We start from the raw sequence: 57,671 nt of genomic DNA, 5'->3' as shown, positions 1-57,671 counted from the left end.
TGTTTAAGTTCCCAAGAATAATATTTTGAAGTTTTTGAATGAAATTTAAAATTAGAAAATAACTTCCCACCTGATTCTTTTGCAACTTCTTTAAAGATATATTGAACAAATTTTTCAAAAACATCACAAAAATCAACACGCCAAGCTGTAGAACTAATTAGTTTAAAATCTAATATTTTATTTGCCTGTTCTTTACAAGATTTCACATCTATACTGTCAGATGATCTTACTAAGATATTATTAGTCTTTTTAGGTTTATGGAAATATAACTTTTCTTCAATAGAATTAATTCTTGTCTTCATTATACTTTTAATTCTGTTTGGGGTATTTGAAGAAAGTAACTCACTCCTACATATATCAAATACATAACGTACTTCAGAATATTCACTATGTAATTCACTTAAAATATTTTTTCGAACAGGAAAATTCAATCGACTTTCCACTTTATATTCACTTCTAAAATATTTATTCCAATTTATTTGTCCTGATGGTTGATTAGATTTTTTTTCGATGTTATCAAATTTACTCCAAGGTTTTGATAATAATATTTCAAGTGAAGCAATAAATTTTACAGCTTCCAAATATAATGGCGGTCTAAAAATTTTACCCGAAGCCAAAGTCAAACTATCAATTATTTCAGGGCTTATTTCCGAACCAAGTAAATCTAAAATTTCAATATAATCTTCAAAACGATCATTACCTGAAAATCTAGGCATAACTACAAAATCGCCAATTTGTTTACCTGTTTCAGGTTCTCTTAATGGTATAGTCCCAATGTAACCATTTGAGCGAAAAATTAATGATGTATTTTGATCGGTGCCAATTATAATAGGCTGAATACCTATAAATTTGAATAGTGGTGTATTATATTCTACAAACTTTTGAAGGCTTTGACCAATAAATCTTTTATCTAATTTAAGACCTTTTTTTTGCATATAAACCCAATTTAACTGTGCCGATTGTTCAGTTAAGCAAGGCATTTCAAAAAAAACAGCTATTGATTTACTCATTCAAAAAGTGATTTATTTATACGTTTATTAAAATAATTATTAAATTCTTCTTTGGCACTTCTAACTAATCCTTCTTGTAAATATTCTTTTATTAATGGAAATATTTCATATTGAATTCTGCTTTTCATTTCTTCTTCACTCTTTGCAATAAAATAACCTTGACCAGGTTGTAATGAAAGTTCAGAACTTGAAGCATACCAGTCAAAAATTTGATTTATTTTAAGAAAATCTTCAATGAAAAAATATTCATTTGAATCATTTATTTTATTCACTTTTAAATTTCCTAAATCCTCTTCTTTACCCTCGATCGGTGTTGGTTTTAAATCAAACCATGCAAACCTTCTTCTTAACGCAAAATCAACTACTGATAAACTTCTATCAGCTGTATTCATTGAAGCTATTACATAAAAATTACTTGGGAGATTATTTAGTTTAAAATCAGGCGAAATCTCAATTTCTACATTCATTTTGTCCATTTTATGTTCAAATAAATAAAAAATTGGTCCTAAAACATTAGAAAGATTAGCTCTATTTATTTCATCAATTATCAGAAGTACATCTTTATCTGTATGTTCAGTAGCATATTTCACAGCTTCAGTGAAAATTCCTAAATTTTGTTTATAACTAAGTTGTTCGTTATTTAAATTTGGTTGTATACCAAAAATGAAGTCTGAAAAACTTGTTTCAGCATGAAATTGAGTAAAAAAAGTTTTTGCATTGATTTTTTCAGCTATTTCTTTAGTCGTTCTAGTTTTTCCAGTTCCCGGAGCCCCTTGAAGAACAACATACTTTCGATCATTCAATAAACGCTCTATTTCTTCAACTTCATTCGTATTTTTATTTGTGATAAATGAATTTAAAGCTTTTGATATTGCCTTACGGTGATCATTGTTCGATGGCCAGTTTCTAAGTTTTGCATATCCTGCAACAAAAGCAGATATTATTTTTCGTCCTTCTTCACTATCAGGTTTTTCAACAATCTGACAGACTGGCAAAACTTTTGAGTAAGTGTTTATAGTTCTTTTAATATGTGCAAGCTCTTCACTATTTGTAATAGTATTCGGGAGAGTTGTTTCTATATCAGTAAAATCTGTTTTACAAAAACCTCTTTCATCAATAAGTTTCGAAAAAAGCCTTCTTAAGCCAGGATATGTAGCGAGCTCATAATCATTTTTGAAACCACCAGAACCAACACCTAGACAAACTAGCCAAGATTTATCTTCAGCACATGGAAAAATAGTTAAAGAAAAATCATGAAAGGCTCCTGTTAATTCTTCATTTGGATGAATAAATCCAAAAAAAGCTTTATTATCATTTAAAGTATCTGGTTTTGTATTATTTCTTTCTACATAAGATTTGTTATACTCTTTGTCATTTTTTGCTCCAAATTCTTCGGCTTTCTGTTTAATAAATTGCCTAATTTTTTCTATCTTTTCTGTGCTCATATTTTAAATTTGAGTAATTACAATAATTATTCATTAAAGAGATCTGCTATCTTTACCTTTAAAGCTTTTGCCAACCTTTCTACAACCTCAATAGAAACGTTTCTTTCACCTTTCTCAATTGTTGGTAAGTACGTTCTATCAATCTCTGCTAAATTCGCGAGCTTTTCTTGAGATAAACCATTAAGTTTTCTCAGTTCTTTAATTTTAAGCCCAAATCTTTGTTTAATGTCCATACTAACAAAAGTTGGAAAATGTAGACTTTAAAACAACGGAGTATAGTCGGGTTTTAACAGATATATATAAAATCTTAATTAAAATTTCAGGCAAGAAATTATTATTTTTTATTTTTTTTCAAGGAAAAATAAATTTGTAAAAGATTTCATAATATTTCCTTAACTCACTTGTCTTTTAGCTCGAAAATAAATAAGTTTGAGAATGAATCATTAAAATATTATGCATTATGAAAGTACAAATCAACACCGACAAAAACATTGAAGGAAGTGCAAGATTAGAAAGCTATTTTGCTGCAGAAACAGAAAAAAGCTTAGATCGTTTTCAGGATAAAATTACTCGCGTAGAAATTCATTTTGGAGACGAAAATGGAGAAAAATTCAGCTTGCATGACAAAAAATGCGTAATCGAGGTTCGCCCTGTAAAATTACAGCCAATCACTGTGACAGAACATGCCGAAAGTCTTGAAAAAGCATTTAGCGGTGCTTTGGCAAAGGCAAAAAAGTCGTTGACTACAACTTTCGAAAAAATAAAAGAACATTAATTTTTTTAAACCATATAAGTGATATAAGTTCATTTTAGCTTGCTGAAAAGAATTAATATCACAAAAAAGAGAAGCCGAAAAGTAATTTACTTTTCGGCTTCTCTTTTTATTAACAACAAGTGAATCTTAAATTTTCTTATATCACTTATATGGTTTATTTTTCTGTTACTTTACGATTTTGGCAGTGGCGCTCCTACTGCAATATCGCATCTGTGTCCCGGTTTTCCATGCGGAGGGTTCATTCCGTCTGCCACTGTAGCTTCTGTGCCTTCCGTACTCAACAAAGCAGGAACCGGATTTGCCGCTGGCGGAGGTGTAACCGTAAAACTCTGAGTTGCTGTTCCGCTTTGTGCTGCGTTTGCAGTTGCAGTTGTTTTTGGCGCAGGTGAATTTAACGGTGCCCCTACAGGAATATCACATCTGTGTCCCGGCTGTCCGTGTGGCGGATTCATTCCTTTTGCAACTTTAACAGGAGTAGCCGTTGTAGTAACCACTTTTTGTTGTGTTGGGTTTACCTGAACGGTTTGTCCCTGAGTTGCCTGTACTTGTTGTGTTGGTGCAGAGTTTAAAGGCGCTCCAACTGCAATATCGCAACGATGCCCCGGTTGCCCGTGCGCCGGATTGATTCCTTTTGTTTCTCCTAAAACAGTATTTGGATTGCTCATTGAAGTTTGCGTTGCTGGCGCAGCAGCGACCTTAGTAGTATCTTTTGCAAGTCCTAATCTTACCAGTTCAGAAGTCGATGTACTTGCTTGCGGCTCTAATTCCTTTTTGCACGAAACAAATAGTAGAGACGTTATGGCAAATGAAGTTATAAGTAGTTTTGGATTCATCGGGGGTGGTATTTTTATTGAAAATCAAATATAGTGGTTTTTGAGAAATTAAATTACATGAGGAATGTTAATGATAATTAAACACAGGATTTTAAATTGTTTTGATTTCGAAATCCAAACAGATTAAAAAAGCTTCCATTCTTTTATATCATTTATTAGGATTTAAAAAAATTTATACCTTTAAACTCAAATAGTATATCTCATGAAAAAAACACTTTTACTTCTTTTATTCGTCGTTTCTTTAGCGAATGCTCAGGCAGACAAAAACAAAATCAATCAAACTTTAGATGCGTGGCATAAAGCAGCCGGCGAAGTAAAATATGATGCGTATTTCAATACACTGGCAGACGATGCTATCTACATAGGAACAGATGCAACAGAAAACTGGACCAAAAAAGAATTTGCAATCTGGGCAAAACCTTATTTTGACAAAGGAACAACCTGGAATTTCAAAGCGCTGGAACGTCATATCTTTTTTGATAAAAGCGGAAAAATAGCCTGGTTTGATGAATTGCTAGATACTCAGATGAAAATTTGCCGCGGTTCGGGCGTTTTAGTTAAAGTGGGGAACGAATGGAAAATTCAGCATTATGTTTTATCGATGACCATTCCGAATGATGAGGTGGATGCGATAACTAAAATAAAAGCCCCAATTGAAGACGCTTTGATCGCGAAGCTTCAAAAGAAATAAAACATTTCAGCTATTTCTTTTTATAAACATAACTTTTCTAGCACCTTACCTGCCGAATTAAGAAATTAATTTTAATAAATTCGGCAAAAACGGTGCTTTTTTGTAACTTTAAAATAAGATACTGTCAAAAAAATGATCTGTATTTTACAAAATCAATCAAAATAAAACCCACACCTCTATTTTAACAGCCTTCAAAACGATAATCTTTATTTTTTTTTAACTTTGACCCCAAAAAAAATAGGGTTAAACAAAGTATTTTAAAATGAAAATAGAAAAACGCTGGATTATTTCCTTTATTATGATCAGTGTCGTTTGCACAATTGGTGCATTTTGGCCAACAGTAACAGAAAATAGTTATGTTTTATCAGAATTCGGAACAACCGATCATATTGTTCCTGCCGATGTTGCCTGGATGCTTACTTCAAGCTGTTTAGTTTTAATCATGACGCCGGGATTATCTTTCTTTTACGGCGGAATGGTAGGAAAGAAAAACGTCATTTCGACTATGTTGCAGAGTTTTATCTGTTTAGGAGTGGTAACACTTTTATGGGTTGTAGTGGCTTTTAGCTTAGCGTTTGGCGAGCCGGTTGGTTTTGGTTCCGGAGATCATTTTTACAGCTTTTTCGGAAATCCGACCACTTTTGCTTTTATGGATTATGTAGGCGTTCTGCCTCATAAACAATTGGCAAATACGATTCCGTTTATGCTTTTTGCTTTGTTTCAAATGAAATTTGCGATTATCTGTCCTGCAATTATTACAGGTTCATTTGCAGAACGCGTTCGTTTTATCTCTTACTTAGTTTTCATTAGTTTATTTACCATTTTCATATATGCTCCTTTATGTCACGCCGTTTGGTATCCAACGGGTGTTTTAGGAAGTTATTTTGGTGTTAAAGATTTTGCCGGAGGAACTGTGGTTCACATGAGTTCTGGTTTTGCAGCTTTGGCGGGTGTTATTGTTTTAGGAAAAAGAAAAAACAGTCAGCATATTCCAACTAATATTCCGTTTGTATTATTAGGAACCGGAATGCTTTGGTTTGGCTGGTTCGGATTCAATGCCGGATCTGCTCTTGCTGCCAACGGAACAGCTGCCATGGCGTTTGCTACGACTACAACTTCATCTGCAGCAGCGATGTTAACCTGGATTTTCTTTGACAGAATGAACGGAAGAAAAGTTTCTGCTTTAGGCGCTTGTATTGGGGCTGTTGTGGGACTTGTTGCCATTACACCAGCTGCAGGATTTGTTTCTGTTCCAGAAAGTATGTTCTTCGGATTCATAACTGCTTTGGTTTCTAACACCGCTGTAAATTGTAAATATTCGAAAAGATTCGACGATACACTTGACGTTTTTGCCTGTCACGGTGTTGGCGGAATCATGGGAATGATTCTGACTGCGATTTTTGCTCATGGTGAAAATGCAAGCTTGCTACACGGAGGATGGAGCGTTTTCGGACATCATATGATGGCGTTAGTTCTAGTTTCTATCTTTACTTTCTTTGGTGCTTATTTCTTATTTAAAGTAACCAATTTCATTATTCCTTTGAGAGTTTCTGAAGAATCAGAACAAATGGGACTGGATTTATCACAACACGATGAATCTCTTGATCCAAAAGCACAACCCATTACTGAACCTCATTACGGTTAAAAAATATTTCTTTTTTCAGCCACGAATTCACGGATTATTAAAAAAATAAAATTCGTGAATTCGTGGCTGAAAACTTTTAAAGCTAGTTACGCTATTTTCATTCGTTTATATTGCTTAATTTTGCCAAAAATTTTTAGTAAAAGTGGGAAGTAAAAATAAACTTAAAAGATTCAGAGAAAACGAAACATTTCAAAACGTTTTTCAACCAACAAGAGAAGAAGTTGTAGGCAATTTAATGCCTCTAAGAGGAAAATGGAACTCTGATTTCTTTAAAAATGATAATCCTTTAGTTTTAGAATTAGGATGTGGAAAAGGAGAATATTCTGTTGGATTAGCTGAAAAATACCCGGACAAAAATTTTATCGGAATTGATATTAAAGGTGCCCGTTTCTGGCGTGGTGCTAAAACTGCTGTTGAAAACGGTCTTCATAATGTGGCTTTCGTTCGTACACAAATCGAGTTGATCAATCATATTTTTGCTGAAGGCGAAGTAGACGAAATCTGGATTACTTTCCCGGATCCGCAGATCAAATACAAAAGAACAAAACACAGAATGACCAATTCTGAGTTCCTGAAATTATACAAAAAGATCCTTAAAAAAGACGGTGTCGTAAACTTAAAAACCGACAGCGAATTTATGCACGGCTATACACTTGGTTTACTTCATGGAGAAGGACACGAGGTTTTGTATGCGAATCATAATGTTTACAAAAACGAGGGAAGCCCGGAAGTTGTAACTTCGATTCAGACGTTTTATGAAAAACAATATTTAGAAATTAACAAGGCAATTACGTATATTCGTTTCAAAATTAAAGATTAGTCTGATATTTAAAACTGAATTTACAACTTACAAATCAACTTAATGGCCTTATTTACTCCTTTTATTTCTGGATTTATTGCCGCCGCAATTGGGATTATTCCTCCTGGATTAATCAATATGACAGCAGCCAAAATAAACCTGAAAGAAGGAAAAAAGAATGCCTTATGGTTTGTTATTGGCGCGGTTCTCGTTATTTTTTTTCAGGTTTATGTTTCGGTTCTTTTTGCCAGAGTTATAGACAACAGGCCAGATGTGGTAACTTTGCTGAGAGAGGCTGGTTTTGGAATCTTTTCTATCCTGACGATTTACTTTTTATTTATTGCCAAAGACCCCAAGACTAAGAAAAAAGCGAAAATTAAAAAGAGTAGTAAAAAAAGTCGTTTTTTTCTTGGAATGCTGCTTTCGGGATTGAATTTCTTTCCGATTCCATATTATGTTGTGGTAAGTGTTACTTTGGCTTCATACCATCTTTTTGTATTCGAAAACAATATTATCTTAACGTTTGTATTAGGGTCTGTTTTAGGATCGTTTGCTGCTTTGTATAGCTATATTGCTTTCTTTGGAAGAATAGAAAAGAAAACCGATTACTTAATGCGAAATATGAATAAAATCATCGGAAGCATTACTGGTTTGATTGCACTTGCAACACTTTTTAATATTTTAAATTACTATTTCGGTTAGAAAATTAAACCATTAAGAAATTAAGAGAAATGAAGTTTTTTATCTTAATTTAACTTCATAGGTTAATGGTAAAATATTTAAAAAATGGCTGAAGAAAATTTTTTCGAAAGAGTTTATGTAATTGCAAGACAAATTCCTTACGGGAAAGTAACTTCTTATGGTGCAATTGCAAAAGCTTTAGGTGCTGCAAGATCAGCAAGAATGGTCGGTTGGGCCATGAATGCCTGTCATAATATGGATGATGTTCCGGCGCATAGAGTAGTAAACCAAAAAGGACTTTTGACTGGAAAACACCATTTTGACGGAACTAATTTAATGCAGCAACTTTTAGAAAACGAAGGAATCAAAGTTGTAGACAATCAAATTGTCGATTTAGAAAAACACTTTTGGAAGCCTGAAGTTGAATCTTAAGAATTCCGCAGCTCTTCCTGCAAGGTTTTAAAAACCTTGCAAGAGGGGGTAAAATCAAATCTCTCTTGATCTAACCTAACTTTGAGTAGACGCACTGCAACGCGTCTCTATATTAAATACCTTTGCTACTTTGTGACTTTGTGGCAAAACCACTTAAATGAGGCAAATTACAAAATCGGTTTTTTCAGCATCGGTCTGATAACTCAAGTAACCTCCGTGAGCCTCGATGATGTTTTTAGAAAGTGTAAGCCCAATTCCGGCACCATCTTTTCTCGTGGTAAAAAACGGAAGGAAGACTTTATCACGAATTTCAGGATCGACTCCTCTTCCATTATCGGAAATCACAATAAAAAAGCGATTGTTTTCACTATAACTGGAAAGAATCAATTGTTTTTCTGTTTTCTCTTTTAAAGCATGAATACTATTGGTAATCAAATTTATAATCACCTGCTCCATTTGATTTTTATCAATTAAAATCGAACGCGAACTATTGATTTCATTAATCAATTCGATTCCTTCTGCTTTTAAAATCGGGTTCATAATACGCAAACAATCTTCAAACAAAGCATTAATCTGAGTCATTTGTTTGTTTGGCGTTGGAAGCATGGCCAACTTTCTGTAATTTTCAACAAAAACCTGTAAATGATCGCTTCTGTTTATAATGGTCGAAATACTACTTTTAATGTCTTCAAAATCGTCTTCTTCTAACTTTTCCTGATCCACAATATGAAGAAGATTCTGCGAAAGCGCACGAATTGGCGTTAGCGAATTCATTAATTCATGCGAAATGATTTTCATTAAATTGATCCACGCCTCTTTTTCTTTTTTCTCAATTACACGCTGAATACTGTCTAACAGAATGATAAAATATTCTTTATTATAAGTCTGTGTTCGTGAAGTCTGAAGCATAAAAGTCTGCAGATCCTGATCTTCTATTTTAATCGAAATCGCGGTCTTAAGTTCAGCAAAATCTACATTTTCTATTTCGTTACACAGTGCTGGAAGATAATTTTTAAGGTATTTCCAATGACCTACTTTTGGCACTTTGAACAGATTAGAAAAACAATCATTCATAATAAAGATTGACCACGAATCATTTTCTTTTTCCAAAATCAAAGCTGCGGTATCAATACTGTTTAATATCGAACGATAAATTAATTCTTTGGAAGTTTGTTCCTGTCTCTGGATTTTCAATGTATCATACAAATGATACAAACTGTTGAAATTACCCTTTTTATGTTCTTCCGGAAAATGAGCTGAAAAATCATCATGCAATATTGAATTGATTGTTTTATCATAAAACAACAATTGGTTTTTGACGAAAAAATACATTTCAAACAAAAAGACTAAAACAAAGAAACCAACTAAAAGCGCATTGAATCGAAAGCCTTTGTATAACAATAAAACACTGCATAGAAAAAGAGTCATGACAAACAAAACTCTCACAAATAGTGCGTTATAAAACTTCCAGTTTTTCATTTATTTTACTTGAATTGCCTCCAGCTTTAGCTGGAGGAATAAAATTATTAATTCAATCAGGGCTTTAACCAAAAAGCTGTGTTTGGCTAAAGCCTCCAATATCTTCTTATTATTTACATCCAGCCAAAGCTGGACGCTATTCATTTCTCCTTAATTCTTCAAATCGTATTTTTCAATTCTGCGATATAATGCAGCTCGGGATAAACCCAATTCTTCTGCCGTTTTGCTAATATTTCCGTTGTGTTTGAATAACGCTTTTTCAATTGCGCTTTTTTCCATTTCAGACAACGGATTTTCATCGTTTTCCTGAATTTCTTCAAAATCCAGAATATCCAGATCCAGCACCGAAATAGTATTGTTTTCAGCCAAAATTAAAGCGCGTTCGATTTTGTTTTCCATTTCACGAACATTTCCTTTCCATGGATAACGTTCTAAATAAGACGCCGCATTGTCCTCAAAATGCCAATTCTCCTGATTGTATTTTGCGGCAATCTGTTCCAGAATAAAATTTGCCATCGGAACAATATCATCTTTTCTTTCTCTTAAAGAAGGCAGATTAATTTCCATTGTATTTATTCTGTATAACAAATCTTCACGAAACGTTTTATTCTTTACTTCAGCTTTTATATCGCTGTTTGTTGCTGCAATAACACGTACATTAAGTGGTCTTGGTTTGCTTTCTCCCAAACGCGTTACGGTTTTGGTTTGTAAAACATGAAGCAATTTAGCCTGAAGATGCAACGGAATATTTCCGATTTCATCTAAAAAAATAGTTCCGTTTGAGGTATTTTCAAAACGTCCTGCCGTATCTGTTTTTGCATCTGTAAAAGCACCTTTGGCATAACCAAAAAGTTCGCTTTCAAACAAATTATCACTTAATGAACCCAAATCGACATGTACAAAAGGCTGATTTTTTCTGTCCGAATGCTGGTGAATAAACTCAGCAAAAACATATTTTCCTGTTCCATTTTCACCCAAAATCAAAACGTTTGCATCGGTTCTGGCTACTTTTTCGGCAATAGAATAAGCTTGTTTAATTTTGGCAGAAGTTCCGACAAAATATTTCTTTTCAGATTTGTCTCCATTTTCGACAGTTGTTTTTTTACTGTTTTTTCTGCTTTCGACAACTGCTTTATCAATCGTTTCCAGTAATTTTTCGTTATTCCATGGCTTTAAAACATAATCAAAAGCGCCAATTTTAATGCTTTCCACTGCGGTTTCTATTTTACCAAAAGCCGTCATTAAAATTACAATTGTATTTGGCGAAAGCGTTTTAATTTCTTTCAGCCAATGAATTCCTTCGCGCCCGTCTTCAAAACCAATTCGGTAATTCATATCCAGCAAAACCACATTTATTTCATTTTCGGCTAAAATCGAAATGATTTTTTTAGGGTTATTTTCTGTAAAAATCGTTTCAAAATGCTTTTTGAGAATCATTTTTGCAGAAAAAAGAATTTCTTCCTGATCGTCAACTATTAATATATGGGCTTGTTTTTTTCGCATAAGATATTTTTTCTGTCCGCTTCCGAACGGTCAACTGTTCATTATCGAACACTACTTTTTTGAAGGGATTTTAAAACACTCTTTAAAATCAATACTTTACAAATAATAAATTTTATGGCACAGTATTTACCTATTGATTATCAGCAAAATATTAAAAAAAATGGACAAGATAATTCCTCGTAAAAATAAAAAATTTAGATATCTCACAATAGCAATCGCTGTTTTTTTAGTTGTAGTGGTTATCGTCGTTTTTGCATTTAATACCAAAAGAACTTTGAATGTTAAAACTGATGAACTGGTAATACAAAAAGCAGAAAAAGCATTTTTTGAAGATTTCGTTGTTTTTCAGGCAAAAGTCGAGCCTTTGAACGTAATGTTGGTAAACGTTACAGAAGGTGGTTCTGTTAAAGAAATTTTTGTAGAAAACGGCGCAATGGTTACCAAAGGCCAATCTCTTGCCCGTTTATACAATCCGAATACAGAGTTAAATTATTTAACTCAGGAAACCGCTATCATTGAGCAAATCAACAATTTAAATACAGGGAAACTAAATATTAGAAACCAGGAATTAAACTTAACCAAAGATTTCGTTTTGATCGAACATGATTATAACGATGCCAAACGACTATACGATGTAAACGCTAAACTGTTTGCCAAAGACGTAATCTCAAAAAACGACTGGAATACTTTTAAGGAAAGTCTTCGTTTTCAGGAAGAACGCAAAAAAACCATTCAGCAGAGCATTCAAAAAGAAAAACAAAGTAATCAGGTTCAGATTTCTCAAATCAACCGTTCTATTCAGACGATGGAAAAAAGTCTTGAAATCCTTAGAAACAACAAAAAGAATTTCTTGATTACAGCGCCGGAAACCGGAAGATTAACTTCTTTTGAAGCTGTTTTGGGTCAAAACTTTCAGGCAGGTCAAAGCATCGGGAAAATCGATTCTAAAAAAGGCTACAAACTTTCTGCCGACGTAGATGAATTTTATCTGGAAAAAATCAGAGAAGGTTTGAAAGGTCAGGTTGAATTTAAAGGACAAAATCTTGAGGTTTTGGTTACCAAAGTAATTCCGGAAGTAAAAAACGGACATTTTACAGTCGAACTGGTATTTACCTCAAAAGAAAATATTGCTTTACAGGACGGACTTAGTTTTGGCGTAAAATTGATTTTATCTGAAAAGAACAAAACACTGGTTATTCCAAAAGGAAGTTTTAATCAGGAAGCGGCAGGAAAATGGATTTTTATCGTAAAAGGAAACAAAGCCGAAAGAAGAAACATAAAACTAGGACGCGAAAATCCTTCGTATTATGAAGTTCTGGAAGGCTTAAAAGAAGGCGAATCTGTTATTACGTCTTCTTACTCGGATTATAAAGACATTGAAGAGCTTTCGCTAAATAAGGAATAGTTTATTTTGTTTCAAGTTTCAGGTTTCAAGTTACCGCGCTAAAACCTGAAACCTGAAACTTGAAACCTGAAACAAAAAATAAAAACAATCATCATTTCAATCATCAATCAAAAAACGTTTTTAATAACATTTCAAAACCTTAAAAATTATGATCACAATTCAGAATTTAACCAAAGTTTTTAGAACAGAAGAAATAGAAACTGCTGCTTTGAGCGGTATCAATTTAGAAATAAAAAAAGGAGATTTTTTAACCATTATGGGACCTTCGGGTTGTGGAAAATCAACTTTATTAAATATCATCGGGCTTTTGGACAGCGCAAATGACGGAAGTTACAAATTGCTAGATCAGGAAATGATTGGTCTTAAAGAAAAAGGAAGAGCCAAAGTGAGAAAGGAAAATATTGGTTTTATTTTCCAAAACTTCAACCTGATCGATGAGCTTTCCGTTTACGACAATATCGAATTACCACTTCTTTACAACAATGTAAAAGCTTCTGAAAGAAAACAAAAAATCGAAGCGATTGCAGAAAAGCTGAATATATCACATCGTTTAAGACATTTTCCACAACAACTTTCGGGTGGACAACAACAGAGAGTTGCCGTTGCGAGAGCTTTGGTTAATGACCCAAAAATTATTCTGGCCGATGAGCCGACTGGAAACTTAGACAGTAAAAATGGTAATGAAGTAATGGAACTTTTAACCGATTTACACGCTAAAGGCGCTACAATATTGATGGTTACCCACTCTGATTATGATGCTTCTTTTTCTCAAAAAACCATTCATATGAAAGACGGAGTTATATTTTCTGAAAAGTTAAATCAACGTAATGTTGATGTTTTTATGGACGCTAAATAATAAAATGATGATCAAAATTATCGTTACAGCACTCGTGGTTCTGGTAGAACTTGTCTGCAAAATATTTACTATGATTTAAAACCAAAACGGTTTCTAAAAAACTACCATATCAACTATAAAAATATATAACAAAATGATTTTTAACTGGTTTAAAATATTTATTTATCATTTAAAGCAAAACAAATTGTTTTCGTTTTTAAATGTTTTAGGATTAAGTATCGGTATTTCCGGTGTCATTTTCGCCATCTTATACTGGAATAACGAGCATGCTTACAATCAATGGAATCCGGAAAAAGAAAATGTATATCAGGTCCTGAATCAAATAGGAAGAACCGGAGACACCTGGACAACGAGTTCGATTCCTTTTGGACAAACCTGTGCGGCAACGGTACCCGAAATTGAACAAATTTGCTTCGTAAATGACTGGTATGATGAATCGGTTATTAAATATCAGAACAAAAAATTAATCGATAAAAAAATAACTGTAACGGATAATAACTTTTTTGATTTTTATCCTTTTCCTATCATTAAAGGAGCAAAAAAAGACATTCTTAAAGAAAAAAACAGCGCTGCTATTTCTGAAGATCAGGCTAAATTACTTTTCGGAGACGAAGATCCAATCGGAAAATCTATTACTTACAAAGATCAGTCTTATACTGTAAAAGCGGTTTATCGTATAATTAGACCTTCGTCTGTCGAACCAAATTACGTTTTTGGCGGAATTATTCGCGAAAATGATCTTAATCAATGGGGGAATTTCAATTACGGATTGATGATTAAAACGAAAAAAGGTTCTGATATTGCCACCGTTTTAAAGAAAATGCATAATGTCAATTTTGTAAACAGAACGGTGAAAGATGCCAAAGCAAGCGGACAAACTGTCGAGCAATATGTAAAAGAAAATGGAGAGATTAAAATTATCCTGGATCAGCTAAAAACACGGTACTTACACGGTACAAAATCTGCTGGATCAGCGTCTCCGGAAGGAACAGGAAATTTGAAACTTCTTTACATTATGGCAGGTCTATCGCTTTTAATTTTAATCCTGTCTTTGGTTAACTATATTAATCTGGCAACTGCATCAGCCATTAAACGTGCCAAAGAAGTTGGTGTTCGTAAGATTGTGGGCGCTTCCAAAAAACAAATTATTACTCAATTTATATTTGAAACAGCAATAATTGTAACTCTTGCCATTTTGTTTGCTTTGGCAATTGTAGAGCTTTCGTTACCATTTTACAACGCTTTCCTAAAAAAGAACTTAACAATCAATGGCGCTGAATTTTACCTGCAACTCATTTTGATTTTTGGATTAGTAATCATTCTTGCAGGTATTTTTCCAGCTATTTATATTTCAAATTTTGAAACCTTAAAAGTCCTTAAAGGTAATTTTTCAAGAAGTAAAAGCGGCATCTGGGTTCGTAACTCCATGCTTATTTTTCAATTCGGAATTGCAGCCTTTTTTATCATTGGAGCTTTAATTGTAAATTCTCAGGTTGATTATATGATGAACAAAGATCTTGGGTTTAATGGTAATCAGGTTATCCGTATTCCATTTAATTATCAGGATTACAAAACAAAAGGGCAAAAATACCAAACTACAAAACAGGAAATCCTTAAAATATCAGGAGTTCAGCAAGTTTCTACTTTTGCAGGTACTTTTGGAAATGGTACTAATTCGAGTTCCGGTTTTACGCATAATGGCGTTTTCGTACAACCCAGAAATGTAGATATGGATTTTGGATTTTTGGATATGATGAAAATCAAAATCGTGGAAGGACGTGATTTGTCTCCAAAATTTGCTTCAGACACAATTGACAATTGGCTTATCAATGAAACACTGGCTAAAACTTTGGGACTTAAAAATCCAATAAACACCATTATATCCTCAGGCTGGGGTAACGATAAAGGAAATATGAAATTTAAAATTGTCGGGATTGTAAAAGATTTTAATATTACCGGATTACAAAATAAAGTACCTCCAATGGTCTTCCTGAACATGAGAGCTTTGAAATGGAATAACTTTCAAAACGTCTATGTAAAGGTCTCTCCAAATAATTTAACAGAAACGTTAGAAAAATTGAAATTATATTGGGAGAAAAACGTAAACCCGGACTATCCTTTTGATTACGAATTTGTTAACAAAGGTTTTGCAAAGACTTATGAAGAGCAAGTAAAGCAAAAAAACCTGTTTTTTATCTTAAATTTGGTCGTAATTGTAATTGCAATCTTTGGATTGTTCGCTTTGGCATCATTTTCGATGGAGAGAAGGCTGAAAGAAATCGCCATTAGAAAAACATTAGGAGCAGAAACTGATGTTTTATTAAAAGAATTATCAAAACAATATATTGTTTTTTGTTTAATAGGCTTTGGAATTGGAATTGTTCCTGCTTACATCTTATTACAAAAATGGCTTGAAGATTTTGCTTTTAGAATTGGAATATCATCCGTTCCTTTTGGAATTGCATTGATTTCACTTTTGTTCCTGACATTATTAATTGTCTTAACAAAAGCGTTTCAGGTAACCAAAATAGACGTTTTAAAATATTTAAAATACGAATAAGCTTGTAGACCATTTTTTTTAGAACCCGACAGATTGTATTTTTAAATCTGCCGGGTTTTTTATTTATTTCATACTTACAGCATCAGAATAAAGGAGTTTATCAAGACTTTCATCACGACTGTACACATCCGGGAAAAAATTAATTTCACCATTATCCTGAACCCAGGCTGTAAAATATCCTATATAAACCGGAATTTTGCGTTTGAGCATACAAGTAGTTTCTTTTTCACCACTCATTGCTTTATCGATTTTATCTACTGGCCAGTCCGGATCATCTTTTAAAATAGCCAGTGCAAGATTTTTTGCTTCTTTCACATTAATGCAACCGTGACTGAAAGTGCGGTTTTCAAATTCAAACAAACTTTTTGCCGGTGTATCGTGCATGTAAATGTCATTCGGATTTGGAAACATAAATTTCACTAATCCTAAAGAGTTTTTAGGCCCTGGCTTTTGTCTTACTCTTCCTCCGTTCCATTCCATATTATGATCTGCCAGATAGTTTTTATCCCTTGCCATCTGAAGTTTTAATTCGTTTTGTATAATACTGTTCGGAACATACCAATACGGACTAAAAACGATTCGATCCATATTGCCACTAAAAATCACAGTTTCACTCAGTCTGTTACCCACAAAAATATCTGAAACAAGCGCATATTTTCCGTCTTTGACATAAAACATTCTGAAAGACGGAATATTCACCATTACATATTCACTTGCTTTAGACAAATTGGTCGGAATCCATCGGCATCTCTCCATGTTCAGCATGATCGTTTTAATTCTTTTGCCGATTGGCTCATTCATTTGGTTGATATGGTCTCGTGTTATGGCATAGTTTATTTTAAGATTGTATCTTTTTTTATAATTCAAAACTCCCGCCATCAATTCCTCATCATAAACATTACTTTGAGAATCACGTTTAAGATCTCCCTCCACAAACAAACGATTTCTAATTTGTTTTATCGCAACAGCGGTATCATCCGGTCTTAAGTCTTTATAGTTAAGGCTGTCAATTGTAATTTTCTGCCAAAGATTGTCGGTTTCAATTTTACGGAATTTCTTTAAGGCATCTTTCAGTTTATAATATTGACTAAACATAAGATTATCATCTTCATTTAATCGATTGGTATCGACAAGTAAAGAATCTAAAATTTTAGAATACGAAATACTTTTCGCCGGTAAATACCATCCTATTTTCTTTAAAGTGGCGGGATCTACGCCAGAATAAACATTACTGGCATAAAAAATATACATATTGGTTAGAAGTAATTCTGTATCCAATTGCGGAGGCTCGATATTATCACTTTCATTAAATGCCTGATCGATTACTTCCTTATAAGGCATTTCGGTATTGATTCCCTGATCTTTTAAAACATTTACTTTCTGGTACAACAATGCGGCAAACTCTGTGATTTTATTATCATCATACCAAATCGATTTGTATTGCTTGTTTTTGTAAAGATCCTCAACATCTTTCTGATATTTTTTCAGTTTAGGATATTTTTTAAAGAAAGCATTTATAGATGCTGCATCTATTGTAATTGCAGAAACATATTTATTGTATGTCAAAGCTTCTTTGCTTTCTGTTTTACGAGTGAAAGAATAAAATGAAAATGCAAAAAAGCTGACCGCAATAATAATTGTAGAAAAAGTAAAATTTCGCATATTTTTAAAGTTTAAATGATAGAAAATAACTTTTGAAAAAAAATACGGAAAACCCAATAAGCTGTCCTGAAAAAATAAGTTTTCACATACTTTTTTATAACTGAAAATCATCGATTTGGGCACTCAAATATAACGAAGTTTTATGAGAATCTACTTCTAAAAAGAAGAAAAATTAGACAAAAAAGCAATCGAATTAAGGCCAAAATGCTATTTTTTAGAATTAATATTTACTAAAAAACACCCTGAAAAATATTTCTGCATAATTTTGAATAATCTCTATATCAATAATTACAATTCAAAATCGCATAATTCCGAACTTAATCTGTTATCTTTGCACCCTGAATTCAGTTTAAATAAGTATTATCTTTAAAAACAGGATTCTGCGAATAGAAAAATAGCCCAATTACAATGAAACTAGATAGAAAAGAAATTCTTAAGGCATTAGAAACTATTACTATTGCCGGAGAAGGAAAAAATATGGTTGAAAGCGGCGCTGTAACCAACGTAATTACTTTTGGTGATGAAGCTGTTGTTGACCTTGTATTGCATACTCCTGCTATGCATATCAAAAAAAGAGCGGAAGATGATATTAGAAAAACAATTCACGAATTAATATCTCCTGATGCAAAAGTTAAAGTAAACATCAAAGTAGAAAGTCCGGAAAAACCTGAAATTAAAGGTCGTGCTATTCCGGGAATCAAAAATATTATTGCAGTTGCTTCCGGAAAAGGAGGAGTAGGAAAATCTACTGTAACAGCAAATTTAGCAGTAACGCTTGCTAAAATGGGTTTTAAAGTTGGTGTTTTGGACGCTGATATTTACGGTCCTTCGATGCCGATTATGTTCGACGTTGAAAATGAAAAACCAGTTTCTATCACAGTTGACGGAAAATCAAAAATGAAACCTATCGAAAGCTACGAAATCAAAATGCTTTCTATTGGCTTCTTTACAGCTCCAAGCCAAGCCGTAATCTGGAGAGGACCAATGGCTGCAAAAGCATTGAACCAAATGATTTTTGATGCAGACTGGGGAGAATTAGATTTCATGTTACTTGACTTACCTCCGGGAACCGGCGATATTCACTTATCTATCATGCAGTCACTTCCTATTACAGGAGCTGTAGTAGTAAGTACTCCGCAAGCTGTAGCTTTAGCCGATGCTAAAAAAGGTGTCGCAATGTTTATGCAGGATAACATCAATGTTCCGGTTTTAGGAATTATTGAAAACATGGCATACTTTACACCAGAAGAATTACCTGAAAATAAATATTATATCTTTGGACAGGAAGGTGCTAAAAACCTTGCTCAGGATTTAGAAGTTCCGTTTTTAGGAGAAGTTCCAATTGTACAATCTATTCGTGAAGCAGGAGATTATGGTCGTCCGGCAGCATTACAAACAGCTTCTCCAATAGAAAAAGTATTTGAAGAAATTACCCGTAATGTGGTACAGGAAACCGTAAACAGAAACGAAAGTTTACCTGCAACAGAAGCTATTAAAATTACAACAATGGCTGGTTGCTCGGCAGTAAAAAAATAATTAGATAATTGAGATAATGTGACAATTAGATAATCTTAAAGAATTTTCTAATTGACACATTTTCTAATTGACACATTCATATTATGACAACAGAAGAATTAACAAATAATGTTTTATTGGCTTTAGACGAGATTAGGCCATTTTTAAAATCCGACGGCGGAGACATTTCATTAATTTCTATCGAAGATGATAAACATGTAAAAGTTCGTCTTGAAGGAGCATGTATTAGCTGTAGTGTAAATCAAATGACACTAAAAGCAGGAGTTGAAACCACAATAAAAAAATATGCACCACAAATTGAAACTGTGGTAAACATTATGTAACAAACTGAATTGTTTTTTGAAAGCATATTTTTGGCATTTAACAAGAATAATAAGCCTTATTATATTTTGTTTAAAGAAATAACAAAAAAAGCTTAAAAAACCGTTTGTTTTTGCGATATTAACAAAAAACAACTTAAAGTTTTAAGAGTTTTGGTTACATTATTATTACATTTTTAACTTAAATTTGTAAACTAACCCTAAATCTTAAACTTATGAGAAACTTTTACGCTCTTTTTTTATTGTTTTCTATAAGCGCTGTAAATGCACAACAGGGCCAAACGCTACTTGCTTACAAAGCTTGGGTAAATGAATCTGAAGAATGGTCGGATTTTCAATATTCGGGACAAATTATTTTTTCTACGAATGGAAAAACTGAAGAAGGCGCTTTAAGAATTGGCAACTATGATTTTTTATATGACCTTTGCGATGGAAAAGCAAAGTTTTCAAATAAAACAACTTACAGTTCTGCAGATTTTTCTCATCCGAGAAAACTCAGCGCACAGACAGACAAACAAGGTGTTTTAAATTCTACTTATGAGGGAACATTAATTTTCCAATCAGATAAGGATTATTATTCTGTCATCTCGGTTGTTACCATATTAGAAAAGGGAGGCAATATAATTGGTGTCAAAATGCGCCTAAAAGACAGTAATCGAAAAGAATATGCTTTTAGTTTAAAAGACAAAAGTTAAAATTAATAAAGGACTTGAACACGTTTTCAAGTTTCAAAATAAAATTCCAATACTAAAATGGATGTATTAATAAAGATTAAAGATCGAGAAGGAGTTATACACGAATTACAGGCTCCTACTGATATGGCAATGAATATAATGGAGTTATGCAAAGCATACGAACTTCCTGTTGAAGGAACTTGCGGAGGAATGGCTATGTGCGCTTCCTGCCAATGTTATGTTCTGAATGATGTTGCATTACCGGAAATGGGAGACGATGAAGAAGCGATGCTTTCTGAGGCGTTTTACGTGAAGTCTAATAGCCGTTTAGGATGCCAGATTCCAATTACTACAGAATTAGAAGGCCTGGAACTAGAATTGGCTCCAGAATACTAAAAATATAAAAAGCGAGAATTGTTGATTCTCGCTTTTTCATTAATATACTAAACCCGACAGTTTTAAAATCTGTCGGGTTTCTTATGAAAAATCACTTTATTGCTCTATTAATTCATTAATATTTTCTGCCACTTTCTCTAATGCTCCGGTTTCGTGATACCAAAAATAAATTGTTTCACTTAGCTTCTTCTTGTCATTATCTAATGGAATAAGAATTAATTGATCTCCACAGCCATTGCTCGCAATAGCAATTGCAGTTAAAGGAAAGTTATTCCATTTTCTCGCCTGTTTCGTTTCTAAAACAATATGGTTACAGGTTCTGCTTATTCTTTTTTTATCGCTCTGATCAAAAAATGGATACAAATTCCAATCATCATATTCTGTTGAAGCTTCTCCTCCATTCTCTTCCATCATTTTTTGTTTGAATAAAGGCGGAAATTGAATTTCTAATTGCTGTTCTGTTTCAATTATGTATTTGGCATCTATCGGAAACGGCATAAATTTTTAATTTACTTTAATTTAGCAAAAATAACTTTAAATTGATTAACTACCATTTTTAAACCCGACAGGTTTTAAAAATCTATCGAGTTTCTTTCGTAAATTATACAGCTTTAATTAATCAAAAAAACCGTAATTACATTCCTGCAATCACGGTTTTTTCTTTATAACAATTTTATTTAATCTCAGATTATACCAAACCAGCCTGAATTAAGTATTCAGCAATTTGGATGGTGTTTGTCGCAGCACCTTTTCTTAAGTTATCAGCAACAATCCAAAGGTTTAGAGTATTTGGCTGGCTTTCGTCACGACGGATTCTTCCAACAAAAACATCATTTTTACCTTCAGCATATAATGGCATTGGGTAAGTAAATGTATCTAAATTATCCTGTACCGTTACTCCATCGGTATTGTGTAAGATTTCACGAACTTCATTCACTTCAAAATCATTTGTAAACTCAACGTTTACCGCTTCACTATGTCCACCTACAACAGGAACACGAACGGCAGTAGCAGTAACTCTGATTGTGTTATCACCAAGAATTTTTTGAGTTTCGCGAACTAATTTCATTTCTTCTTTAGTGTATCCGTTATCTTCAAAACTGTCGCAGTGAGGAATTGCATTTCTATGAATTGGATATTTATAAGCCATCTCACCCTGAATTCCCGCATACTCATTTTCTAATTGTTTTACCGCTTTTACACCAGTTCCGGTAATTGACTGGTAAGTAGAAACAATAATTCTTTTGATATTGTATTTTTTATGCAAAGGAGCCAAGGCCAATACCATTTGAATAGTAGAACAGTTTGGATTTGCAATGATTTTATCTTCTTTAGTTAAAACAGAAGCATTGATTTCCGGAACTACTAATTTTTTAGTTGGATCCATTCTCCATGCAGATGAATTATCAATTACAGTAGTTCCTGCAGCAGCAAATTTTGGAGCCCATTCTAAAGAAGTATCTCCTCCGGCAGAGAAAACGGCAATATCTGCTTTCATATCTACTGCTGTCTGTAAACCAACTACTTTATATTTTGTTCCTTTATATTCAATTTCTTTTCCTACTGATCTTTCAGAAGCAACAGGAATTAATTCTGTAACAGGAAAATTTCTTTCCGCTAAAACTTTAAGCATTACTTCGCCAACCATTCCGGTAGCACCAACGACTGCAATTCTCATTTTTATATTTTTAAATAATTCAATAATCTAATTTAGTAAGGCAAAAGTAAGTATAATAAAAGTCTCTGCAAGGCGATTCACAAAAAATAACAAAATGTTATAAAACAAACATTTTGTAAAAAAAACCGCCTCTTTAGAAGGCGGTTAAGTTAGACTTAGTGTAGCGGTATTATATTTTTATTTATTTTTCAATAAATCTCTAATTTGTATCAATAATTCTTCCTGAGTTGGTCCTGCTGGAGGCGGTGGCGCAACATCTTTCTTTTTAGCGTGGTTCATCGCTTTAATGATCAGAAATAAAACAAAAGCAACGATAATAAAGTTAATTACTGCCGATAGAAACAATCCGTACTTTACACCTCCAAAAGCGGTTAATTGTTCAATTGTCGACAAGTTCGCAGCATCTAAAGCCGGTTTCAACAACAATGGCGTAATTACATCTTCAATAAATGAGCTGACGATTTTACCAAAAGCTGCTCCAATAATTACACCGACAGCCAAATCGACTACGTTGCCTTTCATTGCAAATTCCTTAAATTCTGAAAAAAATCCCATATCGTATCTATTTATATTTATAATAAGTGAATCCCGAAAATACGCAATTTTCTTGAAATTTCTTAAAATTATCTAAAAAATACCCGTTTCACTCTTTGTGAAATACTGGTCATAATCTCGTACGGAATTGTTTTTAAAGCTTCTGCCATCTCAATAACGGTTGGACTTTCGCCAAAAATAATTACCGGATCGCCTTCTTTGCAGTCAATTTCTGAAACATTTACCATTAACATATCCATACAGACACTGCCTACAATTGGTGCTTTTTGATTCTTTATCGTTACAAATCCAACTTCATTTCCCCATAATCTGGAAATTCCGTCTGCATAACCAATCGGGATTGTGGCAATTTTTGTTTCTTTTTGAGCCATAAAACGGCGTCCGTAACCTACGCTGTCTCCCGCAGGAATAACACGAACCTGCGAAATTATGGATTTTAAAGTCCCTACGTTTTCCAAATATTTTTGTTCTCCCGGATCGTTGGAAACACCGTACAAACCAATTCCTAAACGCACCATATTGTATTGTGAATTCGGAAAATTACTAATTCCGGAAGTATTTAAAATATGTCGAATCGGATTTATATTTAATTCGTTCATTAATCGGGAAGACAATTCCTCAAATAATGCAATTTGTTTATTTACAAAATCATAATGTTTTGGATCATCACTGGTAGCTAAATGCGAAAGAATACTTTGAACCCGAACGGCTGAATTTCCTTTTAAGGTTTCAATCAATTCTTCAATTGTATTTTCTTCAAAACCTAAACGATGCATTCCGGTATCGATTTTAATGTGAATCGGAAAATCTTTGAGTTTCTTCTCCCGGGCGATTTTTAAAAACGCATTTAAGCCCTTTATGCTGTAAATTTCAGGTTCTAACTGATATTGAATAATTGAAGGGAAACTGGTCGATTCCGGATTCAGAACCATAATCGGCAATTTTATACCTCCATTTTTCAATGATATTCCTTCATCGGCGAAAGCCACACCTAAATAATCTACTTTATGATGTTCTAATAATTTAGCAATTTCCAGTCCGCCATTTCCATAACCAAAAGCTTTTACCATTACCATCATTTTGACATTTGGAGCCAGTTTTGATTTAAAATAATTAAAGTTGTGACTGATTGCATCCAGATTTATTTCCAAAACTGTTTCGTGTGTTTTCTCTTCCAGAAGCGACACAATTTCTTCAAATTCAAAAGATCTTGCTCCTTTTATCAAAATCGTTTCGTTTTGAAAATTCAGATTTTCAATCGATTCAATAAAATCAGCTGTATTTTGAAACATGATGCTGTTAGGGAATTTAGCTGCAAACGAAGAAATCGTGCTTCCAATGCCAATTACACGATTGATTTTATTATCTGAAATTAACTGCGCTACTTTAGAATATAATTCTTCATTTGAAAAGCCGCTTTGGAAAATATCTGATAAAATAACTGTTTTAGAAGCGTTTTTTTTCTGGCTTTCCAGGAAGTCCAACGCAATTTTTAGGGACTGAAAATCGGAGCTGTAACTATCATCAATGATACTGCAATTATTAATTCCGTTCTTCACTTCCAAACGCATTCTAACGGGATAAAGCATCTCAATTCGGCTTTGAATTGTTGCCTGATCGTAATTAAAATGCAATAAAACCAACAAGCACGAAATAGCATTTTCCAGAGAAGCCGAATCGCTAAACGGAATTTCTAAATCAAAAATTTCATTTTGATATTGATATTGAATAAACGTGTGATCATTTTTACTTTCTTTTTTCAGAATAAAAACGTCTGCCGTTTTATCGGTAAAACTCCATGAAAAAAGCTTTCGCGGATGCATCATATATTCTGCAACAAATTGCGTCAAGCAAGAATCGACAACTTCGTTTTTTTGATAAATAATGATCGGACAATCTTTAAACAAAAGCAATTTTTCATCGATCTTCTGCACTAAATTCAAAAATCCTTCATCGTGCGCAGAACCAATATTGGTTAAAACACCAATATTGGGTTTAATGATTTTTTCCAGTTTTGCCATTTCATTAACTGTAGAAATTCCTGCTTCAAAAATTCCCAAATTGTGTTTTTCATTAATGGCAATTACTGAAAGCGGTACACCAACCTGCGAATTGTAGCTTTTTGGACTTCTTATAATATTATAATCCGGGCTCAATAAAAAATTAAGCCATTCTTTTACAATGGTTTTTCCGTTACTTCCTGTTAATCCGATTACGGGAAAATGAAAAAGATTTCTGTAATAGGCGGCAAATTCCTGTAAGGCTACAAGGGTGTTTTCTACAACAAGAAAATTAGCTTTATCAGACAGGCCTTCCGGAATGTACTGCACAACAAAATTCTGGACTCCTTTTTCTATTAAATCGGGAATAAATAAATGAGCATCGTTATTAACTCCGGCCAGAGCAAAAAACAAGGTTTGAGATCCGTTTTGAAGTGAACGGCTGTCTATTGAAATATGGTCAATAAAAACATCAGTTTTTAACCCCTCGCATTTGGCGTTAAGAACTGAAATCAGGCTTTTTAAATTTAGGCTCATTTAGAAATATCTTTTTTTCAAAATTAAGATATTAAAGACAGAAAAGAGTTGTGATTTTCTTAAAAAAAAGTGCCGCTGTAATTAAAAATGTTGCCACGAATTACACAAATTTTCACGAATTATTTTTTGAAGTTTAGCCACTCCCGATAGCTATCGGGATAAAGGATTAAATTGATTTTTAAATTTTAACAAACTGCTTTTTAGTTAAAATAAATTACAAATGAATTAGTGAAAATTTGTGTAATTCGTGGCAGAAAACATTTATTGAGTATATTTGTTTTTACACACAAATTTGCACGTTTTGAAAAAAATACTCCCTCTTTTCTCCTATATATTACATCCGATTTTTATATCGCTATATGCCACTTTGTTCTATTTGTTCTTTAAAGGAGACCTTTTTAGTACACAAGAAAAATACTTTGTTTTATTGCAGATTTTAGTCATTAATGTAATTGTACCAATCTTGTTTTATTTGTTACTGAAATCAACCGGACATGTAAAATCAATTATGCTCAGTCAGACTTCAGAACGCACCATTCCGTTAATTTTACAATGTTTTTTGTATATTTTACTTGTAAAACGAAGTATCGTTATTACCCGTTATCCGGAGCTTCATTTCTTTTTTCTGGGAGCTTTGTTCAGTGCGATTCTGGCTTTGGTATTTGCTCTTTTTAAAATAAAAGCAAGTTTGCATATGGTTGCCATCTGCGGTTTTGCCATTTTTGTAATTGGTTTAAACATTCACCTTCAAATGCATAATCCGTATTGGCCTGCTTTACTGATTTTATTATCAGGAATTGTGGCTTCATCCCGATTAGAAATGAATGCGCATACTTCGAGGGAAATATTAATTGGACTGTTTGTTGGAATAATGCCGCAGCTTTTATTTTTATACTTGTGGTTATAAAATATAAAATATCAATCCTGCATTTAAGGTTTTCATATTGATTTTTTCTCCCGACAATGTAGTTGCAGAATCAAATAACGGACTTAATCCATAATACAAATAAACATTCCAGGTATTATATCCTGCCGCTAAATAAGGACCGTACTGAAATTTATTGATGGATGCATTATTATTTATTCTATATGTTTTTTCCCCATCATCCAAAATTGAAGAATTGGAGAATACATAACTCAATTTAACACCGCCGTAAATACGCCAAAATTTAGTACTCTCATAAGTTGAGTTTCGCCATCTGAATTCTATAGGAAGATCTACAGAATATTGCCTGTAACGATTGGAAACAAATTGTCCGTAATCGTTTACACCGTAAATAATATTACCATCACCATCTCTTGAAATATTCAAATTTTGAAAATAGTTTTGGTAACTTAATCCTAAACCAGCTGCTATTGCAACAGTTCTTGATTTATTAATTGGCATATCACGCAAAAAACCACCTGAAAGTCCCAAAGAAAATTTATTCTGTTTAAAAGCAATTGGAATATCGGTAAACATATTATAAGTAACCGAAAAATAAAACTGATCTTCCCGATACAAAGAATCTATTTTTACTACAGGCTTTACCTCTGGTTTAACTTCTTCTTGTGCAAAAGAGCTAAAAAAAGTGAGTAAAAAAAAGCAGCTAAAAATAATTCGCATATCGTAAGTTTGTTTTTATAAGGATTTCTAAAATAAACGTTTTTGTACACTCATTTATTTCATATACAAATATAACATAATGCTTTTTCTGGCGACGATAAGATGTATAAATATTCTTATTTTGATTACAAATAAAATTAATCGTTGCATATTTTTCAATAAATCGTCTGACAGAGGTAAAAAATAAACGAATTTTCTTTTTATGTTTTATACCTTTGCAGGAAATGAAGAAAAAACAGCTCATATTAAGTTTATCTTTTGCTGTGACAATATTGTTCTCTATATTGTTTCAGTCTGTACACAGTTATGAGCATATCGTAAAACAGCTTTCAGAAAAACAGTGTCATCATAATTATAATGATCCTAATGGCGAAATAACGCACCAACATCATGATTACGATGTTTGTTTTGTTTGTCATTTTGCTTTTGAATCGTTTATTATCCCGCAGGATTTCTCTTTTCAATTTCATTCTTATGACAGAGAAACTCCCTATTTCTTTCCTGTTTCAGAGAAGATTTTTTCGGTTTCAATTACTTCATATTTCTTACGCGGGCCTCCTGCTGTTATAGTTTCTTAAGTTTTCGTTTTTCAAGAAAAAACACATTCTTTTTTAAATTTAAATTCATACAACAATGAGTTTTCTAATCCTGTTTCTATAATCGGGATCAGAATGCTTTGCTGTTTGTTTTGGTTTTTATTTAAAAAGAAAAAAATCATTTAACTATAGCATCATTTTCAAATGAAAAAATTTATAATTGCCCTTATTTTAGGGTTTTCGGGCGTTCTTACTGCCCAAAATTCGGTTTCCGGAATTGTGACCGACACACAAAATAATCCATTGCCCGGTGTTTCTGTTTATGCCCCCGAAGTTCACAAAGGAACTACTACAGATGCAAACGGAAAGTACGAATTAAACAATCTTCCAAACGGAAGTCTCAGACTAGCTTTTACTTATGTTGGATATGCCAATCAAAATAAAACTATTGTAAAATTACTGAAGCAAAATACTTTAGACGTTACGCTTGAAGAATCTATTTTAGAAATGGACGAGGTTGTCGTTTCTACTCCTTTTAATAAATTACAATCACAAAACGTAATGAAAATTGAGCACGAGAGTATCAAAACATTACAACAAAAAGGAACCTCAACTTTAATCGAAGGTTTAGCAACAATTCCTGGGGTTTCTCAGATTTCGACCGGAACTTCTATTGGAAAACCTGTAATTCGTGGTTTAAGCGGAAATCGTGTTTTAGTTTATTCACAAGGTGTTCGTATCGAAAATCAGCAATTTGGGGACGAACATGGTTTAGGTTTAAATGATGCCGGAATCGAAAGTGTTGAAGTCATTAAAGGACCTGCTTCTTTATTATATGGTTCTGATGCTTTGGGTGGAGTTTTATATTTTAATCCTGAAAAATTTGCTGATGCCGGTGATTTTAAAGCTAATTTCAGTCAAAAATATTTTACCAATACACAAGGAAGCAATTCTTCTATCGGATTAAAAACTTCTACAGACAACTGGAAATTCTTAGCTCGCGGAAGTTACAATACGCATTCTGATTACAAAATTGCTGACGGCGATCGTGTAACGAATTCACGTTATAATGAAACTGATTTTAAAACCGGAATTGGATACAGCAACTCCACTTTTTCTAGTGTTTTAAGATACAACTACAACAAACTGGATATCGGAATTCCCGAAGATGGAATTGCAGAACAATCTTCAAGCAAAGACACTCAGTTTCCGAGACAGGGAATTTTCAATCATTTATTAAGTTTGAACAATGTTATCTTTTTTGAAAACTCTAAACTGGATGTTGATTTAGGTTACATCGCTAATGACAGAAGTGAATTTGAAGACAGTAACGAAGCTTCGCTTCACATGAAACTGAACACTTTCAATTACAATGCAAAATATCATTTCCCTAAATTCGGAAAAATCGAAACTATTGTAGGAGTTCAGGGAATGCACCAAACGAATAAAAATTCTGGTGAAGAATATTTAATTCCGGATGCAACCACAAATGATTTTGGAGTTTTTGGAACAGCAAATTACGAATGGAACAACAACGTTCTACAAGCCGGATTGCGTTTTGACAACAGAAACGTTTCTTCAATTGCGCACGGAACAGAAGGTGAAGAAGGATATTTTTTACCTCTTGATAAATCTTTTGACAGTTTTAATGCTTCTTTGGGATATAAAACAAAACTGGCTGAACCACTAACGCTACGTTTGAATGTTGCAACAGGATTTAGAGCGCCAAACTTAGCTGAGTTAACTTCAAATGGTGTTCATGAAGGAACAAATCGTTACGAAATTGGAAATGCAAATCTAAAAACAGAACAAAACGTTCAGACCGATTTAAATTTAGAATATAAAAACACCCATTTTGAGTTCTTCGTTAACGGATTTTACAATCACGTAAACAATTATATCTACACTTCACCAACCGGAGAAGTTCTGGACGACAATGATGTGTTTGCTTATGTTCAGGATAATGCACAATTGTATGGTGGTGAAGTTGGTTTACACTTTCATCCACATCCTTTAGACTGGTTGCATTTTGAAACTAGTTTTGAAACGGTTACAGGTAAAAAAGAAAACAAAGATTATCTTCCTTTGATTCCTGCTAACAACTGGAATAATACACTTAGAACTGAATTCAATATCAAAAACTGGTTAAGCGAAGGTTTTGCCTCCCTGAATGTTTCTTCAACTTTCAGCCAGGATAATGTAAGCGGATTTGAAACGGCTTCTAAAGGTTATACTTTGGTAAATTTAGGTTTTGGAGGAACTGTTAAATTAGGAAAAACAGCTTTTGACATTAACTTAAACGGAAACAATTTATTTGATAAAAAATACATTGCGCACCTTTCTAGATTGAAAACAGACGGTATTCCAAACATTGGAAGAAACATCGTTTTGGGAGTCAATTTTAATTTATAATCTTTATTTAACCGCAAAGCACGCTAAGTTTTATTTTAATTAGTAACGCTTAAAAGAATCTCGCAAAGACTCGAAGTCGCAAAGAAATTTTAAAACTTTGCGTCTCTGCGTCTTTGCGAGATTAATTTTTCCTGCTTTGCGTAATACTTAGCGTACTTTCCGGTTAATAACACAACAATCTCACAAAAAGTACTATTTTTGTTACAACAGATAAAAACTAACTATGAAAAAAACTTTTTTATTAATGGCAATCACAACTGCAGGAATTTCATTTGCACAAAACAAAATCAAATATCCCGAAACTAAAAAAGGGGAAACTGTAGATGTATATTTTGACACTAAAGTAAGCGATCCTTACCGTTGGCTTGAAGATGACAAATCTGCCGAAACCGGAGCCTGGGTAAAAGCTGAAAACGAAGTAACTTACGCTTATTTAGATAAAATTCCATTTCGTTCAGCACTTAAAGAACGAATGGAACAACTCTGGAACTACGAAAAAATTGGCGCTCCGTTTACAGAAGGAAAATTTACTTATTATTCTAAAAACAACGGACTTCAGAATCAATCGGTAGTATACAGAAAAGGAAAAGACGGTAAAGATGAAGTTTTCCTTGATCCAAATACTTTCTCTAAAGATGGAACTACTTCTCTTGGTGGTTTAAATTTTTCGAAAGATGGAAACAAAGCCGCTTATTCTATTTCTGAAGGTGGAAGTGACTGGAGAAAAGTAATCCTTATTGATGCTTTGTCTAAAAAAGTTTTAGAAGATACTTTAGTCGATGTAAAATTCAGTGGCGTGTCGTGGTACAAAAATGAAGGTTTTTACTACTCTAGCTATGACAAACCTAAAGGAAGTGAATTATCTGCCAAAACAGATCAGCACAAATTGTATTTCCATAAATTGGGAACTTCTCAAAAAGACGATAAAGTGATTTTTGGTGCCGATCAGAAAAGAAGATATGTTGGCGGTTATGTTACAGAAGATGATCGTTATTTAATTATTACTGCGGCTAATTCAACTTATGGGAATGAATTATATATTAAAGATCTGACGAAACCGAATAGTCCAATCGTTACAATTGTAGATAATTTCAACAGTTCCAATTCTATTATTGAAAACGAAGGCAGCAAGTTATTTATAGAAACTGACCTAAACGCTCCTAATGTTCGTGTGGTTACTGTAGATGCTAATAATCCTAAAGTAGAAAACTGGAAAGATTTTATCAAAGAAACAGAGAATGTTTTATCGCCTTCAACTGGTGCAGGATATTTCTTTGCTAATTACACAAAAGATGCTGTTTCGTTTGTGCAACAATATGATTACAACGGAAAATTAATTCGTGAAATCAAACTTCCTGCTGTGGGAACTGCCGGAGGTTTTGGCGGAAAAAAAGAAGAAAAGATCTTGTATTACAGTTTTACAAATTACACAACTCCGGGAAGCATTTATTCTTTTGAACCAAAATCAGGTAAATCTGAAATTTATCAGAAACCAAAAGTGGATTTCAAAAGTGAAGATTATGAATCAAAACAGGTTTTCTACACTTCAAAAGACGGTACAAAAGTTCCTATGATTATTACTTATAAAAAAGGAACAAAACTGGATGGCAAAAATCCAACAATCTTATACGGTTACGGTGGGTTCAATATTAGTTTAACACCAAGTTTCAGCATTGCAAATGCAGTTTGGATGGAAAACGGAGGGGTTTATGCTGTTGCCAACTTGAGAGGTGGTGGCGAATACGGAAAGAAATGGCACAATGCAGGAACTAAACTTCAAAAACAAAATGTATTTGATGATTTTATCGCTGCTGCCGAATATCTAATTGCTCAGAAATATACTTCCTCAGATTATTTAGCTATTCGCGGAGGATCTAACGGAGGATTATTAGTAGGAGCAACAATGACACAACGTCCTGATTTGATGAAAGTAGCATTGCCAGCAGTTGGGGTTATGGATATGCTTCGTTACAATGCTTTTACAGCAGGTGCAGGATGGGCTTTTGATTACGGAACGGCTCAGGATAACAAAGAAATGTTCGAATATTTAAAAGGATATTCTCCTGTTCATAACGTTAAAAAAGGAACAAATTACCCTGCAACAATGGTAACAACAGGAGATCATGATGATCGTGTAGTTCCGGCACACAGTTTTAAATTTGCTTCTGAATTACAGGAAAAACAAACAGGAGATAATCCGGTTTTAATTAGAATTGATGTTAAAGCAGGACACGGTGCAGGAAAATCTGTTGCGGCTACAATTCAGGAAAATGTAGACATTCAGGCTTTCACGCTTTACAATATGGGTTTTAAAGCTTTGCCTTCAAAATAAGACTTTAAACTGATTTTTTTTAGCCACGTAATTCACAAATTATTTTTGTGAATTTGTGGCTTTTTATTTTGCCACTAATTACTCTAATTTCCACTAATTTAAATTGAGGAAAATCCCATTTATATATTTTTTGCCACAGATTAAAAGGACTAAAATGATTTTAATATCTATGCGTTTACTTTAGTAATACTGTGAAAATTCTTTTAATATGTGGCAAAAAAAAGAATTCGTGGAAATTAGTGCAATTCGTGGCAAACCTTTTTTTAAATTTGAGAAACTAAAAACTTAATCAATGGAAATTATAAAATGGGGAATTATTGGCTGTGGAAACGTAACTGAAGTTAAAAGCGGACCAGCTTTTCAGAAAGCACCAAATTCTGCTTTAGTTGCTGTTATGCGCCGAGATGCTGCCTTAGCAGAAGATTATGCCAAACGTCATAACGTTCCGAAATGGTATTCCAATGCAATTGATTTAATAAACGATCCGGAAGTTGATGCAGTTTATATCGCTACTCCTCCATCCTCTCATAAAGAATATACTATTTTATGTGCCAAAGCAGGAAAACCTGTTTATGTAGAAAAACCAATGGCCTTAACTTTTGAAGAGTGTAACGAAATGATCAGCGTCTGCAAAGAAAACAATGTTCCTTTGTTTGTTGCTTATTACAGAAGAGCTTTACCTCGTTTTTTAAAAATAAAAGAATTGATTGACAAAGGCAAACTTGGAACAATAAGACATGTAAATTGTGTTTTGTATCATCCTTTTGAAGCTCGTTACGATGACGAAATCAATCTTCCGTGGACAGTGCTGCCTCATATCTCAGGAGGCGGAATTTTTGTTGATCTGGCTTGTCATACTTTAGATTTCCTTGATTTTGTTTTAGGTCCAATAAAATCAGTTCGCGGACATGCAACTTCACAACTAAAGGCATATCCTGCAGAAGATGCAGTCTCGATGTCTTTTTTATTTGAAAACGGAATTCACGGTTCCGGAATATGGAATTTTGCGAGTTTTGAACGTTATGATAACACCGAGATTGTGGGTGATAAAGGAAAAATCTCTTTTTCGACTTTCGGAAATGACCCAATACATATTCAATATGCAAATGGAGAAAAAGAAAGTATTACAATCGAAAATCCGTTACACATTCAACAGCCGTTTATAGAAACTGTTATTTCTGAATTATTAAGAAAAGAAAATTCGTCTCCATCAAAAGGAGTTTCTGGTTCAAGAACTACTTGGGTCATTGATCAGGTTTTAAAGGAGTTTAGAGAGGTTTCTAAATAATATTTACGCAGTTTTGTCATTTCGACCGCAGGAAGAAATCACACTAGCAACTCCGTACAGAACGTCTCCAATCTTTGTCGAATCCCGCGTGTGATTTCTCCCTGCGGTCGAAATGACAAAATACAAGAAGAGGATATTCGAAAGAATATCCTCTTCTTGTAAACTATAATATGGAATAAAATTACAGACTGTATTTTAAACCAAATGTTAAACCAATACCTGAAATTCCAACAAACGAACTAATATCATCTGTAGCTCTTGTATCATCAAAGCCTGCAGCATTAGTTACTTTGCTATTAGAACTTGTAGTCAATTGACTTACATAATTAGTGTGGATTGCAGAATAAGAAGCATCTTGTCTAAAAGTAGTAGGTGTATGTAATTTGTCAACTCCATTTTCAGTAAATACAGTTGTTTCTTTAGTTTTACCATGAACAGTAAAATTTCTGTATTCAATCTCAGCAAATAAAGCTATTTTTTTACCTATTTTATAAGACGTTCCTACTGCCGCCATAAAACCAATTGTTGGATTAGGTTTTACAACATCTTCTGAATATGTTTTTGCTACTGTTGATGGCCCATTTGGTGTTGCAGCATAATACTCGCGATTTGTCTCAATAGTTAAATCACCATGAATAGGAACAATAACTCCTACTTTTGTATACGGCTCAAACCCTTTAGCCTCTCCTAAAAATAATACTAATGAAGGAGATAAATCCCAAGCTCTTATTTTCCCTACAGCATCACCAGTTACGAAAATATTTGCTGGAGTAGTAGCAACTAAACGATTTGTAGTTTCAACCATTAATTTATCAGCACTAGAATAATAGTTAATTCCCATCTCAACTCCTAATCGAGTTGTAAAACGGTAACCTGCAGTTAATCCTGAACGGAAACCTTCTCCAAATGAACCGTGATTTGTTTTTCTAGAAATTAATGTAGTTCCATTAGAACCGTAAACATCTGTATTAGGTAATGCACCATTTACAATTGGAAACTCTGTAGCGGCTGTTTGAATAAAATAAGATCCACCTAATTTAAAATACCAGCTTTCTGGTTTGTCTGCTTTTTCTGTTTGCGCCATCATGGTCATTGAGCAAACTAATAATCCCAATAAAAATAGGTTCTTTTTCATAATTCTGATTTAATTAATTTATACAAACTTAGAACATTAAACACATTCTTACAATTTGTAAAGTTAGACTTGGAACGAAATCGTTGTAATTTCGGGCAATATTACTAAAAAACTATTATGCATGCATATTTTTAACATAAAAAATTAACATGTGTTTAAATTTTAACTGTTAATTTTTTAGTTCAATTTAAAATTAATCTGCATTTTCTCCAGTTCCTGCAATAATTCAGCTGAAATTTTGACCTTTATACGACGACTCGGCATCGTTAATTTGGTTACTACTTTTATTTCCTCAACTTCATTTACTTCTTGAATCTTAGTATCTTCCATCGTACTATCTTCATTTTCAGCTTCAAAAACGGCATCTTCTGCTTCAAAATCGGTTGGCGTTTCTACCTCAACGAGTTTCTTTATTTTTTCCAACTCCATGATTTCAAAAGTCACAGAATTATCTCCTTTATTTTCAGCAAATAAATGACTCAATTTATGAATAAACTCCGGATGAAGATCCTTGATGTTCAGCAACAAGATTAATTTTTTAGCGAAAGCTTCTAAAATATCCTGCAACTGACGAATCTCTACAAACTGCATTCTCGGATCCGACTTTTTACCTGTATCATGGTTTACCCATCCATCTTTTATCAAAATTTTCAAAAAGGCAAAATTGTTCTGAATTAAGAAATGGCGGAATTTCAGATATTCTTCACCAAAAATCTTAAACTCATAACTTTCATCATAACCTTCTAAATTGAATGCCGCCCAGCCTTTTCCGTTTTTAGCAACACGATGCTGAACATTATTGATAATTCCGGCAAAGTGCAAATTCTTTCCAACATATTCATTCATGCTCTTTAAAGATTCTAAACGAGCATTGCAGAAATATTTCATTTCGAACCTAAAATCGTCAAGTGGATGTCCGGAAATATAGATTCCGACAACTTCCTTTTCTTTGGCCAGTTTTTCCATTGTACTCCAGTCTTCGCATGGAGGAACAACAGGTTCTGCAATCTGTACTTCACTCGCTTCTCCAAACAAACTTACTTGTGATGAATTTTCATTTTCCTGAAACTTCGATCCATAACGCATTGCTTTTTCGTAGAAAGTGATTCCGTCGCCATCATCGTGGAAATACTGTGCTCTGGTCGTTCCTTCAAAAGAATCAAAACCTCCGGCAAGCGCTAAGTTTTCGATTGCTTTTTTGTTGGCAGCACGCAAATCAATTCGCTTTGCCAAATCAAAAATTGATTTATATCTTCCGTCTTTTCTGTTTTCTACAATTGTTTCTACGGCTCCGGATCCAACACCTTTAATTGCTCCCATTCCGAAACGAACGGCATAATCATCGTTTACGGTAAATTTATAGTACGATTCGTTTACATCTGGCCCCAAAACTTGTAATCCCATACGTTTACATTCTTCCATGAAGAACGAAACCTGTTTGATATCGTTCATGTTGTTCGAAAGTACCGCAGCCATATATTCAGCAGGATAATGCGCTTTCAAATAAGCCGTTTGGTACGCAATCCAGGCATAACAAGTCGAGTGTGATTTGTTGAAGGCGTAACTCGCAAAGGCTTCCCAGTCTTTCCAGATTTTCTCCAGAACTTTTGCGTCGTGACCTTTTGCCGCTGCTTGTTCTACGAACTTCGGCTTCATTTTATCTAGTACGTCTTTTTGTTTCTTACCCATTGCTTTACGCAAAACGTCGGCCTCACCCTTTGTAAATCCAGCCAAAGACTGAGACAAAAGCATTACCTGCTCTTGGTAAACCGTAATTCCGTAGGTTTCAGATAAATATTCGGCACAGGCATCTAAATCGTATTTGATTTCCTCATCGCCGTTTTTTCTTCGAACGAAAGAAGGAATATACTCCAAAGGTCCCGGACGATAAAGGGCATTCATGGCAATTAAATCTCCAAAAACCGTTGGTTTAAGATCTTTCATGTATTTCTGCATTCCAGGTGACTCGTATTGGAAGATTCCAACCGTTTCACCTCTTTGGAAAAGTGCATACGTTTCTTCATCATCAATCGGAAATGTATCTGGATCCAGATCAATATTCGTTCTGTATTTTACCAGTTTTACAGTATCTTTTATCAGCGTAAGGGTCTTCAGACCCAAGAAGTCCATTTTCAACAATCCGGCACTTTCTGCAACCGAGTTATCGAACTGTGTTACATATAAATCCGAATCTTTTGCTGTGGTTACAGGAACATAATTTGTAATATCAGATGGCGTAATAATTACCCCACAGGCGTGAATTCCCGTATTACGCATCGATCCTTCCAAGATTTTTGCCTGCTGAATCGTTTCTCCTGCCAAATCATCTTCATTGGCAATGGCGATCAATTCTTTTACATTGTCAAATTCGTCCGAACGAAGTGCTTTTTTAACCTCATCTTCACTCTCTGAAATAAAACGAGCCAAATTCCATTTGGACGGCATCATCCCTGGAATCAGCTTGGCAATTCTATCGGCTTCAAATAATGGTAAATCCAGTACACGCGCCGTATCACGAATCGCCGATTTGGTTGCCATTTTACCATAAGTGATAATCTGTGCCACCTGTTTTTGACCGTATTTATTGATTACGTATTCCATTACACGTCCACGCCCCTCGTCATCAAAGTCAATATCAATATCGGGCATGGATACACGGTCAGGATTTAGGAAACGCTCAAAAAGTAAGTCGTATTTAATAGGGTCAATATTGGTAATTCCAAGGCAGTATGCAACGGCAGAACCCGCTGCAGATCCACGGCCAGGACCAACCGATACGTCCATTTTTCTTGCTTCAGCAATGAAATCCTGTACGATTAGGAAATACCCTGGATATCCTGAGTTTGAAATCGTCATTAACTCAAAGTCCAAACGTTCCTGAATCGATTCGGTAATTTCGCCGTATCTTCTTTTTGCCCCTTCCATTGTAAGGTGACGCAAGTATTTATTTTCTCCACGTACACCACCGTCTTCTTCATCTTCGGGAACCATAAATTCGTCGGGGATTTCGAATTTCGGAAGTAATACATCACGATAAAGCGAATATCCTTCAACCTTATCAATAATTTCCTGAATATTGATAATCGCTTCCGGCAAATCAGCAAAAAGTTTTTTCATCTCGTCTTGCGACTTGAAATAATATTCCTGATTTGGAAGTCCGTAACGGTAACCACGTCCACGTCCAATAGGTGTTGCCTGCTTTTCACCATCTTTTACGCAAAGTAAAATATCGTGCGCATTGGCATCTTCTTTATTTAAATAATAAGTATTGTTGGTAGCAATTAACTTTACATCGTGTTTTCTAGAAAACTCAATCAGGGTTTTATTTACACGATTCTCATCTTCCTGATTGTGGCGCATCACTTCCAGATAGAAATCTTCGCCAAACTGTTCTTTCCACCAAATCAACGCTTCTTCGGCTTGATTTTCACCGATGTTCAGGATTTTACTCGGAATTTCTCCATATAAATTCCCGGACAAAACCATAATATCGCCTTTGTATTGCTCGACAATCTTGCGGTCAATCCTCGGAACATAGTAGAATCCGTCTGTATACGCAATCGAAGCCATTTTAGCGAGGTTGTGATAACCGGCTTTATTTTTAGCCATCAAAACAACCTGATAACCGTTGTCTTTTTTGGATTTATCTAAGTGATTTTCGCAGATATTAAATTCACATCCTACAATTGGTTTTACTTCAGTTTCTGTTGGCTCTTCTCCAGCTTCAACCAAAGCTTTATTTTTTCCAGACGCCGCTTTGTTGTGGTTCATAACGGCGCTCACAAAATGGAAAGCTCCCATCATGTTTCCAGTATCCGTCATCGCAACAGCCGGCATTCCATTTTTAGCTGATGCTGCAACAATATTCCCAATTCCGATAGTCGATTGAAGAACCGAAAACTGCGTATGATTGTGCAAATGCGCAAATTTCGCCGCTTTAAAATCGGCTTTATCTTCTTCTGAAACGACATTTTGTGTATCTTCTCCAGCTAAAGCTTTAAGCTGTTCTCTGATTTTATCAGAAGCCGCTTTTAAGTTGATGTGTTTTAAACCAATTAACTTAAATGGTTCAAAATTTCTCTCCTGAAATTCTTTAAAATACTCTTTTGGAACATCAAGCTCTTCTTTGGTAAAAACTTCTCTTCTAACCAATTCAAGAAAACAACGCGTAGTTGCCTCAACGTCGGCAGTTGCGTTGTGCGCTTCCGCGAAAGGCTGATCGAAAAGATAGCTGTGTAATTCGGTCAGAGTCGGCAATTTGAATTTTCCTCCACGACCTCCGGGAAGCTGTAATAGCGAAGCGGTAACTTCGGTACAGGTATCCAAAACAGGCATTGAAGCCATTTGAGACTCCACTCCCATTCTATGGAATTCTGCTCCCATAATATTAACGTCAAAACCTAAATTCTGTCCAACGATGAATTTGGTTTTGCTTAAAGCAATATTGAATTTCTCTAAAACTTCGGCCAAAGTGATTCCATCGGCTTCAGCCAATTCAGTTGAGATTCCGTGAATACGTTCAGCATCATACGGAATGTTAAATCCTTCTGGTTTTACCAAATAATCCTGATGTTCGATAAGCTGTCCCATTTCGTCATGCAACTGCCAGGCAATTTGTATACAGCGAGGCCAGTTATCAGAATCGGTTATTGGGGCATCCCAGCGTTTTGGTAATCCGGTTGTTTCGGTATCGAATATTAAATACATAGAGTTGTAAAAAGTCAAATTTTAAAATTGCTTCGCCAGTTCGCTTCGCTTGTGTCCAAATTCTAAATCTTTTGCGTTACAAAACACTGATAACATGAAACATAACAAAATGCGAAATAAAAAATGGAGGAAGTCCAAATTTACGCTTTTTTTGGAGATTGAAAACGGATAATTTCTTAAAAAGGCATTCTTATTTATTCATCAGATTTTCTCTTAAAATTCATAAAATTTCACAAAAATACACCTCTTGGATGTCGTAGTATTTTGACCTTTTATTGAATCTAAATAACACTCGAAAAACTCCTTTGAAAGCTTTAAAAAACAAAAAAAGCAGCTGTATTACAAAGAAATCAAAAACTAACAATTATTACTATTTTCATACATTTTGTTAGATTTTTTCAAATAAAACCTTGTATTTTATAGTGATTTAGAGGTAAATTTGCAAACTATTAAAACAAAAAACAAACAAGAAAAATTAAAGCCGAAAAAGAAAAAGCAAATCAGTTTCTTTATCATTTTTCTGTCAAATTTTAGTCTGCAAAAGCGGTTTCGCAATTTGTAAATTAGTTTGGGTATCGTATATAATGAAATATCGAAATTGACGCTTTTTTATCTTTTTTTACTTTTGTTTTGCTATTATAATGAACAGGGAATTGCTGTGGTTATAGAAATTACAATTAAAAAAAATAAAAAATGAGTAAGACATTATTTGACAAAGTATGGGATTCACATGTTGTGCGTAAAATTGAAGATGGGCCAGATGTGTTTTTTATTGACCGCCATTTCATTCATGAAGTTACGAGTCCTGTTGCTTTTTTAGGATTAAAATCAAGAGGCGTTAACGTTTTATACCCACAGCGTACTTTTGCAACTGCCGACCACAATACACCAACCATAAACCAACATTTACCAGTTCAGGATCCGCTTTCTGCAAATCAGCTTCAAGCTCTTGAAGATAATGCTAACGAATACGGAATTTCGCACTGGGGATTAGGTCACCAAAAAAATGGAATTGTACACGTAGTTGGTCCTGAAAACGGAATTACTTTGCCAGGTGCTACTATTGTATGTGGAGATTCGCATACGTCTACTCACGGTGCTTTTGGAGCAATTGCTTTTGGTATTGGAACATCTGAGGTTGAAATGGTGCTTTCTACACAATGTATCATGCAACCTAAACCAAAGAAAATGCGTATTAACGTAAACGGACAGCTTAGTAAAGGTGTTGGTCCAAAAGACGTTGCACTTTATATTATTGCGCAATTAACTACTTCTGGAGGTACTGGTTATTTTGTTGAATATGCCGGTGATGTTTTTGAAAACATGACTATGGAAGGCCGTATGACAGTTTGTAATTTAAGTATCGAAATGGGTGCTCGTGGAGGTATGATTGCTCCTGACCAAACTACTTTCGATTTCCTTGAAGGAAGATTATACGCTCCAAAAGGAGAAGCCTGGACAAAAGCTGTTGAATACTGGAAAACTTTAAAAACTGATGCTGATGCTGTGTTTGATGCTGAATTAAACATCAAAGCGGAAGATATTGAACCAATGATTACTTATGGTACTAACCCAGGAATGGGAATTGGTATCACAAAACATATCCCAAGTGCAAATCAAGTTGAAGGTGGTGAGGAAACTTACAAGAAATCTTTGGCTTATATGGGCTTCAACGAAGATGATGTAATGATTGGAAAACAAATCGATTACGTTTTCTTAGGAAGTTGTACAAACGGACGTATTGAAGATTTTAGAGCTTTTGCTGAAATTGTAAAAGGAAGAAAAAAAGCAGATAATGTTACGGCTTGGTTAGTTCCGGGTTCTCACGTTGTTGAAGCGCAGATTAAAGAAGAAGGAATTTTAGATATTTTGACTGAAGCAGGTTTCGTATTACGTCAGCCGGGTTGTTCTGCTTGTTTAGCAATGAACGACGACAAAGTCCCTGCTGGAAAATATGCAGTAAGTACTTCAAACAGAAACTTTGAAGGTCGTCAAGGTCCTGGTTCAAGAACGCTTTTAGCTTCTCCAATTATGGCGGCAGCGGCAGCAGTTACTGGAAAATTAACTGACCCTAGAGAATTATTTTAATTCTCGCTGTAAGCTTTAAGCAATTGGCTTTAAGCTAAAAACTCAATACATAATACACACTGTAGGAAAAGCCTAAAGCTTACAGCCTACAGCCTAAAGCAAAAAACAATGGCATACGATAAATTTAATATACTTACAAGCAGCGGAGTTCCGTTGCCAATTGAGAACGTAGATACAGATCAAATCATTCCGGCTCGTTTCTTAAAAGCTACAAAACGTGAAGGTTTTGGAGACAATCTTTTTAGAGACTGGAGATACAATGGAGACGATACTCCAAAAGCAGATTTCGTTTTAAACAATTCAACTTACAGCGGAAAAATTCTTGTTGGAGGAAAAAACTTCGGTTCAGGATCTTCAAGAGAACACGCTGCTTGGGCAGTTTACGATTACGGATTTCGTGCTGTAGTTTCTAGTTTCTTTGCTGATATCTTCAAAGGAAACTGTTTGAATATTGGTGTTTTGCCAGTACAAATCAGCCCTGAGTTTTTGGAAAACATTTTCAAAGCTATCGAAGCTGATCCTAAAACAGAATTAGAAATCAATCTTCCAGACCAAACCATTACTTTATTGTCAACTGGCGAGCAAGAATCTTTTGCTATCAACGGATACAAAAAGAATAACATGATTAATGGTTTTGACGACATTGATTATTTACAAGATATGAAGGAAGACATTAAGGCTTTCGCTGATAAACTTCCTTACTAATAGAAATATCATTCAGTCTATTAGACCCGACAGGCTTCAAAACCTCTCGGGTCTTTCTAGAATAAATAGGACGCGGATGAAACTGATTTGCTATAGCAAGAACACGGATTAACGCGGATTTTTATTTTATCTAAATAATAAAAAATCCGTTTTTATCAGCGTCTTCGCGATAGCGAATCCGTAAAATCAGTGTTCAAATTAAGTATTAGGATATCAAAAATATCCACCCCTTAAGAAATATAGAATATCAATATGGAAAAAAGAAAAATTGAAATAATGGATACGACACTCCGTGATGGCGAACAAACATCAGGAGTCTCATTTTCTGCTGCAGAAAAACTAACCATTGCACAATTGTTGTTAGAGGAATTAAATATTGATAGAATTGAAATTGCTTCGGCGCGTGTGAGCGAAGGAGAATTTCAGGCTGTAAAAGGCATAACTTCATGGGCTGAAGAAAAAGGGTATATTGACAGAATTGAAGTTCTTACGTTTGTTGACGGAGGCGTTTCAATTGACTGGATGAAAAAAGCGGGTGCAAAAGTGCAGAATTTATTGACCAAAGGTTCAATGAATCACTTAACGCATCAATTAAAAAAAACTCCGGAACAACATTTTTCTGAAATTGCCGAAATTATTGCTTTAGCTAAAGAAAATAATATTGAAACCAACGTTTATCTGGAAGACTGGAGCAACGGAATGCGAAATTCTCAAGATTATGTTTTTCAATTTCTGGATTTCTTAGCAACGCAGCCTATTAAAAGAGTTTTACTTCCTGACACTTTAGGGGTTTTAATTCCGTCTCTAACTTTTGAATTTATTTCAAAAATCAGAGCAAAATATCCAAACATTCATTTTGATTTCCATGCACACAACGACTACGATTTAAGCGTTGCGAATGTTATGGAAGCCATAAAAGCGGGAATAAACGGACTTCACGTAACAGTAAACGGAATGGGCGAACGCGCCGGAAATGCGCCGCTTGAAAGTACCGTTGCTGTCATAAATGATTATCTGCCAGAAGTAAAAATCAATATCAAAGAAACATCTTTGTACTCTGTAAGCAAACTGGTAGAAACCTTTACTGGTTACAGAATTCCAGCTAATAAACCAATTGTTGGAGATAATGTTTTCACACAGACAGCAGGAATTCACGCTGACGGAGACAATAAAAACAATCTTTATTTTAATGATCTTCTTCCGGAACGTTTTGGAAGAAAAAGAAAATACGCCCTCGGAAAAACTTCAGGAAAAGCCAATATCGAAAAAAATCTTCAGGAATTAGGTTTAAAATTAAACAACGAAGATTTGAAATTGGTTACCCAAAGAATTATCGAATTGGGCGACAAAAAAGAAACCGTAACCAAGGAAGATCTGCCATACATTATTTCTGATGTTTTGGACAGTCATACTTACGAAGAAAAAATTACCATAAATTCTTATATGCTGGTTCATTCTAAAGGAATGCGCCCATCTACGACTTTATCTTTAAATTTAAACGGAGAAATAATCGAAGAAAACGCACAGGGAGACGGTCAGTTTGATGCTTTTATGAATGCTTTATCGAAGATTTACAAAAGCAAAAAATTGACGCTTCCAAAATTGATTGATTATGCGGTAAGAATCCCTCCAGGAAGTAGTTCTGACGCCTTGTGCGAGACCATTATCACCTGGATCAATAACGGAAAAGAATTCAAAACCCGCGGATTAGACTCAGATCAAACCGTTGCAGCGATTATTGCAACACAAAAAATGTTGAATATAGTTACTTAATATAAGGGACAAAGGTTCAAAGTTGCAAAGGCACAGAGGTTTTTACCTGCTTTCAAAACTTTGAACCTTTGTTCCTCTGAACCTTTGAACCTTAATAACACATATAGAATGAAATTAAACATAGCCCTTTTAGCCGGAGACGGAATCGGACCAGAAGTAATTGAGCAAGCAGTAAAAGTATCAGATGCTATTGCACAAAAATTTGGACATGAAATTACCTGGAAACCAGCTTTAACCGGAGCCGCTGCAATTGATGCTGTAGGTGAGCCTTATCCGGATGCAACACATGAAGTTTGTAAAAATGCTGATGCCGTTCTTTTTGGAGCAATTGGTCATCCTAAATACGACAACGACCCTTCTGCACCTGTAAGACCAGAACAAGGTTTGTTAAAAATGCGTAAAGCATTAGGTTTGTTTGCAAATGTAAGACCAACTTTTACATTCCCATCTTTATTAGACAAATCTCCTTTAAAAAGAGAAAGAATTGAAGGAACTGATTTGGTTTTCTTAAGAGAATTGACTGGCGGAATTTACTTTGGCGAAAAAGGAAGAAAAGACAACGGCGATACTGCTTTTGATAACTGCGTTTATACCAGAGCGGAAGTACAGCGTTTAGCTAAAAAAGGTTTCGAATTAGCCATGACACGTTCTAAAAAATTATGCTGCGTTGATAAAGCAAACGTTTTGGAAACTTCACGTTTGTGGAGAGAAACGGTTCAGGCAATGGAAAAAGATTATCCGGAGGTTGAAGTTAGCTACGAATTTGTTGATGCTGTAGCAATGCGTTTGGTACAATGGCCAAACTCTTATGACGTATTAATTACAGAAAACTTATTTGGAGATATCCTGACAGACGAAGCTTCTGTAATTTCAGGCTCAATGGGATTAATGCCTTCTGCCTCTATGGGAGCTGAAGTATCTTTATTTGAACCTATTCACGGTTCTTATCCGCAAGCTACAGGATTAAACATTGCTAACCCAATGGCAACTGTTTTATCTGCTGCTATGATGTTCGAAAATTTCGGATTGATGGAAGAAGGAAAAGCAATGAGAGATGCTGTAAACAAAGCTTTAGAAGCTGGAGTAGTTACTGAAGATTTAGCTAACGGAGGCAAAGCATACGGCACTAAAGAAGTTGGTGACTGGTTAGCTGCGAACGTATAATAGTTTCTTTTGTTTCAAGTTTCACGTTCCAGCAACCTGAAACTTGAAACAAATAAAGCTTGAAACAAAAAAAGGGATCAACTTTCGTTGATCCCTTTTATATTCTAGAAAAAAAATATTAATATCCTCCTCTGTTTCCGCGGTCATTTCCTCCACGGTTGTTTCCATAACCTCCGCGAGAATCTCCTCCACGGTTGTTATTAAAACTTCTTCTTTCGCCTTCTGGTTTTGGCTCAGATTTATTTACAACGATTGTACGTCCTGCAACCACAGCACCGTTCAATTCGTCGATAGCTTTCTGAGCTTCGCTATCATTTGGCATTTCAACAAAACCAAAGCCTTTACTTCTTCCAGTAAATTTATCAGTAATAATTTTAACAGAGTCAACTGTTCCATAAGCCTCAAAAGACTCTCTTAAATCTGCTTCCTCAATACTGAATGGAAGGCTTCCAACAAAAATATTCATAGATATTTATTTATAATAATAAGCAAATGTAATCTTATTTCTATCTAATCCACTATGTTATGAGTTTATTTAAGTTTTTATTTGGATATTGTTACCCTAATCCTTAAAATTAGGCACTTTCAGTGAATTATAAATGATGAACTATCTCACTTACTTCAACGGGAACTTTATAAAAAACTCCTTCTGTAAAATGAATTTGAGGATTTTCGACATTTTCTGTATCTTCGTTAACTGCTGTAAATTTAAAGGTTCCTGATATCGTTTTAAGTTCAGTATCGTAATCTGTGATAACAATTTGACCATTACCATAATTAGTTCCTGTAGCATAAGAAGATAGTTCAGAAGGGAGCGTATTTTCGTAAGTAGCTCTTGAAAGTTCATCAACACCTAAAGTATAAGGTTGTTCAGCAGAAGACTGAGTTTGCAAAACGACTTTTTCATAGCCCAAATTCCCTTCCACAATCATTGTCCCATTTGCATTCAAATATGCTTTATAGTTACGGGCCCTCCAAAAAATATTATTTTTTAAAGTTTGAAAAGCGGGATTATTAAACTTTACATCTTCTGTACAAGATGTAACTATAAGTAAAAGTGATAAAAAGTAAAAGTATTTTTTCATATTTAAGAATGAATTTGATGCAAAAGTATTGCATTAAGAGCTAAATACTTAAATTAAAAAGTCAAAAAAATGATAAAAAAAGAACTCAATTATATTTAATCCTTTTTAAAACGCATTATTGACAAAAAAATTATATCTTTGCGCCCTTAATTAACAGAGGTCGAGTACCTCAAAATTTAATCATAAGATTATGTCAGTAAAAATTAGATTACAAAGACACGGTAAAAAAGGAAAACCTTTTTACTGGGTAGTAGCTGCAGATGCACGCTCAAAAAGAGATGGTAAATACTTAGAAAAAATCGGTACTTACAATCCAAACACTAACCCGGCAACTGTTGAGTTAAACCTTGACAGCGCAGTTAAATGGTTACACAATGGTGCACAACCAACTGATACTGCAAGAGCTATCCTTTCTTACAAAGGTGCTTTATTGAAACACCACCTTGATGGAGGAGTTCGTAAAGGAGCTTTAACTCAAGAACAAGCTGATGCTAAATTAACTGCATGGTTAGAAGCAAAAGCTGGAAAAGTTGACGCTAAAAAAGATGGTTTATCTAAAGCACAAGCTGATGCTAAAGCTAAAGCATTAAAAGCTGAAAAAGAAGTTAACGCTAAACGTGTAGCTGATGCTGCTGCTGCACAAGCTGAAGCTGCTGCCGCTGTACAAGCTGCTGAGGCTACTGAAGAAGTTGCTGAAGCTACTGAAGAAGCTCCTGCTGCTGAAGAGAATAACGAAACAACTGAAGCATAATTTTACCTGGCGATAATGCGTAAAGAAGAATGTTTTTATTTAGGTAAAATCGCTAAAAAATTTAGTTTCAAGGGGGAAGTTCTGATCTATTTAGATACAGATGAACCTGAGTTATACGAAAATCTGGAATCAGTGTTTGTTGAACACAACAAACACTTGGTTCCTTTTTTTATTGAAACAAGTTCTTTACACAAAAACGATTTTCTAAGAGTTCGTTTTGAAGATGTAAATACTGAAGAAGATGCTGACGCACTTGTTGGAAATGGCATTTATCTTCCTTTATCTATGTTACCCAAACTTACAGGTAACAAATTCTACTATCACGAAGTTATTGGTTTCGAAATCGAAGACAAACGTTTAGGTATTTTTGGAAAAATTACTTCTATTAATGATTCTTCTGCTCAACCTCTTTTTGAAGTTTTAAATGGCGAAGTAGAAATCTTAGTTCCAATGATCGATCAATTCTTAATAAAAATTGATCGCGAAAACAAAAAAGTCATTATGGATCTTCCTGAAGGATTGATCGAAATGTACCTTTAAAAGAGTATTCAGTTTTCAGTTTTTAGAGTTCAGTTTTCTGGCTGGATAAATCTTAAATTTCAATTATTCACTGCAATGTTTTCATTCAAGCAATTTTCTGTAAAACAAGATAAAACAGCTATGAAAGTAGGTACTGATGGTGTTTTACTTGGTGCCTGGGCTCCTGTTGCCCACAATCCGCTTAGTATTTTAGATATTGGTGCGGGAACTGGAATTATTGCTTTGATGCTGGCGCAGCGAACTCATGCTGAACAAATTGATGCACTTGAAATTGATGAAGACGCTTACGAACAAGCCGTTGAAAATTTCGAAAATTCACCATGGGGAGATCGGTTATTTTGTTTTCATGCTGGTTTAGATGAATTTATTGAAGAGCCGGAAGACGAATATGATTTAATCGTTTCAAATCCGCCTTTTTATTCCGAAAATTATAAAACAGATAATGAACAACGAGATTTGGCAAGATTCCAGGATGCAATGCCATTTGAAGAAATTGTTGAGGCTGCTGATTTGCTTTTATCTGAAAACGGAATTTTAGCTCTAATTATTCCTTTTAAAGAAGAAGAAAAATTTATCGCTTTGGCTAAAGAATCTGAATTATATCCAATAAAAATTACACGCGTAAAAGGAGCTCCAAAATCGGAAATCAAGCGAAGTTTATTAGCTTTTAGTCGTAACGAAGTTCCTGAAGTAGATATTGACGAGTTAATTATTGAAACGGAAAGACATGTTTACACTCCGGAATATATCGAACTGACGAAAGAATTTTACTTAAAATTCTAAACCTGTTTAAAAATACTCTTAAACTGGTATAAAATTCTTTCCAGCAATCTTAAGTCTTCTGTTACAATTTCGGCACTTCCTTTCATTTCCTGCTGAAAAACAATTTGTTTATCATAAGACGTTTTCAATCCGTTTGGAAGCGTGACATCCACAAGCAGATTCCCATCTTTATCAGGAACTAATGAAATATTTTCGATCTCACCTTTCAATACACCAAATTCACGATCCGGATAATTGGCTAAGCGAATATTGACACGTTGTCCTACTTTTATTTTTCCGGAATTTAAAGCTGGAGCTTTTACTTTTCCAATAAAACCATTTTTTGCATCCGGAATTATAGAGAAAACATTATCACCAACATTTATCGTTTGGTTTTCATTCCAAACCTGCAAAAAAGTAACTACCCCACTCACTGAAGATTTTAGGGTATAAGCCAGTTCCCAGTCCTTTATTACTTTTTTTAGCTGATAAAAAGACTGTGCCATACTGCGTCCTAAATTAACTTCTTCTCTGGTACTGTTTATCTGCGAATTCTGACTTGATTTTGTATTATCAATCAAAGACGATTTTAACTGCGAAATAGAAGAAAGAAGGCTTCTGTAACTCTTTTGTGCCTGTAGAAAACCTAACTTTTTTACTTCCATTTCCTGAGCCGAAATTATTCCTTTATTGAATAAAACTTCAAATCGGGCAATTTCATTTTTCTGAAGTTCCAGTTCGCTTTCATTAAGTACTTTCTGCTGCTGCAAAATATCCAGTCTTTCCTTAATCTGAACCTTCTCTGAGCTTTGTGCCCTGCTTTCAACTTCGAAAGGATGCAGACTTTCATTAAGCTCCTGTGCCTGATAATCTTTTTGAAAAACAGCAAAAGCACTTTCTATTTCGCCCAATTGTTTATTTTTTAACAATCCGAACGGAAATGCTTTTCCGGAATTAATATCATAATTATCTACAATGCCTTTTAGCAAAAAGGCATCTTTATAATTCGCCGTATTTTCAATAATGGCCAGTGTACTGTTTTTTGACACTACCGTTTTATCTTTAACCAAAATTGCTTCAATCCTTCCGGATGATTTGGATACGATTTTCTCTGGCGGAATATTAGTTGTAATGACAATTTCAGCATTTACAACGTCCGGATATTTAACAAACCATGATACAAAAAACAGCATAACAATAATAGCAAATATCAGAACTGTTCCCCATCGTATCATCCAATGTGGTACTTTGGTCAAAATGTCCTGAACTTCTTCGCTTCTTAATTCGAATGTATCTTTTTCTTCTGCCATATTAATTTCCTAATTGCAACTGGTTTTTAACCAACTCAAAATAATTGCCTTTTTGCTCTACTAATGCTGAATGATTTCCTATTTCGATAATTTTTCCTTTATCTAAAACCACTATCTGGTCAGCATTCATAACCGTACTTAAACGATGTGCAATGACAACTACCGTTTTATTTTCAAAGAAAATATCCAGTTTTCTCATAATTTCTTTTTCATTATTGGCATCTAAGGCAGAAGTTGCCTCATCAAAAAACAAAATCTCGGGATTTTTATAAACTGCTCTTGCAATTAAAAGGCGCTGTTTCTGCCCTGTACTCATCCCTAATCCTTCTCCTCCAATTTTTGTATTAAACCCTAGAGGCAGTCCGCCAATATACTCTTTAATATTAGCAACATCTGCTGCATAAAGCAATCGTTCCTTATCCACCTTATCGACCCCAAAAGCAATATTATTAGCGATGGTGTCGCTAAAAATAAACCCTTCCTGCATTACTGCACCTATATTGGATCTCCAGGCTTTTTGAGAAATATTTTTAAGTTGGGCGTTCCCAATTGTTACTTCTCCTTTTTCTGGTTCATAAAACTTTAAAAGTAGCTTCATCAATGTTGTTTTTCCACTTCCACTTACTCCCACAATTGCTGTTACTTTATTAGCAGGAATAACCAGATTCAAATTATCCAATACCGGAATATCGGAACCCAGATAACGATAAGAAAGATTTTTGATTTCAATATCAGCATCATAAGGCACCTCGTTGGTCTGATGCTCTTCCTGTTGTATTTCATCTTCTTTTTGATGAATTTCAGATAATCTTGCCAACGAAATCTTGGCATCCTGCAGTTCTCTTACAAATTCTATTAATTGTGTAATTGGCCCGTTTAAACTCCCCACAATGGCACTAATGGCAAGCATCATCCCTAATGTTATGGATCCTTCAATTACCAGCTTCGCAGAAAGCAGAATAATAAATATATTTTTTAACTCATTAATTACGGAAGAACCTATTGTTTGTGTTTGTTCCAAAACAAGCCCTTTTATAGAAACCCTGAATAGTCTCGCCTGCACATATTCCCATCCCCAGCGTTTTTGCTTTTCGGCATTATGAAGCTTTATTTCCTGCATTCCGTTTATCAGCTCCATTACTTTATTTTGCTCATTTGAAACTTCAGCAAAACGTTTATAATCTAAAACTTCTCTTCTCTTTAAAAAAAGTGTAATCCATCCAAAATACAAAACACTTCCAATAAAGAATACCAAAAAGATTTGCAGATTAAAATAAGCCAGGACCGCCCCCATAACAAACATATTGATTACCGAGAATAATACATTCAAAGATGATGTCGTAAGAATTCTTTCGATACGGCGATGATCATTTATACGTTGCATAATATCTCCCGTCATTCTCACATCAAAAAAGGAAATGGGCAGATTCATTAATTTGATAAAGAAATCGGAGATAAGAGAAATATTAATTCTGGTAGACAAATGCAATAAAATCCAACTTCTGATTAATTCTAAACCCGTTCTTCCTGCAAAAATAAAAAGCATTGCAAAGAGAATTAAATAGATAAAATGGATATTCTGGTTCTGAATTCCTACATCGACTATACTTTGGGTTAAAAAAGGAAAGATTAAATTCAGTAAACTACTTGCCAGCAGTCCAATAGCAAGCTGAATGAGAAACGATTTATATTGAAACAAATACTTAAAAAGAAATCTGAATCCTAAACCTGAATTTTCTTCTTTATCTAAATCAGATTCAAAAAAATTTGGAGTTGCCTCGATTAATAATGCGATACCTTCTTTTGTTGTATCGTTAGCATTATTACCGATCCAGAACTTTACAAACTCTTCTTTGTCATATTCCAAAAGCCCAAAAGCAGGATCCGAGATATAATATTTTCCTTTTTTAATTTGATAAAGAACAACATAATGATCTTTGTTCCAATGAAGAATACAAGGCAGCGGAGCTTCTTCAATTCTTTGTACTGACAATTTCACTCCCAAAGTCCTAAATCCAATCTTTTCGGCTGCATCACTCAAAAAAAGCAAATTACTCCCTTCACGAGTTGTTTCGCTAAAATCCCTCAACTCCTGAATGTTGATTGTTTTGCCGTAATATTTAGCTATAATTTTTAAACATGTAGGCCCACAATCTTTATGATCGGCTTGTCTGTAATGAGCGAATTTTTTCAATTTCTTTTGATTTATTCAAGACTAATGTAGGAAAAAAAATTCTTGGTAATCCATAAAAAAACAGAGAAGATATAAATCTTCTCTGTTTGGGTATTTATAAACAAATTACCAGCAACACAATTTCTTTAGGACATGGCCGCGGTTTTACCCTAACCAATTAAAATTAAACACAGCGGCCAACTCCTAAGAATCCCAGTACCAATCATCAATACCGAGAAAATGCTCAATGTTCCACGATCGAGCGCCTATACATTCAAAAAAAACATGACTAAATTCTAAATTAGGCTATATCGTATTACTTTTAAAAAAGTTAAAAATTAGCAACAAAGACGGCTTGTATCACATATACCTGATGATGTATTTATCGGACAAGTTTCGCCTGGTGGTATTAAAATGCATCCTGCTTCCATTGCATAAATCCAGCATTCCGGAATTCCTCCTCTCATCGTTTTCTGCTCATTTTTTGTTATAGTCTGAGCACTATTAAGATTCAAAATTTTTTTCAGCATATTAATACAATTTTTATAGTAACAGAGTTTTATCGCACCTCTGTTACTATATAAATATTAAAATTAGCAAGCATAATTTTTTTCGGCAACAGCATCATAACAATTTGTTTCTGAGGTTTCACCTCCCAAAATGTTCTTTTGCTCTTTTTTAGTCAGCTTTTTAGTTTCTTTACTTTTTAAAATCTTTTCTAACATAACTGGTTATTTACGTTTTTTTGGGCAAGACTCAAATCTGAGAAAACCGAGTCTTTAGATCTTCAGTCTTAACAGCTTCCGACATAGCTATTTGGAACACAATTCCAGTATGCCGGCACTGTTCCAAACTCTGTACATCTTTTAGCTTTAAATCCGTCTTCACAAATAGGAGCATTTCCTCCGTTTATTGTTTTTTGCTCATTCGCAGTCAATTCTACTGCACCTTTCAATTTCAAAATATTCTTTAACATAACTGCAGGTATTTGGGGTTACTATTTTTTTATTTTTATGCTATTCTTTCTAAAACCTGAACTTCATCTACAAAATCATTCAGAAAGTATTTCAATTCGTTCAGTTCATATTCATTTGGAAACAATCGCTCATTTACAATTTTTACCGGTGTATAATTGAAGTTATTCATTGAACACCAATCATATTGTTTTTGAATTTCCTGGCTGATCATCATGCTGACAGAATCAACCTGCCATTTTTTAAGCCACTTTTTATGAGTCATTCTTTTAATATACCAATCAGAAATTGCTTCTACCGTTTTTCCCGGAGTAGTTCTGTTGATTGTCAAAAGTCTTTCAACAACAGATTTATAAGGATTATCATTATTTTCAGGATTAATATTAAAAAGGACGTTCAAAAATATTTTATCCGGGAATTTGATTACTAATTCAAAGGCTTCCTGAAATGTTTTGTAACAGTGCCCGCAACTTGGACTTAATATAACAGAAAGCTTTACTGAAGCACTTTTGTTTCCAAAATTCAGACCTCTTAAATCTTCAAACCCTTTTGTGTATTTTACTTTTTTAGATAAGAAATTTAACAGCGAATAATTTCTTTTAAACTTTTTAAGTTCCTTTAATGAATGTTCATTATCAAGCAGTTTTCTAATCATCACTTTCACAGCGGCCCAAATTGGGATTAAAAGCAACAAAGAAAATACATATGGAAAAACACTTGTGAAACTAAAACTTAATGTAAAAAGATCTGATGAAAACCAAACGATGCTTTGTACCAATATTAAAAATGATACTGCCAAACACATTACGCACCATTTTTGAATTTCAAATTTTTGAATCCATATGGAACAAACCACTACCGGAATAGCCAGTAAGCTTAAAAATCCAACAAATATCGCTGAGCTTAATGGCTGAACCAAAATTGCAATTATACTTGAACTAAAGAAAAGTAATGGTAAATCTGAGAAACTTACCCATCTGTTTGCAATATCATCATTGAAACTAATAACAGAATGACAAGAAGAGTTAGAACTTAAATTACAAAATTTTGAAATCACAGTGTTTTTAACCCCCCACTTTTCCTGAACAATAAATATGCTCACAATTAAGCCTAATATTGAGGTTACTAAAAAAATACTACTGAATAAGTTAAAACCATTATAAAAGAAAGATAATCCTGCAAGAAGTACCAATGGAAGAAAATATTTCACCCAGTTATATTCTACATTTAAATTCTCTCTTGCTACTACATTATTTGGTTCGATAGCTACAATTACTCCGTTCCAGTCTAAAAGAAATTTATCATAAGATAATTTTTGACTTCCTTTTTTTAATGTTGTAATGCGAACTCCATTTTTAATTTTCTCCACCAATATTAATTCCTCTTTAAAATATGCCAAAAAATTAGATGGTAAATCCACAATTTGTTCTTTTGAAACTCTTACTGCAGCATTCTCTACAGAAAGCAAATCAAACGAATCCGTAATGGCAAATAAACTTGGATAATTTGGGTGGGACAAAAACAGGTCCTTGAACTCATTTTTTATATCTGAGTATCGATTGATTTGTAGAAATTTTTGGACCAGTTTTAACATCGCTTCTGATTGATTTTAAATCACATTTTCTCTGCAAAGATTGGAGTTTTTATTGATAAAAATCGCATGTATATATACATTTTATTAATTATACCACATACAATTTATAAATTATACCAAGTATAGTACAATATTCAAATTACTGATAAACAACAAGTTATATTCTTTTTTTTTGAACAAAAACATTTGAAAGCTAATTTTCGATTAACGGCTCTACTTTTTATCTAGTTTTGGAAAAGCAATAATCCAAACATCAAAAAACATGAAAAACAGGCCCTAAAAATTATATGGTTTTAAAGAAAAAAATCATGTAAACAGAGGTTAAAAAAAAGTCAAAAAAGTCAAAAAAAAAGCCTCTTATTTTAAGCAAATACTTCCCAAAAAGTAAAGCAGAAAGAAATAAAAAAATAATATTTAACCTACAAATAATAATCTCCTTTTCACTGCTTTTAAACTAGAATAACAACCAAAAATTTTAGCATAACTAATTTTTAGCGCTGTTTTCAACGCAACTAAGTATACTGCAAAAAAATATTTATGAAAGATTTATAGTGTTAAAATTTTAATTTAAAAATATTCAAATATGAAAACGACAACATTCACATTCAAAGATTTCCAAACAGAAACAATTTCTAAAAAAGAGCTAAAAACGATCAAAGGCGGTGGCGGAGATGAAGTTGATCCTAATAAAAAAGGAGGAAACGGAAACGGGTAATTCAATTTCAAAAAATTATATAAAAGCAATCCAAAAAATTCAGAAACATGAAAACGACAACATTCACATTCAAAGATTTCCAAACAGAAACAATTTCTAAAAAAGAGCTAAAAACGATCAAAGGCGGTGGCGGAGATGAAGTTGATCCTAATAAAAAAGGAGGAAACGGAAACGGGTAATTCAATTTCAAAAAATTATATAAAAGCAATCCAAAAAATTCAGAAACATGAAAACGACAACATTCACATTCAAAGATTTTCAAACAGAAACAATCTCTAAAAAAGAGTTAAAAACGATCAAAGGCGGTGGCGGAGATGAAGTTGATCCTAATAAAAAAGGAGGAAACGGAAACGGGTAATTCAATTTTAAAAAATTATATAAAAGCAATCCAAAAAATTCAGAAACATGAAAACGACAACATTCACATTCAAAGATTTTCAAACAGAAACAATCTCTAAAAAAGAGCTAAAAACGATCAAAGGCGGTGGCGGAGATGAAGTTGATCCTAATAAAAAAGGAGGAAACGGAAACGGGTAATTCAATTTTAAAAAATTATATAAAAGCAATCCAAAAAATTCAGAAACATGAAAACGACAACATTCACATTCAAAGATTTTCAAACAGAAACAATCTCTAAAAAAGAGCTAAAAACGATCAAAGGCGGTGGCGGAGATGAAGTTGATCCTAATAAAAAAGGAGGAAACGGAAACGGGTAATTCAATTTTAAAAAATTATATAAAAGCAATCCAAAAAATTCAGAAACATGAAAACGACAACATTCACATTCAAAGATTTTCAAACAGAAACAATCTCTAAAAAAGAGCTGAAAACGATCAAAGGCGGTGGCGGAGATGAAGTTGATCCTAATAAAAAAGGAGGAAACGGAAACGGGTAATTCAATTTTAAAAAATTATATAAAAGCAATCCAAAAAATTCAGAAACATGAAAACGACAACATTCACATTCAAAGATTTTCAAACAGAAACAATCTCTAAAAAAGAGCTGAAAACGATCAAAGGCGGTGGCGGAGATGAAGTTGATCCTAATAAAAAAGGAGGAAACGGAAACGGGTAATTCAATTTTAAAAAATTATATAAAAGCAATCCAAAAAATTTAAAGACATGAAAAAACAAACATTTACATTCGAAGATTTCCAAACAGAAACAATTTCTAAAAAAGAACAAAAAACAATTAAAGGCGGTGAAGGGGAAAATATTGATCCTAATAAAAAAGGAGGAAACGGAAACGGGTAATTCAATTTCAAAAAATTATATAAAAGCAATCCAAAAAATTCAGAGACATGAAAACGACAACATTCACATTCAAAGATTTTCAAACAGAAACAATCTCTAAAAAAGAGCTAAAAACGATCAAAGGCGGTGGCGGAGATGAAGTTGATCCTAATAAAAAGAATGGAAACGGAAACGGGTAATACAATTTCAAAAATTATATAAAAGCAATCCAAAAAATTTAAAGTCATGAAAACTACAACATTTACATTCAAAGATTTCCAAACAGAAACAATTTCTAAAAAAGAACAAAAAACAATTAAAGGTGGTGAAGGGGAAGATATTGATCCTAATAAAAAAGGAGGAAACGGAAACGGGTAATGCGTTTAGAAAATTATATTAAGCAATCCGGAAAATTCAAAAGTTAAATACTATCACTTTTCAATTCAATCAAATTAGTAAAAATCAGCTAAAATTTATGAAGTTGAAAAATTATACTGCAGTCCGGCAATCCTAAAAAAAGTAACGGAAATGAAAATCGATAAAATTTATATATCTCCTATATATTATTCGCAAACTGAGCTGGAGATACTCCAGTTCTTTTGCGAAATGATTTTGCAAAAGAAACAGCATTTTTAAATCCGACACTTTCAGCAATAGCCTGAGTAGAATATTTACGATACAAATGATTCGTAATCATTTGATTGATAACATAATTAATTTTCAATTCGTTAGAATATTCTCCAAAAGATTTTCCGAATCTCTTATTTACGACATAAGACAAATAGGTGGTATTGGTTTTTATTTTCTTAGCAGCATATGAAAGCGTAAAATCTGCATTTAAGTATTCCAGTTTTTCTTCGAGAGCTAATAATTTTTCTACAATTTTATTTTCTTTCGCTTCATCAATACTGAGATTAGCGTTTTCTTTCTTCAAATGAACCTCCTCCAAATCAGAGACTTCAATTACAGGATTTTCAATTTTTGATTTTTCGATTTCAGTCTTGTCTATTTCTTTTTTCTCAAGATTAGCTTTAAACTCTTCTATTAAAGCGTTCATTTTCTTCTGGGCTTTATTCTTATCCCGAATATTTTTAATCAGGAAAAACACAATTCCAATTACCAGAATTACATAAAAAACTTTTAATGCTTTATTCCAGAAAACTTCGTATTTATATTTTTTCTGAACATCCAGCATTTCTTCACTAAGATCAGCGGTACCTAATTGAAAATTTACCTCAAGAGCTTCCTCCCTCATATTACCTTCATATTTTTCATATGAGTCTAAATACAATTTTGAGTGTTTGTAAGCAAGTTCCG

General features: G+C 33.9%; 58 protein-coding genes (2 of these 58 running past the window's edge). 35 read left to right on the top strand and 23 right to left on the bottom strand.

Annotated elements, in window-relative coordinates; translation table 11 throughout:
- The 3 genes in view from ACFS3A_RS21975 to ACFS3A_RS21965 are tightly spaced (at most 26 nt apart) and all read right to left on the bottom strand, a layout consistent with a single transcriptional unit that may run on beyond the window.
- Positions 1 to 1,010, bottom strand: the 5' portion of a protein-coding gene (locus ACFS3A_RS21975) for a hypothetical protein (protein WP_379827709.1). It extends 349 nt beyond the left edge of the window; only the first 1,010 of its 1,359 coding nucleotides appear in the window; its start codon is at positions 1,008 to 1,010; its stop codon lies beyond the left edge, outside the window.
- Positions 1,007 to 2,455, bottom strand: a complete 1,449-nt coding sequence (locus tag ACFS3A_RS21970; protein WP_109191491.1) for an McrB family protein — start codon at positions 2,453 to 2,455, stop codon at positions 1,007 to 1,009. The genes ACFS3A_RS21975 and ACFS3A_RS21970 overlap by 4 nt, the downstream gene beginning before the upstream one ends.
- Before the next feature lie 26 nt (positions 2,456 to 2,481).
- The gene (locus tag ACFS3A_RS21965; protein WP_109191490.1) at positions 2,482 to 2,688 is read right to left on the bottom strand and encodes a helix-turn-helix domain-containing protein; all 207 of its coding nucleotides are present in this window, start codon (positions 2,686 to 2,688) and stop codon (positions 2,482 to 2,484) included.
- 227 nt (positions 2,689 to 2,915) lie between these two features.
- Here ACFS3A_RS21965 and ACFS3A_RS21960 point away from each other — a divergent pair, with 227 nt between their 5' ends.
- Positions 2,916 to 3,230, top strand: a complete 315-nt coding sequence (locus ACFS3A_RS21960) for an HPF/RaiA family ribosome-associated protein (RefSeq protein WP_109191489.1) — start codon at positions 2,916 to 2,918, stop codon at positions 3,228 to 3,230.
- Between the two features lie 170 nt (positions 3,231 to 3,400).
- On the opposite strand, the gene ACFS3A_RS21955 is transcribed toward ACFS3A_RS21960, so the two are convergent.
- Complete coding sequence (locus ACFS3A_RS21955) at positions 3,401 to 4,063, bottom strand: hypothetical protein (RefSeq protein ID WP_379827707.1); 663 nt, start codon at positions 4,061 to 4,063, stop codon at positions 3,401 to 3,403.
- Between the two features lie 202 nt (positions 4,064 to 4,265).
- Between ACFS3A_RS21955 and ACFS3A_RS21950 the strand changes: the two genes are divergently transcribed.
- The 5 genes from ACFS3A_RS21950 (at position 4,266) to ACFS3A_RS21930 (ending at position 8,311) form a co-directional block, all read left to right on the top strand.
- The gene (locus tag ACFS3A_RS21950; protein WP_379827705.1) at positions 4,266 to 4,754 is read left to right on the top strand and encodes a nuclear transport factor 2 family protein; all 489 of its coding nucleotides are present in this window, start codon (positions 4,266 to 4,268) and stop codon (positions 4,752 to 4,754) included.
- Between the two features lie 262 nt (positions 4,755 to 5,016).
- Positions 5,017 to 6,399 carry an ammonium transporter gene (locus ACFS3A_RS21945; RefSeq protein ID WP_109191486.1) on the top strand — a complete coding sequence of 461 codons (1,383 nt, stop codon included), beginning with the start codon at positions 5,017 to 5,019 and terminating at the stop codon, positions 6,397 to 6,399.
- A 142-nt stretch (positions 6,400 to 6,541) separates the two neighbouring features.
- Positions 6,542 to 7,219: a tRNA (guanosine(46)-N7)-methyltransferase TrmB gene (gene trmB / locus ACFS3A_RS21940; protein ID WP_109191485.1), complete on the top strand. Its 678-nt coding sequence runs from the start codon at positions 6,542 to 6,544 to the stop codon at positions 7,217 to 7,219.
- 42 nt (positions 7,220 to 7,261) lie between these two features.
- The gene (locus ACFS3A_RS21935) at positions 7,262 to 7,900 is read left to right on the top strand and encodes a LysE family transporter (protein WP_379827703.1); all 639 of its coding nucleotides are present in this window, start codon (positions 7,262 to 7,264) and stop codon (positions 7,898 to 7,900) included.
- Between the two features lie 84 nt (positions 7,901 to 7,984).
- Positions 7,985 to 8,311, top strand: coding sequence for an MGMT family protein (locus tag ACFS3A_RS21930; RefSeq protein ID WP_379827701.1), 327 nt, complete (start codon positions 7,985 to 7,987; stop codon positions 8,309 to 8,311).
- A gap of 153 nt (positions 8,312 to 8,464) precedes the next feature.
- Here ACFS3A_RS21930 and ACFS3A_RS21925 read toward each other — a convergent pair whose 3' ends face one another.
- Positions 8,465 to 9,790: a sensor histidine kinase gene (locus ACFS3A_RS21925; protein WP_379827699.1), complete on the bottom strand. Its 1,326-nt coding sequence runs from the start codon at positions 9,788 to 9,790 to the stop codon at positions 8,465 to 8,467.
- A 150-nt stretch (positions 9,791 to 9,940) separates the two neighbouring features.
- Complete coding sequence (locus ACFS3A_RS21920) at positions 9,941 to 11,293, bottom strand: sigma-54-dependent transcriptional regulator (protein ID WP_379827698.1); 1,353 nt, start codon at positions 11,291 to 11,293, stop codon at positions 9,941 to 9,943.
- A gap of 160 nt (positions 11,294 to 11,453) precedes the next feature.
- Between ACFS3A_RS21920 and ACFS3A_RS21915 the strand changes: the two genes are divergently transcribed.
- The 3 genes from ACFS3A_RS21915 (at position 11,454) to ACFS3A_RS21905 (ending at position 16,114) form a co-directional block, all read left to right on the top strand.
- Positions 11,454 to 12,698: an efflux RND transporter periplasmic adaptor subunit gene (locus ACFS3A_RS21915; RefSeq protein WP_379827697.1), complete on the top strand. Its 1,245-nt coding sequence runs from the start codon at positions 11,454 to 11,456 to the stop codon at positions 12,696 to 12,698.
- A gap of 148 nt (positions 12,699 to 12,846) precedes the next feature.
- The gene (locus tag ACFS3A_RS21910; protein WP_109191479.1) at positions 12,847 to 13,554 is read left to right on the top strand and encodes an ABC transporter ATP-binding protein; all 708 of its coding nucleotides are present in this window, start codon (positions 12,847 to 12,849) and stop codon (positions 13,552 to 13,554) included.
- Between the two features lie 133 nt (positions 13,555 to 13,687).
- Complete coding sequence (locus tag ACFS3A_RS21905; protein WP_379827695.1) at positions 13,688 to 16,114, top strand: ABC transporter permease; 2,427 nt, start codon at positions 13,688 to 13,690, stop codon at positions 16,112 to 16,114.
- Positions 16,115 to 16,177: 63 nt separating this feature from the next.
- Here ACFS3A_RS21905 and ACFS3A_RS21900 read toward each other — a convergent pair whose 3' ends face one another.
- On the bottom strand, positions 16,178 to 17,776 hold the full coding sequence (locus tag ACFS3A_RS21900) for a L,D-transpeptidase family protein (RefSeq protein ID WP_379827694.1): 1,599 nt from the start codon (positions 17,774 to 17,776) through the stop codon (positions 16,178 to 16,180).
- A gap of 408 nt (positions 17,777 to 18,184) precedes the next feature.
- Here ACFS3A_RS21900 and ACFS3A_RS21895 point away from each other — a divergent pair, with 408 nt between their 5' ends.
- From ACFS3A_RS21895 to ACFS3A_RS21880, 4 genes are all read left to right on the top strand, one after another.
- On the top strand, positions 18,185 to 19,312 hold the full coding sequence (locus ACFS3A_RS21895; protein WP_379827693.1) for an Mrp/NBP35 family ATP-binding protein: 1,128 nt from the start codon (positions 18,185 to 18,187) through the stop codon (positions 19,310 to 19,312).
- A gap of 83 nt (positions 19,313 to 19,395) precedes the next feature.
- Positions 19,396 to 19,635, top strand: coding sequence for a NifU family protein (locus ACFS3A_RS21890; protein ID WP_057116000.1), 240 nt, complete (start codon positions 19,396 to 19,398; stop codon positions 19,633 to 19,635).
- A gap of 212 nt (positions 19,636 to 19,847) precedes the next feature.
- Complete coding sequence (locus tag ACFS3A_RS21885) at positions 19,848 to 20,327, top strand: hypothetical protein (protein ID WP_379827692.1); 480 nt, start codon at positions 19,848 to 19,850, stop codon at positions 20,325 to 20,327.
- 57 nt (positions 20,328 to 20,384) lie between these two features.
- Positions 20,385 to 20,702 carry a 2Fe-2S iron-sulfur cluster-binding protein gene (locus ACFS3A_RS21880; RefSeq protein ID WP_007805184.1) on the top strand — a complete coding sequence of 106 codons (318 nt, stop codon included), beginning with the start codon at positions 20,385 to 20,387 and terminating at the stop codon, positions 20,700 to 20,702.
- A gap of 96 nt (positions 20,703 to 20,798) precedes the next feature.
- Here the strand turns inward: ACFS3A_RS21880 and ACFS3A_RS21875 are convergent, their stop codons facing one another.
- The 4 genes from ACFS3A_RS21875 to ACFS3A_RS21860 all read right to left on the bottom strand — a co-directional run bounded on the left by ACFS3A_RS21875 (position 20,799) and on the right by ACFS3A_RS21860 (position 25,472).
- Positions 20,799 to 21,200, bottom strand: coding sequence for an SMI1/KNR4 family protein (locus ACFS3A_RS21875; RefSeq protein WP_379827690.1), 402 nt, complete (start codon positions 21,198 to 21,200; stop codon positions 20,799 to 20,801).
- 190 nt (positions 21,201 to 21,390) lie between these two features.
- Positions 21,391 to 22,380, bottom strand: coding sequence for an aspartate-semialdehyde dehydrogenase (locus ACFS3A_RS21870; protein WP_379827689.1), 990 nt, complete (start codon positions 22,378 to 22,380; stop codon positions 21,391 to 21,393).
- Between the two features lie 177 nt (positions 22,381 to 22,557).
- Positions 22,558 to 22,935, bottom strand: coding sequence for a large conductance mechanosensitive channel protein MscL (gene mscL, locus ACFS3A_RS21865; RefSeq protein WP_179003922.1), 378 nt, complete (start codon positions 22,933 to 22,935; stop codon positions 22,558 to 22,560).
- Positions 22,936 to 23,003: 68 nt separating this feature from the next.
- A complete protein-coding gene (locus ACFS3A_RS21860; protein WP_379827687.1) occupies positions 23,004 to 25,472 on the bottom strand; it encodes a bifunctional UDP-N-acetylmuramoyl-tripeptide:D-alanyl-D-alanine ligase/alanine racemase in 2,469 nt (822 codons plus the stop codon).
- A 301-nt stretch (positions 25,473 to 25,773) separates the two neighbouring features.
- Here ACFS3A_RS21860 and ACFS3A_RS21855 point away from each other — a divergent pair, with 301 nt between their 5' ends.
- Positions 25,774 to 26,379 carry a hypothetical protein gene (locus ACFS3A_RS21855; RefSeq protein ID WP_379827686.1) on the top strand — a complete coding sequence of 202 codons (606 nt, stop codon included), beginning with the start codon at positions 25,774 to 25,776 and terminating at the stop codon, positions 26,377 to 26,379.
- Here ACFS3A_RS21855 and ACFS3A_RS21850 read toward each other — a convergent pair.
- Entirely contained in the window at positions 26,374 to 27,078 is a 705-nt protein-coding gene (locus ACFS3A_RS21850; protein WP_379827685.1) for a porin family protein, read from the bottom strand. The two genes, ACFS3A_RS21855 and ACFS3A_RS21850, sit on opposite strands and share 6 nt — an antisense overlap.
- A gap of 224 nt (positions 27,079 to 27,302) precedes the next feature.
- Here ACFS3A_RS21850 and ACFS3A_RS21845 point away from each other — a divergent pair, with 224 nt between their 5' ends.
- From ACFS3A_RS21845 to ACFS3A_RS21830, 4 genes are all read left to right on the top strand, one after another.
- Positions 27,303 to 27,656 (top strand): hypothetical protein, encoded by a 354-nt coding sequence (locus ACFS3A_RS21845; protein ID WP_379827684.1) that lies wholly within the window; start codon positions 27,303 to 27,305, stop codon positions 27,654 to 27,656.
- A 162-nt stretch (positions 27,657 to 27,818) separates the two neighbouring features.
- Positions 27,819 to 30,026 carry a TonB-dependent receptor gene (locus ACFS3A_RS21840; protein ID WP_379827683.1) on the top strand — a complete coding sequence of 736 codons (2,208 nt, stop codon included), beginning with the start codon at positions 27,819 to 27,821 and terminating at the stop codon, positions 30,024 to 30,026.
- 223 nt (positions 30,027 to 30,249) lie between these two features.
- A complete protein-coding gene (locus ACFS3A_RS21835; protein ID WP_379827682.1) occupies positions 30,250 to 32,358 on the top strand; it encodes a prolyl oligopeptidase family serine peptidase in 2,109 nt (702 codons plus the stop codon).
- A gap of 292 nt (positions 32,359 to 32,650) precedes the next feature.
- Entirely contained in the window at positions 32,651 to 33,646 is a 996-nt protein-coding gene (locus ACFS3A_RS21830) for a Gfo/Idh/MocA family protein (protein ID WP_379827681.1), read from the top strand.
- Positions 33,647 to 33,827: 181 nt separating this feature from the next.
- On the opposite strand, the gene ACFS3A_RS21825 is transcribed toward ACFS3A_RS21830, so the two are convergent.
- Together ACFS3A_RS21825 and dnaE are read right to left on the bottom strand one after the other, a co-directional pair.
- Entirely contained in the window at positions 33,828 to 34,781 is a 954-nt protein-coding gene (locus ACFS3A_RS21825; protein ID WP_379827680.1) for an outer membrane beta-barrel protein, read from the bottom strand.
- A gap of 177 nt (positions 34,782 to 34,958) precedes the next feature.
- Positions 34,959 to 39,488, bottom strand: a complete 4,530-nt coding sequence (dnaE, locus tag ACFS3A_RS21820; protein ID WP_379827678.1) for a DNA polymerase III subunit alpha — start codon at positions 39,486 to 39,488, stop codon at positions 34,959 to 34,961.
- A 693-nt stretch (positions 39,489 to 40,181) separates the two neighbouring features.
- Between dnaE and leuC the strand changes: the two genes are divergently transcribed.
- From leuC to leuB, 4 genes are all read left to right on the top strand, one after another.
- A complete protein-coding gene (gene leuC / locus ACFS3A_RS21815; RefSeq protein ID WP_229353150.1) occupies positions 40,182 to 41,576 on the top strand; it encodes a 3-isopropylmalate dehydratase large subunit in 1,395 nt (464 codons plus the stop codon).
- 108 nt (positions 41,577 to 41,684) lie between these two features.
- Complete coding sequence (leuD, locus tag ACFS3A_RS21810; RefSeq protein ID WP_379827676.1) at positions 41,685 to 42,281, top strand: 3-isopropylmalate dehydratase small subunit; 597 nt, start codon at positions 41,685 to 41,687, stop codon at positions 42,279 to 42,281.
- Positions 42,282 to 42,533: 252 nt separating this feature from the next.
- Complete coding sequence (locus ACFS3A_RS21805) at positions 42,534 to 44,054, top strand: alpha-isopropylmalate synthase regulatory domain-containing protein (protein WP_379827675.1); 1,521 nt, start codon at positions 42,534 to 42,536, stop codon at positions 44,052 to 44,054.
- A gap of 108 nt (positions 44,055 to 44,162) precedes the next feature.
- Positions 44,163 to 45,218: a 3-isopropylmalate dehydrogenase gene (leuB, locus tag ACFS3A_RS21800; protein ID WP_379827674.1), complete on the top strand. Its 1,056-nt coding sequence runs from the start codon at positions 44,163 to 44,165 to the stop codon at positions 45,216 to 45,218.
- 118 nt (positions 45,219 to 45,336) lie between these two features.
- Here leuB and ACFS3A_RS21795 read toward each other — a convergent pair whose 3' ends face one another.
- Complete coding sequence (locus tag ACFS3A_RS21795) at positions 45,337 to 45,684, bottom strand: RNA recognition motif domain-containing protein (protein WP_379827673.1); 348 nt, start codon at positions 45,682 to 45,684, stop codon at positions 45,337 to 45,339.
- A gap of 127 nt (positions 45,685 to 45,811) precedes the next feature.
- Positions 45,812 to 46,303, bottom strand: a complete 492-nt coding sequence (locus ACFS3A_RS21790; protein WP_379827672.1) for a DUF6252 family protein — start codon at positions 46,301 to 46,303, stop codon at positions 45,812 to 45,814.
- 190 nt (positions 46,304 to 46,493) lie between these two features.
- On the opposite strand from ACFS3A_RS21790, the gene ACFS3A_RS21785 reads away from it, so the two are divergent.
- From ACFS3A_RS21785 to ACFS3A_RS21775, 3 genes are all read left to right on the top strand, one after another.
- The gene (locus ACFS3A_RS21785; RefSeq protein WP_379827671.1) at positions 46,494 to 47,054 is read left to right on the top strand and encodes a 30S ribosomal protein S16; all 561 of its coding nucleotides are present in this window, start codon (positions 46,494 to 46,496) and stop codon (positions 47,052 to 47,054) included.
- A gap of 15 nt (positions 47,055 to 47,069) precedes the next feature.
- Positions 47,070 to 47,594 (top strand): ribosome maturation factor RimM, encoded by a 525-nt coding sequence (gene rimM / locus ACFS3A_RS21780; RefSeq protein ID WP_379827670.1) that lies wholly within the window; start codon positions 47,070 to 47,072, stop codon positions 47,592 to 47,594.
- Positions 47,595 to 47,669: 75 nt separating this feature from the next.
- Positions 47,670 to 48,377 (top strand): tRNA1(Val) (adenine(37)-N6)-methyltransferase, encoded by a 708-nt coding sequence (locus tag ACFS3A_RS21775; RefSeq protein WP_379827669.1) that lies wholly within the window; start codon positions 47,670 to 47,672, stop codon positions 48,375 to 48,377.
- Here ACFS3A_RS21775 and ACFS3A_RS21770 read toward each other — a convergent pair.
- From ACFS3A_RS21770 to ACFS3A_RS21745, 6 genes are all read right to left on the bottom strand, one after another.
- A complete protein-coding gene (locus ACFS3A_RS21770) occupies positions 48,374 to 49,666 on the bottom strand; it encodes an HlyD family secretion protein (RefSeq protein WP_379827668.1) in 1,293 nt (430 codons plus the stop codon). The genes ACFS3A_RS21775 and ACFS3A_RS21770 overlap by 4 nt on opposite strands.
- 1 nt (position 49,667) lies before the next feature.
- On the bottom strand, positions 49,668 to 51,860 hold the full coding sequence (locus tag ACFS3A_RS21765) for a peptidase domain-containing ABC transporter (protein WP_379827667.1): 2,193 nt from the start codon (positions 51,858 to 51,860) through the stop codon (positions 49,668 to 49,670).
- Positions 51,861 to 52,177: 317 nt separating this feature from the next.
- On the bottom strand, positions 52,178 to 52,369 hold the full coding sequence (locus ACFS3A_RS21760; RefSeq protein WP_379827666.1) for a hypothetical protein: 192 nt from the start codon (positions 52,367 to 52,369) through the stop codon (positions 52,178 to 52,180).
- Between the two features lie 63 nt (positions 52,370 to 52,432).
- Positions 52,433 to 52,564, bottom strand: a complete 132-nt coding sequence (locus tag ACFS3A_RS21755; RefSeq protein ID WP_379827665.1) for a hypothetical protein — start codon at positions 52,562 to 52,564, stop codon at positions 52,433 to 52,435.
- 68 nt (positions 52,565 to 52,632) lie between these two features.
- Positions 52,633 to 52,815: a hypothetical protein gene (locus ACFS3A_RS21750; protein WP_379827664.1), complete on the bottom strand. Its 183-nt coding sequence runs from the start codon at positions 52,813 to 52,815 to the stop codon at positions 52,633 to 52,635.
- 35 nt (positions 52,816 to 52,850) lie between these two features.
- The gene (locus ACFS3A_RS21745; RefSeq protein WP_379827663.1) at positions 52,851 to 54,332 is read right to left on the bottom strand and encodes a vitamin K epoxide reductase family protein; all 1,482 of its coding nucleotides are present in this window, start codon (positions 54,330 to 54,332) and stop codon (positions 52,851 to 52,853) included.
- A gap of 658 nt (positions 54,333 to 54,990) precedes the next feature.
- Here ACFS3A_RS21745 and ACFS3A_RS21740 point away from each other — a divergent pair.
- Genes ACFS3A_RS21740 through ACFS3A_RS21695 form a run of 10 tightly spaced genes read left to right on the top strand, consistent with a single transcriptional unit; the run spans position 54,991 to position 56,732 of the window.
- Positions 54,991 to 55,122 (top strand): bacteriocin, encoded by a 132-nt coding sequence (locus tag ACFS3A_RS21740; RefSeq protein WP_379827662.1) that lies wholly within the window; start codon positions 54,991 to 54,993, stop codon positions 55,120 to 55,122.
- Between the two features lie 47 nt (positions 55,123 to 55,169).
- Positions 55,170 to 55,301 carry a bacteriocin gene (locus ACFS3A_RS21735; protein ID WP_379827662.1) on the top strand — a complete coding sequence of 44 codons (132 nt, stop codon included), beginning with the start codon at positions 55,170 to 55,172 and terminating at the stop codon, positions 55,299 to 55,301.
- Between the two features lie 47 nt (positions 55,302 to 55,348).
- Positions 55,349 to 55,480 carry a bacteriocin gene (locus ACFS3A_RS21730; RefSeq protein WP_379827662.1) on the top strand — a complete coding sequence of 44 codons (132 nt, stop codon included), beginning with the start codon at positions 55,349 to 55,351 and terminating at the stop codon, positions 55,478 to 55,480.
- 47 nt (positions 55,481 to 55,527) lie between these two features.
- Positions 55,528 to 55,659: a bacteriocin gene (locus ACFS3A_RS21725; RefSeq protein WP_379827662.1), complete on the top strand. Its 132-nt coding sequence runs from the start codon at positions 55,528 to 55,530 to the stop codon at positions 55,657 to 55,659.
- Between the two features lie 47 nt (positions 55,660 to 55,706).
- Complete coding sequence (locus tag ACFS3A_RS21720; RefSeq protein WP_379827662.1) at positions 55,707 to 55,838, top strand: bacteriocin; 132 nt, start codon at positions 55,707 to 55,709, stop codon at positions 55,836 to 55,838.
- 47 nt (positions 55,839 to 55,885) lie between these two features.
- The gene (locus ACFS3A_RS21715; protein WP_379827662.1) at positions 55,886 to 56,017 is read left to right on the top strand and encodes a bacteriocin; all 132 of its coding nucleotides are present in this window, start codon (positions 55,886 to 55,888) and stop codon (positions 56,015 to 56,017) included.
- A 47-nt stretch (positions 56,018 to 56,064) separates the two neighbouring features.
- Positions 56,065 to 56,196 carry a bacteriocin gene (locus ACFS3A_RS21710; RefSeq protein WP_379827662.1) on the top strand — a complete coding sequence of 44 codons (132 nt, stop codon included), beginning with the start codon at positions 56,065 to 56,067 and terminating at the stop codon, positions 56,194 to 56,196.
- Between the two features lie 47 nt (positions 56,197 to 56,243).
- Positions 56,244 to 56,375, top strand: a complete 132-nt coding sequence (locus tag ACFS3A_RS21705; protein ID WP_379827661.1) for an rSAM-modified peptide — start codon at positions 56,244 to 56,246, stop codon at positions 56,373 to 56,375.
- 47 nt (positions 56,376 to 56,422) lie between these two features.
- Positions 56,423 to 56,554 carry a bacteriocin gene (locus ACFS3A_RS21700; protein WP_379827660.1) on the top strand — a complete coding sequence of 44 codons (132 nt, stop codon included), beginning with the start codon at positions 56,423 to 56,425 and terminating at the stop codon, positions 56,552 to 56,554.
- Positions 56,555 to 56,600: 46 nt separating this feature from the next.
- A complete protein-coding gene (locus tag ACFS3A_RS21695; RefSeq protein ID WP_379827659.1) occupies positions 56,601 to 56,732 on the top strand; it encodes an rSAM-modified peptide in 132 nt (43 codons plus the stop codon).
- 178 nt (positions 56,733 to 56,910) lie between these two features.
- Here ACFS3A_RS21695 and ACFS3A_RS21690 read toward each other — a convergent pair whose 3' ends face one another.
- On the bottom strand, positions 56,911 to 57,671 hold the final stretch of the coding sequence (locus tag ACFS3A_RS21690; RefSeq protein WP_379827658.1) for a helix-turn-helix domain-containing protein. The gene runs 1,012 nt beyond the window's last position; 761 of the gene's 1,773 nt are visible here — the last part of the coding sequence; the start codon falls outside the window, past its right edge — the gene reads right to left on this strand; its stop codon occupies positions 56,911 to 56,913.

The organism is Flavobacterium notoginsengisoli (assembly GCF_042686225.1).
Lineage (GTDB): Bacteria > Bacteroidota > Bacteroidia > Flavobacteriales > Flavobacteriaceae > Flavobacterium > Flavobacterium notoginsengisoli.
This window is presented reverse-complemented; position numbering and strand designations above follow the sequence as displayed.

Excerpts from the sequence above, each read along its gene's own strand:
- dnaE (WP_379827678.1), bottom strand. The coding sequence starts at position 39,488 with ATGTATTTAATATTCGATACCGAAACAACCGGATTACCAAAACGCTGG.
- ACFS3A_RS21740 (WP_379827662.1), top strand. The coding sequence starts at position 54,991 with ATGAAAACGACAACATTCACATTCAAAGATTTCCAAACAGAAACAATT.
- ACFS3A_RS21735 (WP_379827662.1), top strand. The coding sequence starts at position 55,170 with ATGAAAACGACAACATTCACATTCAAAGATTTCCAAACAGAAACAATT.
- ACFS3A_RS21870 (WP_379827689.1), bottom strand. The coding sequence starts at position 22,380 with ATGAGAATTGCAGTCGTTGGTGCTACCGGAATGGTTGGCGAAGTAATG.
- ACFS3A_RS21925 (WP_379827699.1), bottom strand. The coding sequence starts at position 9,790 with ATGAAAAACTGGAAGTTTTATAACGCACTATTTGTGAGAGTTTTGTTT.
- ACFS3A_RS21850 (WP_379827685.1), bottom strand. The coding sequence starts at position 27,078 with ATGCGAATTATTTTTAGCTGCTTTTTTTTACTCACTTTTTTTAGCTCT.
- ACFS3A_RS21860 (WP_379827687.1), bottom strand. The coding sequence starts at position 25,472 with ATGAGCCTAAATTTAAAAAGCCTGATTTCAGTTCTTAACGCCAAATGC.
- ACFS3A_RS21725 (WP_379827662.1), top strand. The coding sequence starts at position 55,528 with ATGAAAACGACAACATTCACATTCAAAGATTTTCAAACAGAAACAATC.
- ACFS3A_RS21955 (WP_379827707.1), bottom strand. The coding sequence starts at position 4,063 with ATGAATCCAAAACTACTTATAACTTCATTTGCCATAACGTCTCTACTA.
- ACFS3A_RS21910 (WP_109191479.1), top strand. The coding sequence starts at position 12,847 with ATGATCACAATTCAGAATTTAACCAAAGTTTTTAGAACAGAAGAAATA.
- ACFS3A_RS21730 (WP_379827662.1), top strand. The coding sequence starts at position 55,349 with ATGAAAACGACAACATTCACATTCAAAGATTTTCAAACAGAAACAATC.
- leuC (WP_229353150.1), top strand. The coding sequence starts at position 40,182 with ATGAGTAAGACATTATTTGACAAAGTATGGGATTCACATGTTGTGCGT.
- ACFS3A_RS21945 (WP_109191486.1), top strand. The coding sequence starts at position 5,017 with ATGAAAATAGAAAAACGCTGGATTATTTCCTTTATTATGATCAGTGTC.
- ACFS3A_RS21695 (WP_379827659.1), top strand. The coding sequence starts at position 56,601 with ATGAAAACTACAACATTTACATTCAAAGATTTCCAAACAGAAACAATT.
- ACFS3A_RS21825 (WP_379827680.1), bottom strand. The coding sequence starts at position 34,781 with ATGAAAAAGAACCTATTTTTATTGGGATTATTAGTTTGCTCAATGACC.
- ACFS3A_RS21935 (WP_379827703.1), top strand. The coding sequence starts at position 7,262 with ATGGCCTTATTTACTCCTTTTATTTCTGGATTTATTGCCGCCGCAATT.
- ACFS3A_RS21760 (WP_379827666.1), bottom strand. The coding sequence starts at position 52,369 with ATGCTGAAAAAAATTTTGAATCTTAATAGTGCTCAGACTATAACAAAA.
- ACFS3A_RS21705 (WP_379827661.1), top strand. The coding sequence starts at position 56,244 with ATGAAAAAACAAACATTTACATTCGAAGATTTCCAAACAGAAACAATT.
- ACFS3A_RS21905 (WP_379827695.1), top strand. The coding sequence starts at position 13,688 with ATGATTTTTAACTGGTTTAAAATATTTATTTATCATTTAAAGCAAAAC.
- ACFS3A_RS21750 (WP_379827664.1), bottom strand. The coding sequence starts at position 52,815 with ATGTTAAAGAATATTTTGAAATTGAAAGGTGCAGTAGAATTGACTGCG.
- ACFS3A_RS21770 (WP_379827668.1), bottom strand. The coding sequence starts at position 49,666 with ATGGCAGAAGAAAAAGATACATTCGAATTAAGAAGCGAAGAAGTTCAG.
- ACFS3A_RS21830 (WP_379827681.1), top strand. The coding sequence starts at position 32,651 with ATGGAAATTATAAAATGGGGAATTATTGGCTGTGGAAACGTAACTGAA.
- ACFS3A_RS21835 (WP_379827682.1), top strand. The coding sequence starts at position 30,250 with ATGAAAAAAACTTTTTTATTAATGGCAATCACAACTGCAGGAATTTCA.
- ACFS3A_RS21915 (WP_379827697.1), top strand. The coding sequence starts at position 11,454 with ATGGACAAGATAATTCCTCGTAAAAATAAAAAATTTAGATATCTCACA.
- ACFS3A_RS21720 (WP_379827662.1), top strand. The coding sequence starts at position 55,707 with ATGAAAACGACAACATTCACATTCAAAGATTTTCAAACAGAAACAATC.
- ACFS3A_RS21715 (WP_379827662.1), top strand. The coding sequence starts at position 55,886 with ATGAAAACGACAACATTCACATTCAAAGATTTTCAAACAGAAACAATC.
- leuB (WP_379827674.1), top strand. The coding sequence starts at position 44,163 with ATGAAATTAAACATAGCCCTTTTAGCCGGAGACGGAATCGGACCAGAA.
- ACFS3A_RS21970 (WP_109191491.1), bottom strand. The coding sequence starts at position 2,455 with ATGAGCACAGAAAAGATAGAAAAAATTAGGCAATTTATTAAACAGAAA.
- ACFS3A_RS21890 (WP_057116000.1), top strand. The coding sequence starts at position 19,396 with ATGACAACAGAAGAATTAACAAATAATGTTTTATTGGCTTTAGACGAG.
- ACFS3A_RS21710 (WP_379827662.1), top strand. The coding sequence starts at position 56,065 with ATGAAAACGACAACATTCACATTCAAAGATTTTCAAACAGAAACAATC.
- rimM (WP_379827670.1), top strand. The coding sequence starts at position 47,070 with ATGCGTAAAGAAGAATGTTTTTATTTAGGTAAAATCGCTAAAAAATTT.
- ACFS3A_RS21880 (WP_007805184.1), top strand. The coding sequence starts at position 20,385 with ATGGATGTATTAATAAAGATTAAAGATCGAGAAGGAGTTATACACGAA.
- ACFS3A_RS21885 (WP_379827692.1), top strand. The coding sequence starts at position 19,848 with ATGAGAAACTTTTACGCTCTTTTTTTATTGTTTTCTATAAGCGCTGTA.
- ACFS3A_RS21950 (WP_379827705.1), top strand. The coding sequence starts at position 4,266 with ATGAAAAAAACACTTTTACTTCTTTTATTCGTCGTTTCTTTAGCGAAT.
- ACFS3A_RS21895 (WP_379827693.1), top strand. The coding sequence starts at position 18,185 with ATGAAACTAGATAGAAAAGAAATTCTTAAGGCATTAGAAACTATTACT.
- ACFS3A_RS21785 (WP_379827671.1), top strand. The coding sequence starts at position 46,494 with ATGTCAGTAAAAATTAGATTACAAAGACACGGTAAAAAAGGAAAACCT.
- ACFS3A_RS21930 (WP_379827701.1), top strand. The coding sequence starts at position 7,985 with ATGGCTGAAGAAAATTTTTTCGAAAGAGTTTATGTAATTGCAAGACAA.
- ACFS3A_RS21805 (WP_379827675.1), top strand. The coding sequence starts at position 42,534 with ATGGAAAAAAGAAAAATTGAAATAATGGATACGACACTCCGTGATGGC.
- ACFS3A_RS21755 (WP_379827665.1), bottom strand. The coding sequence starts at position 52,564 with ATGTTAGAAAAGATTTTAAAAAGTAAAGAAACTAAAAAGCTGACTAAA.
- ACFS3A_RS21790 (WP_379827672.1), bottom strand. The coding sequence starts at position 46,303 with ATGAAAAAATACTTTTACTTTTTATCACTTTTACTTATAGTTACATCT.
- ACFS3A_RS21960 (WP_109191489.1), top strand. The coding sequence starts at position 2,916 with ATGAAAGTACAAATCAACACCGACAAAAACATTGAAGGAAGTGCAAGA.
- ACFS3A_RS21845 (WP_379827684.1), top strand. The coding sequence starts at position 27,303 with ATGAAGAAAAAACAGCTCATATTAAGTTTATCTTTTGCTGTGACAATA.
- ACFS3A_RS21795 (WP_379827673.1), bottom strand. The coding sequence starts at position 45,684 with ATGAATATTTTTGTTGGAAGCCTTCCATTCAGTATTGAGGAAGCAGAT.
- ACFS3A_RS21700 (WP_379827660.1), top strand. The coding sequence starts at position 56,423 with ATGAAAACGACAACATTCACATTCAAAGATTTTCAAACAGAAACAATC.
- ACFS3A_RS21840 (WP_379827683.1), top strand. The coding sequence starts at position 27,819 with ATGAAAAAATTTATAATTGCCCTTATTTTAGGGTTTTCGGGCGTTCTT.
- leuD (WP_379827676.1), top strand. The coding sequence starts at position 41,685 with ATGGCATACGATAAATTTAATATACTTACAAGCAGCGGAGTTCCGTTG.
- ACFS3A_RS21920 (WP_379827698.1), bottom strand. The coding sequence starts at position 11,293 with ATGCGAAAAAAACAAGCCCATATATTAATAGTTGACGATCAGGAAGAA.
- mscL (WP_179003922.1), bottom strand. The coding sequence starts at position 22,935 with ATGGGATTTTTTTCAGAATTTAAGGAATTTGCAATGAAAGGCAACGTA.
- ACFS3A_RS21875 (WP_379827690.1), bottom strand. The coding sequence starts at position 21,200 with ATGCCGTTTCCGATAGATGCCAAATACATAATTGAAACAGAACAGCAA.
- ACFS3A_RS21900 (WP_379827694.1), bottom strand. The coding sequence starts at position 17,776 with ATGCGAAATTTTACTTTTTCTACAATTATTATTGCGGTCAGCTTTTTT.
- ACFS3A_RS21775 (WP_379827669.1), top strand. The coding sequence starts at position 47,670 with ATGTTTTCATTCAAGCAATTTTCTGTAAAACAAGATAAAACAGCTATG.
- ACFS3A_RS21965 (WP_109191490.1), bottom strand. The coding sequence starts at position 2,688 with ATGGACATTAAACAAAGATTTGGGCTTAAAATTAAAGAACTGAGAAAA.